Origin of the sequence: Aliidiomarina minuta (assembly GCF_003987145.1) — a bacterium.
Classification (GTDB): domain Bacteria; phylum Pseudomonadota; class Gammaproteobacteria; order Enterobacterales; family Alteromonadaceae; genus Aliidiomarina; species Aliidiomarina minuta.
Genome location: NZ_PIPL01000001.1, coordinates 1 through 56,643 on the forward strand (window position 1 = coordinate 1; position 56,643 = coordinate 56,643).

A 56,643-nucleotide genomic window follows, 5' to 3' on the forward strand; every position below is an offset into this window, starting at 1 on the left:
AATTTGTCTGGCGGCCATAGCGACGTGGAACCACCTGAATCCATTCCGAACTCAGCAGTGAAACATGTCAGCGCCGATGGTAGTGTGGGGCTTCCCCATGTGAGAGTAGGACACCGCCAGGCATCCAAACGAAGAAAACCCCAGCCATCCGGCTGGGGTTTTTTCGTTTTAAAGCCCGCCGTGTCCCCCAACACCTCGGTAGGGCAGGCCGTGCCTGCCGTCCAGGTTGGATACCACCGCGAAACCCCGCGACGTATCTGATACCCGACAACCACAGCATTGCCGATACCCCAACCACCGCAACGGCAGGTGGAACGTATCCAGATCGCAAATGAATACCCCATCGCGGACACAACGACATCGCACGGCAGGTGGAACCTGCCCTACGGTGCAACGTATCCAGACCGCAAATGAATACCGCATCGCGGGCGCAACGACATCGCACCGCAGGCTGAGCCTGCCCTACCAGTATGTATCGGGCGTCAGACATCGCACGGCAAGTGGTGTTGGTTTAATTGATTACCCATTCCAGGCCGAAGCGTATGCCCCAGCCGCTGGTGACCTGATTTCTCTCTTGTAAGTCACGTTGGCTGTTATAGACACTTAACGTACGTTCAAATGAGTACTGCAAGCCAAGGTAACTGCTAAAAGAGGAAGTCGGGGCGAATTCAAGCTGCAAGCCTGGGAGCAGGTCGTCAGTTTTGACATAGCCACCGGGGGAAAATTGATTTGAATTCGACAATTGGTAGAAACGAATCTCAACTTCAAATTCTGCTTTTAACGACCAGTCGTCATTTAACTGATAGCGAATCATAGTTTCAGGGAACCCCAAGGCTCCAGACCATCGACTTTCGTTACCAGCATCCCAGTTAAGTCCTAGTATTGGATAATACACAGGATCAACGGGGTGATAAAAGGCGCCGACACCTGCAAAGAGCATTATGTCGTCATTGTATGGTGTGAGGGCGATTAACTGCGGGTTGTACGTTAGCGAATCTTTAGTGATCGAGTTTTCAAAACCGGCGATAGCATAGAGTTTTGCCCAGACTGACCAGTTGTCAGTAACTTCACCAAAATATTGAAGACCAGGAGCAATCCGGGTTAATGAGCCCCAGTCTGGATCTCCAGAAATAACCTCTCGCTGTCGCCAATTGTAATCTCTATGGTCGACTTCAAAGAGAAAAGCATGCCGTTCAATCTCTATCTGGTATTCGTTCAGACTAAAGGAATTTTCCTGCCCACTTAATCTGGATGATTCCGTACTGAGGTAGCGCATGTGAAAGTCAGTACTGAGCTCCTCATCTGATGAATGAGCTGAAGCGATGGCTAGCAAAAAGAGGCTGCTGATAAAAGTGGCAGAAATACGCATAGGGTTCAGTTAATAAGGAAATAATAGTTATATCTTACTAAAAAAAGATATTAAGCCCCTGTGTTTTTGTAAGCTATATTAGCTGTATAAACGTATAGATGTCTAAAGAGGTCAGTATGAAAGTAAAATCTTTATCCGTTGCTATTGTTGTAGCGCTGGGTTCAGCAAGTTCAAATGGTATAGCGCAGTCGGAATCAGCCACTGCAGAGCCGGCAGAGCGTATTACGGTGATAGGTTCTCGCCTGAGCCAGCGCACTGCTACTGATGGCAGTGCTCCTGTTGATATTATCAGCGCTGAAGATCTGGTAGCCAGTGGTTTTACTGAAACCGCACGGGCACTGCAGTATGCAGTACCGAGCTTTAATTTTCCCAGTTCTTCGATTACGGATGGTTCGGATGCGGTAAGACCCGCTTCGTTACGGGGGCTCTCTCCAGATCACACCTTAGTGCTTATTAATGGTAAGCGTCGTCATAGTAGCGCTTTAGTGCATCTTAACGGAACGACCGGGCGGGGCAGTTCCAACGCTGATTTAAATGCGATTCCTATTTCTGCTATCCAGCGTATTGAAGTATTGCGTGACGGCGCGGCCGCCCAGTATGGTTCGGATGCTATCGCGGGTGTGATTAATATTGTTTTAAAGAATAACGCTTCCGGTGGTGATATTAACCTGAACCTTGGTCAGACGTATGAAGGTGATGGAGAGCAGGTTAAATTGCACGGTAGTACCGGCTTTAATCTGGGCGGCCGTGGTGCCTTAACTTTATCTGCTGAATATCACAATAAGAACAGAACGAACAGGGCTGGGTTGGATCCTCGGCAACAGTATCCTTTGCTGGAGGATGGGTCTGAAGATCCCCGCGAAGAGACCTTTGATCGTTTAAGCCATCATGTCGGCGATGCTGACTTTGAGAATATCGCCTTATTCTTTAACGCTGATTATGTTCTGGATGAAGGCGATATTTATGCTTTTGGTGGTATCAGCGAACGCACAACACAATCCGGTGCTTTTTACCGAAGAGCTCTGGACAACCGTAATTTGCTCGAGGTATACCCTGATGGCTTTTTGCCTTTATTGAGTCCGGAAACTTCGGACGTCTCTTTTGTGACTGGGTATCGGCGTAACCTGGGAGAGTGGTTAGCCGATGTCAGCCTGGGTTATGGCCAAAGTGAGTTTGTATACCGCCTTGAAAATTCCCTGAATGCCTCGCTGGGTCCAACGTCGCCCAACGAGTTTAATGCCGGCACGCTGGAAACTGATGAATTGAATCTGAATGCAGAAATTTCCAGATTTATCCCTTTTTATAATTACTCGGATCTGTCCGTTGCTCTGGGTGCTAACTTCCGTGAAAACTCTTACACCATTCGTGCCGGTGATGAGCAATCTTATATTAGGGGGGAGGGCGAATATCAGGATCGCCCGGCAGGCAGCCAGGGCTTTACCGGCTTTAGTCCTGATTCTGAAGTGGATGAATCGCGCGATAACCTGGGTCTTTATGTGGAACTGGAGAATGCGTTAACGGATAAGTTTCAGTGGGGCGCAGCATTGCGTTATGAAGACTATTCTGACTTTGGTGACAACTGGAGCTGGAAATTATCTGGCCGTTATGACCTGACCGATCAGCTGGCAGTCCGGGCGACTACCAATACCGGTTTCCGTGCGCCCAGTGTGCAGCAACTGTATTTTACTAATATTTCCACTTTGTTTGTTAATCGCGACGGAGAGCTGGTACCTGAACAGTCGGGTACTTTTAATAACCTGAGCGATGTAGCCCAGGCTCTGGAAGTGGGGAATCTGCAGCCGGAGGAGTCGCAAAGTTACAGCCTGGGACTGGTATGGAGTGGATATAACGGCTTCTCGTTATCCATTGATGCGTTTCAGATTGAAATTGATGACCGCATTATCCTTTCCAGTTCACTGGTACCTTCTGACTCAGCAGCCGTTGAGCAGGCGCTGGCCGAAGCCGGTGCTGATAATGCCCGTTTCTTTATTAACGCGGTGGACACGACGACCCGTGGCCTGGATATTGTGGCAACCCAGGATTTTAATTTAGGCGAGTACGGCAGCCTTCGTGCACAGGCGGCTTATGGTTATAATGAAACCCAGATTGATGCGGTGAACCTGCCTCAGATTCTGGATGGCCTTGAAGAGAGGCTGTTTGATAATGTAGAGCGAACCCGAATGACCCGTTCGGTGCCACGTCACACCGGAACCCTCTCGCTTGCCCACACTTATGATCGTTTACAGACCAACCTGGCATTCAGCTATTTTGGTGATTATGAACTGGAAAATAATCAGGGAGTACGTACTAACTTTAGCGGCAAATGGGTGGTTGATTTATCTGCCCGTTACCAAATTACCGAACAGTGGTCGATAAGAGCCGGGGCTCAGAATTTGTTTGATCAGTATCCGGATGAACAGCTTCCTGAAAATCAGTTTAATGGTATTTTCCGTTACCCCAATACAAATGCGCCTTTTGGATTTAACGGGGGCTATTATTATACGGAATTGAGTTATCGGTTCTAAAAAATAGTCAGCAAAGCCAGTTCATACTGAACTGGCTTTTTTTATGGGTTTGGCGGATCATTCAGGGATGCAGATTTCCGATTTATACTTATTGAACTTGCCTCAGGCGAGCGTTTACTATTTGCCGAACTGGCTGAATGCAAGCCGGGCTTCTGATTTAGAGCAGAGGCTGCGTGATGAACTGGACTGGCATCAGGGTGATGTTAAGGTCTTTGGCCGCTGGCATAAAACTCCTCGCCTGCAGGCCTGGCATGGCGATCCTGACGTTCAATATCGTTATTCAGGAAAAACTCTTAACGCAATGCCCTGGACACCCGCACTGGATAACCTGCGTTTTGAACTGCAAAAAATGGATATCGCAACCAACGCGGTACTTGCCAATCTCTATCGCGATGGCAATGATAAAATGGGTTGGCATAGTGATAATGAACCCGAATTGGGAGAGCAACCGGTGATTGCTTCGGTCAGCTTGGGAGCGGAACGTGATTTTTTGCTCCGTCACCGTAAGCTGCAGCATAAATGCAGTCTGACATTAAAGCACGGTAGTTTGCTGGTTATGTCTGGCGACACTCAGCACTATTGGCAACATAGTCTGCCGGTGCGCAAAAAAGTTAGTGAGAGCCGCATAAACCTGACCTTTCGCCGACTGCGTGACTAACTTATACTAGCGACTCAGATAAAGGAGCAGCCGTATGTCAGTAGAACAACGTATTGAATCACTTCTAAGGCAGAATTTAACGCCGGATTATCTTGAAGTTGTTAATGAGAGCCACATGCATGGTGGCTCGGCGACTGAATCCCACTTTAAAGTTATTGTTGTTAGCACTCACTTTTCAGGTCAGCGTCTGCTGGCACGCCACCGGCAAATTAATAAATTATTAGCGGACGAACTGGCAGGCCCTGTTCATGCGCTTGCGATGCATACCTACACTCCTGAAGAATGGCAGGAGGAACAGCAAGCGCCCGATTCCCCCGCCTGCCTGGGCGGTAGTAAGTAGCTGTTAGCTACTCAGATGTGTTACCCGCAATGCATGGGGTACAATGGTTATTATCAGAAAACTAACGAAAATAAGGTTATTCCATGGTTATCAAGCCGAAGATCAGAGGTTTTATCTGCACCAACTCCCATCCGGTTGGATGTGCCGAAAACGTAAAACAACAAATACAGTATGTAAAAGCACAACCTGAACTTAAGCAGGGCCCGAAACGTGTCCTGGTTATTGGCTGCTCTACAGGTTACGGCCTGGCGACACGCATAGTGTCTGCCTTTGGTAATAAAGCGGATACGCTTGGCGTCTGTTTTGAAAAAGAACCCACCGAAAAACGAACGGGCACAGCTGGCTGGTATAATACCGCGGCGTTTCACGACCAAGCCCATGCAGCTGGTTTATATGCTGAGTCTATTAATGGTGATGCGTTTTCTGATGAGATCAAAGAGCAGACTATTGCGGCGATAAAAGCCAACATGGGGCAGGTTGATTTGGTCGTTTATAGCCTGGCGTCGCCTAAGCGAAAAGACCCGGAAAGTGGCGAGGTTTTCAGTTCCACCCTAAAACCTGTAGGTCAGGCATATACCACTAAAACCTACGATACCGATAAAGATAAGGTGCACGAAATAACTCTGGAACCTGCTACAGAGAAAGAAATTGCGGATACTGTTAAAGTCATGGGCGGCGAAGACTGGGAACGCTGGATTAAATTTCTGCATGAGGCTGGTGTTCTTGCGGACGGCTGTAAAACAACGGCTTACACCTATATTGGCAAGCAGTTAACCTGGCCCATTTATGGTCACGCCACTATAGGTCTGGCTAAAGAAGATTTGGATCGGGCCGCTAACGACTTACGTCAGTCATATCAGGAGATTAACCTGGAAGCTTATGTTTCGGGTTTAAAAGCGCTGGTTACTCAGGCAAGTTCTGCTATTCCGGTAATGCCTTTATATATCTCGTTAATGTACGGTGTGATGAAAAAAGACGGGACTCACGAGGGCTGTATCGAACAGGCTTATCGTTTATTTGTTGAGGGTTTATATAGTTCACAACCTAATCTCGATGAAGCACGGCGGTTACGTGTGGATGGCAAAGAGACGAATGACGAGACACAGGGCAAAATAGAAACGTTGTGGCATCAGGTGACTCAGGATAATTTTCATCAGTTAGCTGATTATAAGGGATACCATCAGGACTTTCTGAATCTGTTCGGTTTTGGTTTTGAAGGTGTTGATTATGATGCCGATGTTGATCCGCAAGTGAGCTGGGGTAAGAATAAATAATTTCCCTGGTTGCCATAGCAAGCCTGTGTAAAAAAATGCTAAAATGCGGGCCTTAGGAGCAAGACAAATTTACAAAACCCCCCGTGTGGTCTTTAGAAGAAGGCTCTGACACGGGGGTGTAGCTATGTTTTTTTATCGAGGAATTCGGCTGTCAGGCTGAAATTTAAGTTTCAATCTTCCCTAAATTGAGTAGTGCTAACGCGTATGATTACGATAAAGAAAGGACTGGATATCCCAATTGCGGGGGCTCCACAGCAAATCATTGAAGACGGTCCTGCCGTCAAGTCAGTAGCTACACTGGGTGAAGAGTACGTGGGAATGCGCCCGACCATGCATGTCCAGGTCGAAGACCGGGTCAAAAAAGGTCAGATTCTTTTTGAAGATAAAAAGAATCCAGGTGTAAAATTCACGGCTCCAGCTTCCGGTGTAGTAACGGCTATTAATCGTGGTGCCAGACGTGTTCTGCAATCCGTTGTTATCGATATCGATGGTGACGAGCAGGAGACCTTTTCCAAGTACGATTCCGCTAAGCTGACCCAGCTAAGCCGTGAAAATGTACAGGAAAATCTGGTGGAGTCTGGTATGTGGGTTGCCCTGCGTACCCGCCCTTATTCACGCTCCCCTAAACTTGATGCAGAAGCTAAAGCTATCTTTGTTAATGCAATGGATACTAATCCATTAGCAGGTGACCCTGCTGCAGTCATTAAAGAGAACTCGCAGGCTTTTATTGACGGTTTGAAAGTGGTTAGTCGCCTGACAGAAGGAAAGCTATACCTGGCTACTGCACCAGATGCAGAGATTGACGCTGGTGATGCGCCTGTTACTCATGAAACCTTTAAGGGTCCACACCCAGCGGGTAACGTGGGTACCCATATTCACTTCCTGGAAGGTGCTGACATGGGCTTTCAGGTCTGGCATGTCGGTTATCAGGACGTAATTGCTATCGGTAAGTTATTCACTACCGGTGAAATATTCACCGATAGAGTGGTTGCGCTTGGCGGTCCTGGTGCTAAGAATCCTCGTTTATTGCGTACCCGTTTGGGAGCCAATCTGGATCAACTGCTTAAAGGTGAAGTCGAAGGTGACAATCAGCGCGTGGTATCTGGGTCTGTTCTGAATGGACACAAAGCTGATGGGCCGCATGCATTTTTAGGTCGTTTTCATAACCAGGTGTCTGTACTGGGTGAAGGCGATGAAAAATTGCCTTTGGGTTGGATATGGCCAGGTAAAGAGATGCATTCGATTACGCGTGCTTATTTAGGCCACCTGTTCCCGAAAAAGCTATTCAACATGACAGCTTCAACCAATGGTTCTGAGCGCGCTATGGTGCCGATCGGAAACTATGAGCGTGTAATGCCGCTGGACGTTGTTCCAACGCTATTGTTACGTTCTATTGTTTCGGGTGATATCGAGACAGCCCAGGAACTGGGCTGTTTAGAAATGGATGAAGAAGATCTGGCTCTGTGCACTTATGTTTGCCCCGGTAAATATGAGTATGGCACGGCACTTCGTGAGTGTCTCACTACCATTGAGAAAGAAGGCTAAGCATGAGCATCAAAAATTATTTAGAACGAATTGAACCTCAGTTCGAGCCAGGTGGCAAATATGAAAAGTGGTACGCGTTGTATGAAGCTGTGGCCACTATTCTGTACACACCCGGTATTGTAACTAAGTCGACTACCCACGTACGGGACAGCGTTGATCTTAAACGTATCATGATCTTTGTCTGGATGATGACCTTCCCAGCCATGTTTTATGGTATGTACAACGTAGGTTTTCAGGCTTCTCTGGCCCTGGAACAAGGTTATCAGTTGGCTGATATCTGGCAGGTTGGCCTGTTCCGGATGTTTGGCGGTGAGTTTACCAGCGCTTCTGGCTGGGGTACTTACATGTGGTATGGCGCCTGTTTCTTCCTGCCTATTTATGCGGTGACTTTCGCCGTTGGTGGTTTCTGGGAAGTGCTTTTCGCCTCTATCCGTAAACATGAAGTGAACGAAGGCTTCTTCGTTAGCTCGGTATTATTTGCACTGATTCTGCCAGCCACTATTCCTTTGTGGCAGGTCGCTCTGGGTATTACCTTCGGTATTGTAGTAGGTAAGGAAATTTTCGGTGGTACTGGCCGTAACTTCCTGAACCCTGCATTGACGGGTCGTGCATTCCTGTACTTCTCGTTTCCGGCAGCTATTACTGGTGACCAGATTTGGACGGCAGTTGATGGTTACTCCGGTGCTACGACGCTGACTCAGGCCTTTAACGATAATGTTGATTACTCAGACATGGCTGCCTGGATGGACCATTTCATTGGTCGTATCCCTGGCTCTGTTGGTGAGGTTTCAACGCTGGCTATCCTGATTGGTGGTTTAGCGCTTATCTACTTCCGCATTGCGTCATGGCGTATTGTTGCTGGTGTCTTGGTAGGTATGATTCTATTCTCCGGTCTGCTGAACTTTATTGGTAGCGAGACCAACCCAATGTTCGCTATGCCGTGGTACTGGCACCTGGTAGTAGGGGGGCTTGCGTTCGGTATGATGTTTATGGCCACCGATCCAGTCTCAGCGTCCTTTACCAACAGAGGTAAATGGGGTTACGGTATTCTTATTGGCTTCATGACGGTAATGATTCGCGTCATTAACCCAGCTTTCCCAGAAGGCATCATGCTGGCCATTCTGTTTGCCAATGTATTTGCGCCACTGTTTGACCATTTTGTGGTGCAGGCGAATGTGAAGCGGAGGAAGTTACGTCATGGCTAAAAGCAAAGAAACTATAGGCAGAACTTTTATTGTGGTGATTGCACTTTGTTTAGTGTGTTCAATCATCGTTTCGGGCGCCGCGGTTGGCTTAAAAGAGCGGCAGGAAGCGAACGCGGCGTTAGCTATGCAGCGCAGTGTTTTGACGGCAGCTGGCATTGAGTTCACTGGGAATACGGCAGAAAGCATTTATGCTGAGCGTGTTCGCGAATACCGTTTAAATCTGGAAACTCAGGAACTGGTAGAAGCGGGTGAAGAAGCGCTGGCTGAGGCTGCTGATGTTCAGGACCAGGGCGAAGTGAAACGTCGTTTAGGGCGTGACGAAGACATCGCCGGTATTCGGGATCTTGAACAGCGCACTATGTTTTATATCGCTTACGAGGAAGACGGTGAGACGGTTAAGTCTTACGTGCTTCCGGTTCGTGGAGCGGGCCTGTGGGGCATGATGTATGCTCTGCTGGCTCTGGAAAGCGATGGCAAAACTATTGCCGGTCTGAACTTCTACGAGCATAACGAAACCGCAGGTCTGGGTGGCGAAATCCAGAACCCTCGCTGGATCAATAACTTCATTGGTAAGCAGGCAGTCGACGATGATGGCACTATTGAAATCCGTGTGACTAAAGGTGCAAACCCTGACCAGAACGAAGTGGATGCGTTATCAGGCGCGACTATCACTAGTAATGGTGTAGACAGAACCTTCCAGTTCTGGTTGAGCGACAAAGCATACGGTCCGTTTTTGACCAAACTGCGTGAAGGGGAGATTGAATAATGGCAAGTGCTAAAGAAATGAAGCAGGTGTTGTTTGGCCCTATCTTCGCCAACAACCCCATTGCTTTACAGATTCTTGGTGTGTGTTCTGCTTTGGCAGTCACCGCTAAGCTAGAAAATACTCTGGTTATGTGTATTGCGGTAACCTTCGTAATGGGCTTGTCTAACTTGTCTATTTCGATTATTCGTAACCATATCCCTTCCAGCGTACGTATTATTGTGCAGATGACGATCATTGCCAGTCTGGTAATCGTAGTCGACCAGCTACTAAAAGCCTTTGCGTATGAAATTGCGCAAGAGTTGACGGTGTTTGTCGCCCTGATCATTACCAACTGTATTGTCATGGGCCGTGCTGAAGCATTCGCTATGAAAGAACCACCACTGAAGTCGTTCCTGGATGGTATCGGCAACGCTTTGGGCTACTCAGTTGTACTTCTGACGGTTGGTTTTTTCCGCGAGCTGTTCGGTTCTGGCAGCCTGTTCGGTTTCCAGATACTGCCTTTGATTACTGAAGGTGGCTGGTATACGCCAGTAGGATTGTTGGTGTTACCACCAAGTGCATTCTTTATTATTGGTGGTTTTATCTGGGTTCTGCGTACGTTCCGTACCGAGCAAGTAGAAGCGAAGGAGTAACGAATCATGGAACATTATTTAAGTTTATTTGTTCGAGTGGTTTTCGTTGAAAACCTCGCGTTGTCCTTCTTCCTTGGTATGTGTACTTTCCTGGCAGTGTCCAAGAAAGTAACCACTGCCATGGGCTTAGGTGTGGCCGTTATCGTGGTCTTGGGACTGGCGGTTCCAATCAGTAATCTGATTAATACTTTTGTATTGTCACCAGGTGCTCTTGGCTGGGCCGGATTCCCGGATGCTGACCTTAGCTTTTTGCGCTTCCTGACCTTTATCGGTGTTATTGCAGCACTGGTTCAGATACTGGAAATGGCACTGGATAAGTTCTTGCCTGCTTTGTATAACGCTCTGGGCATATTCCTGCCATTGATTACCGTAAACTGCGCTATTTTTGGTGGTGTTATGTTTATGGTCCAGGCCGATTACAACTTTACAGAAAGTATAGTGTTTGGTATCGGTAGTGGTTTCGGCTGGGCATTGGCTATCACCTTGCTGGCAGCTGTACGTGAGAAGCTGAAATATGCGGATGTTCCTGATGGCTTGCGCGGTCTGGGTATCACATTTATCAGTACTGGCTTGATCGGTTTGGGCTTTATGTCGTTCTCTGGCGTATCTTTGTAGCCCTTGGTTGTAATGAAACAGATTTAAAAGGAACAAGTCGATGCAAGAAATATATCTTGGCGTAGGCATGTTTACCATTATTGTATTGGTTTTGGTGACGGTGATTTTGTTTGCCAAATCAAAACTGGTACCTTCTGGTGACGTAGAAATTATCATTAATGATGACCCAGACAAGAAGATTATAACGCAGCCAGGTACTAAACTATTGGGTGCTCTGGCGAATGCCGGTATCTTCGTATCATCAGCCTGTGGTGGCGGTGGTTCATGCGGTCAGTGTACGGTTAATATTAAAGAAGGCGGTGGTGATATCCTGCCGACTGAACGTGACCATATTACCCGTGGTGAAGCCCGTGAAGGCGCTCGTCTGTCCTGTCAGGTGAATGTTAAGCAGAACATGAAAATTGAGCTGCCGGAAGAAGTCTTCGGCATCAAAAAATGGGATTGTATTGTACGTTCAAATGACAACGTGGCGACTTTCATTAAAGAAACTATTCTGGAAATTCCGGATGGCGAATCAGTGCCTTTCCGTGCCGGTGGTTATATCCAGATAGAAGCTCCACCGCATCACGTTAAGTACAAAGACTTTGATATTGATGAAGAGTATCACCCGGACTGGAAACGTTTTGGTTTCTTCGACATTGAATCTAAAGTCGACGAAGAAGTGATTCGTGCCTACTCAATGGCCAGTTACCCTGAAGAAGAAGGCATTATTATTCTGAACGTGCGTATTGCTACGCCACCGCCGAATGATTTAAGCCTGCCTGCAGGTAAAATGTCGTCTTATATCTGGAGCCTTAAACCAGGCGATAAAGCCACGATTTCAGGTCCATTTGGTGAGTTCTTCGCTAAAGAAACTGAAGCGGAAATGGTCTTTATTGGTGGTGGTGCAGGTATGGCGCCGATGCGTTCACATATCTTTGACCAACTGCGTCGCTTGAACTCTAAGCGTAAGATCAGCTTCTGGTATGGTGCTCGCTCACTGCGTGAAATGTTCTATACCGAAGATTTCGACATGCTGGCAGAAGAAAACGACAATTTCGAATGGCATGTGGCGCTTTCTGATCCTATGCCGGAAGACAACTGGGAAGGGGATACCGGGTTTATTCATAATGTACTTTATGAAAACTACCTGAAAGACCACCCAGCGCCGGAAGACTGCGAGTTCTACATGTGTGGACCTCCGGTGATGAATGCGGCCGTTATTAACATGCTGAAAGATTTAGGCGTGGAAGACGAAAATATCATGCTGGATGACTTTGGTGGCTAGTAGCTACTAAGTTATCGCCTGAAAAGCCAGCCGAGTGCTGGCTTTTTTTATGCTGTTTTCAGAACTACAAAGCAGTTATAATGCCTAAGTAGAATCAAGTCATTTAAGATGTAGAGGTGTGTAATGGAAACCTTCTTGTTAGGCTTTGTGCTGATGCTTATCGTTTTTGCGGCGATGGCTATTGGTTTCCTGGTGCAGAAAAAGAGTATTTCCGGCAGTTGCGGCGGCCTGGGTGCTATGGGTATTGAGAAGGCCTGTGACTGTGATAATCCCTGTGACGAAAAAAAAGCGCATGCCGCTAAGCAGGCGCGACAGGAAAAATTAAAAGAGTGGCAACAGAATCAAATCCATTAAAAAAGGCGCTTTCGCGCCTTTTTTTGTGAGTCTTAATTGTTGATTTGAAGTTGTATCAGCTGCTCTTCATATAGTGCGAAGCAACCATCAGCAAAGGTGCAGGAGAGGCTTTGCACCGGTTGGTCATATATCTGCTGCCAGTTTTCGCCCCGGTCTGCAGTCCATGCGATCCCAGACTCATTAGCGACTAGTATATTGTCCTGATATTTAATGAGGTTAGTCAGAGCGCCACTGAGCGGCGCCTGAGGCAGTTCTGTAAACTCATTATTTTCATATAAAAAGAGTTCAGGTTCGGCGTCTGCGCGGCCAAAATTTCCGCCAGCGACCAGAAAACTACGATGATTTAACGGCCAGACGCTGGTTACACCAGCATTGGAACCTGAGCTCAAGGGGGTATCTATGACATTAAAACGTAAAGCGGAGCGTGATTTGATCATCACTCGTGCTGTACTGGCGTGCGCGGTGCCCATGATCCAGGTGTCGTTGGCAAAACGAACGCAGCTGCCGCTCTCATTAAAAGCGCCTTCACCAGGCAGTGCTGGCTCTGAGAAACCGCTACGTGAACGCAGCCAGGTACGTCCGTTAGAGCTTCGGACAATGTGCCACTCATCATTCAAAGTGTCGCCCAGAATCCAGCCTTCGCCGTCATTGATAAGCGCAAAGCAGCGTAGGTGCTCATCACCATTGCCTCGATGTAACTGACTCCAGCTGTAACCGCCATTGCGGGTACGAAACAGGCGGGATGCGTCACCACGGCCTGAACTCATTACAAACGCCTGGCGGTCATCTATCGCTTTTATCTGATATATGGGATGCTGGCTTACCTGACCTACTGGCCGGCTTAATTCCCAGGTCTCGCCAGCGTCGGTTGAGCGCGCCACATCGCCGTGGCTACTGCCCAGCCAGATAACCTGGTCATCAAATGCATTTATACTTTGCCAGTTGCCCTGTTCCAGGGAAGGTGGAGTCAGATGTGTAACTGAAGCCTGTGTGGCTGAAGCCAGTAGCAAACCACCAACGAGGAGACTGATCTTGTTCAAACTTTTAGCTTTATACATAAATTACTCATTATTGCCCAAATTCAGTGTCGTTTATAAGCTTATGATATAGTGTTGCATCCTAAACAGGCAAACAATTCAAGAAGGTCTTCTATGCGCAGTACTGTTTATGTTCTTTCCGCGGCTTCTATGCTGTTCAGTCTTGTTAGTCATGCCGACATGAGTCGGGAACAACACAAACAAGAGATAGCAACCTGGCTCTCCGGTGACTTCAGCAACTATCAGCAGTCCATTAGCCATCCAGGTCTTGCGGCAACTCCGATCATGCAGCGGACGCAAAAAATTGAGATTGAAGAGCTGGATGAGCTGACGTTGTTAAACCAGCAAAGTTTTCTGTTTCAGCCCGAAGAAGTTGTGCGCCGTCAGGTTTATAGTTTAAGTCTGCCGCGTCGCGGCGACTACATAGAGCAAACACTCTATCATATTGCAGATGACGCTGACACAGACCAGCTAAAGTTGCAGGACTTGCACGAATTACACGGCTGTGAAGTCCGTTGGTATTGGGATGAGGACAAGTATGTAGGCACCCGGAATAAACAGAGCTGTTACTTTTTTGCGGCAGCTACCGGACAGCAGGTGAAGCTGGAAAGCTATCTTGAACTCACTGAACATCAGGTTTCGGTGCTGGACAGGGCGTATCTGGAAGATGACACCCTGGTATTGGGCGATGAATTTGGTGTCGCTGTAAACTCGAATCGCATGGCTTTTTTTGCTGCTGACATTAGTTACCGGGCTTCCGGAGCTGCCGAGGATGACTGGCAACCGGTAGTTTTGACTGGAGCCATACATGATCAGGGAAGCAGAATTGGATTGCAGGCTGAGAGTTCAGGACTTGAGTTGAGTTATCAGCTTGAGTTGCTGCGAACAGCCAGTGACCCCGCTATACGTACCTTGCGTGTGTATCAGGGAAACCAGGTCCAGCCGGTAGCTGAAAAGTCAGTACCAGCTGACCAGCAGGAAATTGAGTTATCACTGGATAACCTTAAGGTTGTGCTGCAGCGTCGTTGATAATACGAGCCATACGTTGAGCAGAGTTTAATAATTGCTGTTCAATGACTGGGGCTGCACGCTGGACATACTCAGCTGAAATAGGATCGCCGTCGTTTATGTCCTCATAGGCATAGCGACGAGCCAGATGATTGGCTTCGTTGGCCCAGTTGATAAGCGCCTGCCCCCAGTCTTTTTGTGTTTCAGACAAAGGGTTTTCGTGGCTCAACTGCTCAGGTGAGGGCATATTCATCTGGTTCAGAATCTGAGTATCCCAAACCCGGTGCAGGTTACTCTCTTCGCCGTCAAATATAACCTGAGTGTCATTGCCCCCGCGGTCACGAGCAAAACCTAAATGCAGCGGTTGATGCAGGTCTGTAATCCAGTGCGTAAACTTACGCAGAGCGTCAGCCTGTTCCATGGCATCTGCATCCGGGTCAAACATAATGTCTACAGCATCTTTAGCAGCACCCACCACGCAGCGGCGGTTAGGGCAGTCTCGCTGCATGTCTATCTGGTTTTCTTCGGGCGGTATATTGGCAAAATGCAAAGGGCCGAGCCATTGCCCTTCGTCAGTACCCCGCACCCGGTCTGCCCAGGTGGTAGCGGTGGCTAAAGACTCTTCGTCGAGACGTTCAAGGTGCTGATCTACCCACTCGCGAGCCTCTTCGGTAAGATAATAATATGCGGTTTCGCCAATATACTCGTGGCCAGCAAAGCCCCAGGCCTGAACCTGCAGCGGCAGGGCACATAAAGCGAGCGTAATGCCCTTAACGGTTTTGTGCATCTAGTGACTCCCCAGTCAGGTGGCTGCTCTCATCTGACATCAGGTACAGATACACAGGCATAATCTCAGCCGGCGTTTTCAGCTTCATTGCATCTTCACCAGGGTAAGCTCTTGAGCGCATCGACGTGCGGGTCGCTCCTGGATTAATCACATTGACCCGCATGTTGCTGTTTTCGTATTCATCCGCAAGCACCTGCGCCATGCCTTCAGTAGCAAACTTAGACACGGCATAAGGCCCCCAGTGTGCACGGCCTTTGCGGCCAACACCGGACGAAGTGAATATAACTGAGCTTTTTTCAGCTGCAAGCAGAGCCGGCAAGAGTGCTTTGGTCATCATAAACTGGGCAGTGACATTTATTTTCATAATGTCTTCCCAGGTGGCTAAGTCGATATGCTGGAAGGGTGACAATATGCCCAGCATGCTGGCGTTATGCAGCAGCCCATCAAGGCGACCAAACTGGTCCATGATAGTAGCGGCCATGTCGCGATAATTGGCTTCGGTAGCCCCTTTCATATCCAGTGGGATAATAGCTGGCTGGGCGCCGCCGGCCTGTTCTATTTCGTCGTAAACCGCTTCTAATTTAGCGGGCGTACGACCGAGTAGAATCACCGTAGCACCATGGGCGGCGTAGCTTAAAGCGGCTTCTCTGCCAATGCCGTCACCAGCACCGGTTACCAGAATGACTTTGTTTTTTAATGCGTCAGGCTGAGCCTGAAAAGTTTGGTAATATTCCATAACAACTGCTTTCTGAGAACACTTATGCCATAGTGTACCTGTAATTAAATTTGAACTCAGTAGTTAAGCAAAATTTGATCGAAAAACCTTTAATCTTCGACGATAGAGGTGTATAAATTTTGTAAACACTCGTTTAGAGTATGCCCAGAATAAGTACCCCATGCGGTGCTTATGAAATAGAACAACAAGGATTGGGGAAACCTCATGAAAAAAATAATGATTTCCGCCGCGGTAACCGCGGCACTTGGTCTTACCGGTTGTTTAGCTGACGGCTCGTCAGCCCCGGTAACACAAGAAGAAGCAAGTACGCCTTACGCGCGCGTCACCTTCGACCCTGGTGCGGGCGCAGTTTCAGTTCCAAATAACCTGCTGTATCTGGGGACTAACGACGGTACGCTGGATATTGCGTCAGGTGACGAAGCAGAACCTACGGTTGCACTAAGCGCTCTGGATGGCTGGTCAACGTCTTTCCCAATTGTTTTAGGCGTAGATTTACCCGGTGCGCGTGACACTCACGCCGCCCTTACTTTAGATGCGGCTTCGATAGAGAGAGCCGGGTCGGTACGTTTGTTTAAAGTGTATGCCGGTGGAGAACTCCAGGTTGAAGGCTGCGCAAATGCTCAGCCAGTGGTCGCTTGTGCGGTTCAGGAAGAGCTGACATATGGCGAGGACTTCGTGGTACAGGCGCAGGCTTCTGGTATTTCTGTAGTGCCATTGCGCCCGCTGGAAGCAAAAACCAGTTACATGGTGGCGGTAACGGATATGGCGGAAGATGGTCTTGGTCGTTCTTTACGCCCTTCGCAAACTTATTTTGCTGCTAGCAGTGATGCTGAGTTGACGGGTGACGGAGCACAGATTCAGGGCATTATTCAGCAGAATCATAGTGTACTGGATAGCAACGGTGTGAGCCCTGCCAACGTGGTTTATTCTGCAGTGTTTACTACCCAGTCAACGGCGGATGTGCTGCAAGTTGTGCAAAGTTATCTGGCGGCTGATTTGCAGCGTATGGGGGCGGGTGCTGAAACTATTACTTCAGGGATTGAGGCGCTATTTACGGGTAATACGGTTGCTAACGCGTTGACTGCTAATGTTGATGGTTTCCCTTCCTCACAGCCTGATGCCGGAGAACCTTTCTTTGCTGAATATGCAGTATCTGATACGGCCGATCTCTATGCAGGAAGTGTTGATTTACCTTACTTCAGCGGTATTCCTTCAGAAGAAAATCCAATGGCGCCGCTTAGTCAGCGCTGGGAAGCGGAGTTTGTGAGCCCTGTTACTGTTGCTTTAGCTCTGCAATCTGGCGATATTTCGGGCGGCGAACTTGTGGCTTGTAATATGCCTCAAGAGTTAGTTGCGGACTTCGACGACAATAGAAACCCTGCTGTTTTCTCGGGTCAGTTAGCTTATGCAGAACTTCCTGAAGATGAAGCATGTTCGGTACTAGATGATGGTCGTCATTTAACCAAACATAATCCATTGCCATTAGTTCGTGATAGCTTGACAACACCGTTATGGATGTCAGTACCAGATGAAGGTCGCGTGAATGACGTACGTCAGCTGTTAAGCTCGGTTATGGAGGGTATTGATTTACCCTCTTTACAGCAACCCGCAGACGGCTGGCCTGTGGTGATTTTCCAGCATGGTATTACAGGTAATAAAGAACAATTCCTGGCTATTGCTGGTGCATTGTCGTTGTCCGGACATGCGGTGATAGCTATCGACCATCCGTTGCATGGTGAGCGTGGTTTTGGGGCTATGAATGCTTCTGCCAGTTATACTGATAGTGCTGGCGATCCAGCTGAAGGTGACCCAACGGTTTATTTAAACCTGGGTAACCTGCTGACAGCCCGGGATAATCTGCGCCAGAGCACGGCAGATCTGTTGTCGCTGCGTTTTGCTTTAGGGCGTATAGATTCAACCTATGATGGTGCTAATATTAATCCGGCTAATGTGAAGTTTATCGGCCATTCGCTGGGCGGTATTGCGGGCGTTAATATGGTAGGTATTGCTAATACACCGTTCCCGCAAATGCCTGAAGGTTTCCCTTTATCTGATGTATTCGGGGTTAACCAGGCCGTGTTTGGTATGGCGGGTGGTGGTATTGCGCCTTTCCTTATTGAAAGTGAGCAATTTGGCCCCATTATTCGTGAGCAGCTAGCAGAAGCTTCAGGTGTTACTGGCGCAGATCTGGATGCTGTAATTCAAGAGTTTATGTTTGCAGCGCAAACTGTGGTCGACTCGGGTGACCCTATTAACTATGGTGGTCAAGTGCAGGCGACTGAAACGCCCGTATTGTTAATACAGGCTAACGGCGATACTGTCATTCCAAATCAGGCGAGTTTGCCGTTGGCAGGCACTGAACCGTTAGCGGGGGTGTTAGGTCTGCAGACTGTGACTGAGCCTACTATGGGTGAAGAACCCGTATCTGGTTTTGTGCGCTTTAATGGTGCGTCGCATGCTTCTCTATTGCAGCAGGCTGAAGGTGATGCAGAAATGACTACGTTAAGCATTCAGCTGATGATCGGAACCTGGCTGGAAAGTCAGGGAACAATTTTGAATGTTGACGCTGAGCGTGCCGGAGATTAAGGTTTCCGAATTCGCAAAAAGCCAGCATTTGCTGGCTTTTTTTATGAGCAAAGCATATTTTTCCGCTTTGCATGGACTAGTAAATAACGTGAGGTATAAAACAAGTGGAGTTTTTGGTTGAACTAGGAATATTCTTGGGTAAAGCGCTGGTTATTGTCGCTGCGGTTTTCATGATAGTCACTATTGTAGGGGCCGCGGCGATGCGGCAGAAAGAGAATAAAGGCGAGTTATCGGTGGATAACCTGTCGAAGCAATTGCGTAAAACGACACAGCAGATTCGACACAGCCTGATGTCAAAAAAAGCGCGCAAAAAAGCGGAAAAAGCGGCTAAGAAAGACGCCAGCCATGAAGCGGAAGCTGAGAAGAAGTTGTTCGTAATTGATTTTAAAGGCTCAATGGACGCTCATGAAGTTGAATCATTGCGCCGTGAAGTGACTGCAGTGTTGGGCATCGCGGACAAAGACGATGAAGTCCTGGTGCGTGTGGAGAGCGGTGGTGGTGTCGTACATGGTTACGGGCTGGCCGCATCCCAATTACAACGCATTCGCGATAAAGGCATCAAACTTACGGTAGCGGTCGACAAGGTAGCGGCCAGCGGTGGTTATATGATGGCTTGTGTGGCGGATAAAGTGGTGGCGGCACCTTTTGCCATACTGGGTTCTATTGGCGTTCTGGCACAGCTACCAAACTTTAATAAGTTGCTGAAAAAGAATGATATCGACTACGAACAGATCACTGCAGGTGAGTATAAGCGAACCCTTACTTTATTTGGTGAAAACACTGAAGACGGGCGTAAGAAGTTTCAGCAGGACATTGACGATGTACATGTGCTGTTTAAGAACTTTGTTGGCGAACATCGTCCGCAATTAGATATGGATAAAGTTGCTACGGGTGAGATCTGGTTTGGTACTCAGGCATTAGAGCAGAAGTTGGTAGATGAAATTATGACCAGCGATGATCTGATGTTAGCCGCATCTGAAAAGTCTGACGTCATTAAGGTAACCTATAAACCGAAGAAAAATCTGACGGAGCGGTTTTCACATAGTGCCAGCACAGCTATTGAAAGCACGCTGATGCGTTGGTTTCAACGTTCTTCATACTGGTACCGGTAAGTAGAGTTAAGGCTCGCCAGAAGCGCTGGCGAGCCTTGAGTTGCTATTCTCGTGGTGTCGGAGAACGGGTTGTACTTTCAACGCTTACGGTGGCTGACTCTTCACGGTCCACATCTGCGTTCGGGTCATTAAAGGTAGCTTCGTCCAGCTGACCTTCGCTTTTGCCAATGATCGTCGTGACCATGCAGTCGCCGGTAATATTAACCGCGGTGCGTGTCATGTCGAGCAGACGGTCGACGCCAATAATCAAGGCAATGCCCTCTACTGGTAATCCTACCTGCTGTAGCACCATAGCCAGCATGATAAGACCCACTCCAGGTACGCCAGCGGTTCCCACCGAAGCCAGAGTCGCGGTGGCTATAACCACCAGGTAATCTACTACTGTTAAATCAATCCCATAAACCTGAGCAATAAAGACGGTGGCTACGCCCTGCATAATTGCAGTGCCATCCATATTAATGGTCGCGCCTAAAGGCACGGTAAAGGAAGATACGCTGTTATGTACGCCTAACTTTCGATTGGCGGTTTCTAAGGTAATAGGGATGGTGGCATTGCTGCTGGCGGTAGAAAAACCAAATAACTGCGCATTACGAAGTTTGCGTAGGAATATAAGTGGATTAAGTCCGGTAAAGCCTTTTAGCAGCAGAGGATAAACAACCAGTCCATGGAAAATAAGCACCACAAAAACCAGCAGGAAATACTGTAGCAGACTACCAATGGTAGCAAAGCCAAGATCGGCAAACAGGCGGGCCATCAGGGCAAACACCCCGTAAGGCGCCACATGCATTAACAACATGACCAGTTTCATGATGACTGTGTTGAAGTCTTCAAAAACATTTTTCAGCCGTTCGCCAGGCTTGCCGACCAGTGTCATAGCTATGCCAAAGAGCAAAGCAAAAACAATGATTTGCAGCATATTGCCTTCAGCCATGGCGTTGATAGGATTACTCGGCACCATGTCGATAATGACATCAACAAAAGAAGGGGCTTCCTGAGCATCGAAAGAAGCATCGCTGGTCAGGCTCATACCATCGCCAGGCTTTATCAATAAGGCGGCTGATATCGCGATAGTAATGGCTACAGCAGTGGTAAAGAGATAAAGCCCAATCGCCTTGCCGCCTAATCGACCTAGTTTTTTCGGGTCGCTCAGTGCGCTAGTGCCGAGCACCAGAGACACAAAAACCAGAGGTACTACCAGCATCATTAAGCTGGTAATGAAAATCTCACCCGCCATTTTAAACAGGCCTTCGGTAAGGTAAACCTGTACAAAAGGGGTATCGGCAATGGTTAACTGAAGTAAAACACCAACTAGAATGCCTGCAAGCATGCCGATCACGATGCGGCTGGTCAGGCTAAGTTTTTTCGCTGCCATAAGAGGTCCTGATTATCATTTTTATGCGAAGAAATAAGGAGCATAGACTAGCAGACTTCTTGCTGATGCCAAAGCTTACAAAGCCTGTCAGCCATGCAGTAGAACGCAAAAAAGGGGCACTCAGGCCCCTTTTTATTCATTTATTATTAGTGATTTTACTGGCTGATAAAGGTGGGACCGAGACCGTTCGTCCAGGCCGCGGCAGAAAGTACCATCAGTATAACCATCAGGACCAGGCCTGCGGTTACCACCGAGCTTGAATATATAAAGCCTTGCTCTTCGGGGATATGCATTAAAATGGGCACACCGGTATAGAGCAAAAATACTGAGTAGGCGACACCGGCTAAGAACACCATAGATACAAACCATAGCTCAGGATAGATAGCACCAATACCTGCCATGAATACAGGTGTAGCCGTGTAGGCCGCCAGTTCTAACGCCTGGGTATAATTTGCGGTAGCACCAAATATCTTTGCCATAGCCTGAATAATAAAAGCCAGTGCGAGTACGCCTGCAATGAGCCCGGTATACATAGCCGCGGCCATAATAAGCGCACTTTGCTCAGTTAAGTAAATAGACTCGCGGGCTCCAATACTAAAGCCGGCGTGAGCGGCTGCATAATAAGCAAAAGCGCAGGGGATTAACGCCACTATTAAAATATGTGACAGCGAAAAGCGCAGGCTTTCATGTCGTTTATCAATAGTTTTCCATTCATCTACCGGATGGGCGTAGAGACCCCAGATGTGATTTAGTATCATAACGACTCCTTAAGCATCAGTGCTTGTCTGCCTGATCTTCTGATTATTATAAATAGTAATAAGAGAATAAGTTAACTCTATGTCTGTATATTGACTCGCTTGCCAAAAGAGTCAAGAACTAAAGGTTCTGAATAAGTAGGGTTCAAAATCATTTTGTTATAAAGTGGTTAACATATGAGGCTCCACATGGAAAAAAAGATGGTTGAATTACTGGAGCCAGTGCAGGGTTTTCTGCATTGCTCAACGCCCCAGGCCTGGTTAGATGAGGCGGCGAAACCTGAGAACACATCGATGCTGTTACTGGATCATCTGCACTGTGAGTTAAAAGCGGCGCAGAGTGCTACTTTTCTTATTCGCCGGTATGCGCCGGAAAGCCAGTTGGCGGGGCATGTGCTGAGCTGGCTTGAGCCTTATGAAGACTTTCTTTACCGGGGGCGTGGTAGCGGCGATTTCAGTCAGGCGGCGGTACCTTCTAAACTGGGCCTTAAAGATCGTAATCATGATCCTGTGGTTAATGAATTACTGAGTAAAATGGTGTTGCTGATTAAAGAAGAATTACATCATTTTCAGCAGGTGTGGGAAATTATGGAGGCACGGGATATCGAGATTGTACCTTTGTCAGCGGCGCGTTACGCAGCAGGGTTGCGTCGTCATATGCGTACACATGAACCCGCGGCTTTTATTGATAAGCTGATACTAGGCGCCTACATTGAAGCTCGTTCCTGCGAACGTTTTGCTAAACTGGCCCCGTTACTGGATACTGAGCTGGAGCGTTTTTATACGTCTTTATTGCGTTCGGAAGCCCGCCATTATCAGGACTACCTTGCTTTAGCGGACTTGCTCGCGGAGCAGGCCGGTACACCACTGACTTCTGTGCAGGATCGAATTCAGGTGTTAGGCGAAGTTGAGGCTGAGCTGATAACGGCTGATGATGATCAATTTCGCTTTCATAGCGGGAAGCCTTTAAATCATAGCCAGGAGATAGCAATTGAAGGTTCTGCTACAGATCTTATTTAGTCGTCTCTTATTTAGTCGTCTCTTATTTAGTCATCAATGCTATCGCTGCGTAATAAATAGGTTTCTGCGGTGACTTCTAAGATACTGCCATGCTCATACCAGTCACCGAGTACGATGCGTTCGCCCAGAGTACCATCAGGTAGCTCATGGTGATGTACGTCAGGCATATGGGTGTGGCCATGAATGAGTCGTTCCACCTGATGTCGGCTCATAGCATCAATCACCGCGTCTTCAGTAGCGTCCATACGTTTTAACTGTGCGGCAGTGAGCTGGCGCTGACTGTTACTGTTAGCGCGCAGTTTAGCGGAAATAAATCGGCGCAGGCTCAGTGGCAAACGGGTGACGATGGCGAGCAATATTGGGTTACGTATAATACGGCGAAACCTTTGATAGCTGGTGTCTAAAGTGCACAGCGTGTCACCATGCATAAGGAGAGTAGGCTGACCATAAAGGTCGACGACTGCTTCTTCAGCTAAAATTTTGATACCGGTTTCGCGGGCAAAACGCCGGCCAATAAGAAAGTCGCGGTTACCATGAATAAAATAAACGGGTGTACCCGAACGAGTCAGTTCAGCTAATGCCTGGATAATATATTGATGGAAGTCGGTCTGGTCATCATCGCCTATCCAGGCATCAAAGAGGTCGCCCAGTATATAGAGAGCGTCACTTTCTGTTGCTTCGTCACGCAAAAAACGAATAAACAGCTCAGCAATATCGAGCCGCTTCTCGCTTAAATGCAGATCAGAAATAAAGTGGGTAATCATGCTTCGTCGATACTGGCCTTTTCTAGAACCACATCTTCTACCGGTACGTCCTGATGCATACCTGAACTGCCGGTTTTCACATTTTTAATTTCTTCTACAACGTCCATGCCTTCTACAACTTCAGCAAAAACACAATAACCCCAGCCTTGCATGCTCTCGCTCTGGAAATCGAGAAAATCATTGTCTTTGATGTTAATAAAAAACTGCGAAGAGGCCGAGTGAGGCTCATTCGTGCGGGCCATAGCGAGCGTGCCGCGTTTGTTGCTGAGGCCATTATTGGCTTCGTTCTGAATAGGATCAGCCGTTTCTTTTTGCTGCATTCCTGGCTCAAAACCACCGCCCTGAACCATAAAACCATCGATGACACGGTGAAAGATGGTGTTGTCGTAAAACCCTTGTTCTACGTAGTTCAGGAAGTTTTTAACCGTTTCCGGAGCTTTGTCGTCGAATAAACGAATTGTAATATTGCCGTGGTTTGTCTGTAAGCTAACCTGCATCAGTCAGTTCTCGCTGTTAGGAGTAAAAATAAGTAATACACTCAGACTGCCAAGTGTAGCGGAAAGGGCAGCCCGGCAAAACCCTTTAAGCTTATTCGTGAGTAAGTGCCAGCGTTTCAATAATAGGCTCAACTACGGCGCAGCATTCTTCAATGCTGTCGACCACGTGATATAATTGATGGTCAGCAGGGTCTATCATTCCTTGCTCTGCCAGGTAGTCGAGGTTGATAAGCGTATTCCAGAATTTCTTGCCATACAGCAAAATGGGCACGGCTGGCATTTTGCGGGTTTGAATTAGCGTTAGGGTCTCAAATAGTTCATCCAGCGTACCGAAGCCGCCCGGGAACACTACAATAGCTTTAGCTCGTTTCAGAAAGTGCATTTTGCGCATGGCAAAATACTGAAATTCAAAGCTGTGTTTGGCGGCTATGAAAGGGTTTACCCGTTGTTCCTTTGGAATCACTATATTCAGGCCAATGCTCTCATGACCGACATCGTGAGCCCCCCGGTTGGCTGCTTCCATAATGCCAGGACCACCGCCGGTAACCAGTTTAGTATGGTGCAACTGACGTTGCTCAATCAGTTGTCCAAGCCGCGCAGCAAGTTGACGTGCCTCTTCATAATAAGGTGTTAACCCGGTACAACGCTGAGCCCGCAGGTCAGTGTCTATGGTTTCCTCGGGGCTGGGAATGCGGGCGCTACCAAAGATGGGGATAGTATGGCGAATGTCGGCCTGGTCCAATGAATTTTCTACCACCAGCCATTCATGGGCCAGATGATGCGCCCGCTCGATATCTTCAGCGGATGCAGATTCACTTAATTTTATAAAATCTGTTGCCAGTGTGCTTTCTTTCTGTGTCATTCGTATTCCTCGGATGGCTTGAAAATGCTATGCTTTGCAGCGTTTTTCTGTGCTGATGTTGGCATAGTGCATGGGTGAGTTACATCTAATTTTACGATTTTCAGGGAGTCTGTTCAGATGCTAAAGCTTTATAATTCGTTAACGCGACAAAAGGAAGCGTTTCAGCCCTTAATCCCGGGTCAGGTAAAGCTTTATGTCTGTGGTGTAACTATTTATGACTACTGCCATATTGGCCATGCCCGCACCTATGTTGCCTTTGATGTTGTTGTGCGTTATCTGCGCTATTTAGGTTACGAGGTAATCTTTGTACGTAATATTACCGATGTTGATGACAAAATTATCCAGCGAGCGGCTGAGAATAATGAAGATATTGATGATTTAACCCAACGTTTTGCGCAATACATGCATGAAGATTTTGCCGCATTGAATCTGACGGAACCTGATATTGAGCCTCGGGTGACCACGCATATGCCGGAAATTATTGAGCTGATTGAAAATCTGGTGGCAAAGAAACATGCCTACGTACAGGATAATGGCGATGTTTTATTTGATGTGTCCAGTTTTAAAAATTATGGCCAGTTAAGTGGTCAGAACCTTGAACAACTGCAGGCAGGTTCAAGAGTTTCGGTAGATAACGATAAACAGAACCCGCTGGACTTTGTGCTCTGGAAACATGCAAAAACGGATGAACCGAGCTGGGACTCGCCCTGGGGCAAAGGCCGTCCAGGCTGGCATATTGAATGTTCCGCAATGAATGGTAAGCACCTGGGCAAGCACTTTGATATTCATGGTGGAGGCTCTGATTTGATGTTTCCTCATCATGAAAATGAAGTGGCCCAATCCTGCTGCGCTCATGACACCCCGTATGTCAATTACTGGATGCATAGCGGCATGGTGCAGGTGAACGAAGAGAAAATGTCGAAATCCCTGGGTAATTTTTTCACCATCCGTGAAGTACTTAAGCAGTATGACGCCGAAAGTGTGCGTTTTTTCCTTCTTTCCGGTCATTATCGCAGCCAACTGAACTACTCTGAAGATCATCTGAATCAGGCCCGTTCTGCTTTGGAGCGTTTGTACACCGCCTTGCGTGATATTCAGGCGGTAACTCCGAAAGCGGAGATACGAGAAACCTTTGACCGGCGCTTTAAAGACGCTCTGAATGACGACTTTAACGTGCCAGAAGCCATGTCTGTGTTGTTTGATGTGGCCCGGGAGATTAACCGTCAGCGTGAAAATAGTGCCGATGTAGCTGCTCAGCTGGCAGGGCTACTCACTGAATATGGCGATGTGCTGGGTATTTTACAGCAACCGGCAGAGCAGTTTTTACAGGAGGCCGGAGCCAGTTCCGAAGACATTGATGTGCAGCGTATCGAAGCTTTGATTACCGAGCGCAATCGCGCGCGAACAGAAAAAGACTGGGCGGCTGCCGATGCAGCCCGCGATGCGTTAACTGATATGGGCATTGTTCTGGAAGATGGTGCTCAGGGAACGCGCTGGCGCCGACAATAATAAATTCTTATAACTTTTTAATTGGGAGGAGCCTTTATGGCGACGCCACAAGTACATCATCTGACATCTTTTGATGCGGTGAATAATTCAGACTGGGATGCCCTGATTGTTATTGGCAATAGTTTTGCCCAGTTGCCGGAAAAGCTGGCGCAGGAAGTAGAGCAGGCTAAGCAAAGTGACCAACGGCTGGCTAACAGTACCCAGCTTCTGATCAGCGAGTCAGTTCCGGGCAAGCGGTTAATTTTAGCCCCTGTTGGCAGTCTGCAGGAAGATTACGATGACGTGCGTCGTTATTATGATGCCGCGCGACAGGCTGCACGTCTGGCCGTTGAGGCAGGCTCCACACGACCTGTTATCTGGGTACAGGACATACCAGCGAATGAGGCATTTAATAATGCCATTGCGGTTAGTTTCTTTGGTTTTTGTCAGGAGCTTTATGAACCACTGGAAGCCTGTGAGCATTTTGGCGATGAAAAGATAGAACCTGTTACCGATGTCGCTTTTATTGCGGATGAATTAAATAGCCAGTGGTTAAACGCTGTTGAAAGCGGCCGCCGGGCCGCTCGGGATCTCTGTGGAACCGAGCCTGAGCGTATGGCGCCCATGCGTTTCGCGGAATACTGTAAAAATATTTTTGCCAATACGGCGGTTAAAGTCAGTGTCATTGAAGACCGCATGCAGCTTGAACATGAGTATCCGCTACTGGCAGCTGTGGGTCGGGCTTCATTTTCAACGCCTCGCCAACGGCCCTGTGTTATCCGCCTGGAATACACCGGTAGTGGTGACATTGATGAAACGCTGTTTATGGTAGGTAAAGCTATTACTTATGATACCGGTGGCGCTGATCTTAAAACCGGCGGTCACATGGCGGGTATGAGCCGTGACAAAGGTGGAGCCGCAGGTGTTGCTGGTTTTGTCAAAGCAGTCGCCGAACTGAATCCTGAAAACCTGAAAGTAGTCGCTGAACTGGGTGCGGTTCGTAACAGTATTGGTAGTGATGCTTTTGTTTCTGATGAAATTATTACCAGTCACGCGGGTGTGCGGGTACGTATAGGTAACACCGACGCAGAAGGGCGGCTGGTAATGGCAGATTGCTTGTCACATTTGCGCGAAGAAGCGATTAAGGCAGTTAAACCCAGTCTGTTCACGGTGGCTACGCTGACGGGGCATGCTGCCTTAAGCAAAGGCCCGTATACAGCACTGGTGCCTAATGCGAGTGCGCAGCTTAGCGGTGCTACGGCGCATCTGATGCAGGCTAGTGAGAGCTGGGCTGATCCTACTGAATTGTCGCCAAGCCGTCGTGAAGACTTTGATTTTGTGCGCGGGCATACGAAAGCGGATGATGTTCTGTCGTCAAATAATGGGCCTTCGGCAACGACCAAACGTGGTCATCAGTTTCCAATGGCCTTTTTGACAATATCCTCAGGGCTGGATAAACACGGTGCTAATAGTGAAAAACCACTGCCTTATACTCATATTGATATAGCCGGCAGCGGTGTAGACACCGGTGACTGGCAGCACGGCAAGCCCTCCGCCACGCCAGTACTGGCTTTTGCCGGCCGTTATCTGGTGTGACCTAAACCGGTAGCGCGTTTGTCGACAACCCGGCGTGCTACAAAAACAACCTCAATGTTTTTTTCTTCATCGCCCCAGCGACACTCGTTGGGGCGACGTGGTGCGTCGCACCAGTCGGGTTCGCCCAGGATTTGAGTCACTTCACTAAGGTGCATTCCAATACCTATCATATGGTAGTTTGCGCGGGTGACGTTAGGATTGCTACAGGCTACTAACAGGCAGCTCAGTAGAATAAGCAGAGCGCCCTGCATAGCAACTTTGAAGGTGTTCATGATGTGCCTCATTAAGTGAAATTTTTACCCTAAGCTTAGACAGTTAATTTCACAAAATGAGGAGTGGCGGAAAAATTATTCTGGAGCTTCGAGCTTAATACTATCCAGTTCAGCTTTTGTTTTACCATGGGGTGTTGACGAACGGCTTTCAGCATCGATATGCACAAAGACAATGTCATCGGCCACGCATATATTTTGCTTGGTACCTTTGTTACGTACCACACAGGTAACGGTCAGCGAAGTGCGGCCCACGCTTTTAATCGCCAGACCGAATTCAACCACGTCGCCCTGAAACGCTGAGGCTTCAAAACTAATCGCACCTATGTGTTTGGTTACCAGGCTTTTGGCGTCTAACTGGCAGCTGGCAAAAATGTAAGCTTCTTCGTCTATCCACTCCAGAATTCGTCCACCAAAAAGCGATCCCGCAAAGTTAAGATCGTTTGGCATTACCAGCCGGCGAGATAAAAAGCGCATATTATTGCTCCCTTACTTAGATTAATTATTGATTATTATAACTGATATGGGGCTTCAGACCGGCAAATAAAAGTCACATACAAAAAAGCCGACCTCGAAAGGGTCGGCTTTGTTATTCGATAACTTATTTAGAATGTAAGTCTTATACCCGCACCAATGTTCATACCTGGCATAGGGGCATAATCTCTGATGAAAGAGTTGTGCACAAAACCTAAACGATTATTGATATTTTCGGCTTTCAGATAGACAGCAAGGTTCTGACCGCCGGTGGTTTGCGGATAAAAGTTAAGGTAGGCATTTAGCATACCAAAAGAATCAGTTCCGACTTCACCTTCGGCAATATCGTTCTGAGCCCAGTACTGAGTGTAGCCCAGAGTGGCATCCCAGTTGCTCTCAGTGTAGCGCAGGTTAAGGCCGGTGCGTTGCGCTGGTATGCGAGGAACATTGCCGGCATCGCCACTGAACTTAGCTCTGGTGTAGTCAGAAAAACCACCAATGCGCCAGTGTTCAGTCAGGTAATAATGACCGCTTATCTCATAACCATAAAGGTCAGCATCTTGTTGCACGTACTGATAAACAGGCAGGCCGCTGTCATCATGATCGTGAGCGTGGTCATGATCGTGATCATCGTGACCACCTAAACCGGCATCACCATCAAGCTGTCCACTGGTGAACCCAAGATTTCTAGCGTAAATAAAGTCATCAATCTGGTTATAAAACACGTTGGCATCAAAGTGAAAACGTTCACCGTCATAATGCACACCCAGGTCGATATTGGTTGCTGCTTCTTTTTGCAGACCTTGTGAAGCCAGCACTACCTGGTATTCTTCGTGGTCATGATCATGGTCGTGGTCGTCGCCTACGCTTTCAATATTGTAAATGCCGCCTAAATCATAAGTTCGGGTGGCAAAATGAGCACCGTTAGAAAACAGCTCGGCAGCTTGAGGAGCGCGCTCGCTGTAGCTTAAACTGGCAGAGAACTGTAGTTCAGGGGTGTAACGGTAGGTGGCACCAGTTGATAAGCTGATTGGACGGTAGCTCAGGGTTTCCAGTCCGTGTGTATCAATTTCCACATACTCGATACGGCCACCTAGTTCATAGGTGATATCGCCCATTCGACGTTCGCCTACCCAGAACAAGCCTGCCAGTTCTGTCTCAGAGTCAGGGGTGAAGGCTTCGACTCCGTAAGATGTATAATCCTGATGTTTAAACTGGACGCCTGTGGCACCTGACCAGCCCCATATTTCGTTATGACGGCCAGTGACGCGTAATTCAAACTGCTCAAGACCAAAACCGGATTCAACAAATTCGTCTTCCAGCTCTTCATGGGTAAGTTCGGTATAACCCAGGTTAAAATCTAAACTTTGAAATCCGGCAAAAGGTTGCTCTACTCGTCCGAGCACCTGAAAGCGATCTTGTACACTATCTGCATAAATCCCTGCATCACTATGTTCGTCATCGCCATGATCATGGCCGTGGTCATGATCGTGATCATCACCGTGGTCATGTGAGTGACCTGGAATACCATAGCTACGTTCCAGACGGCCATAAGAGGCACCCACGAAACCACGGTCAAAAAGATAACTGGCACCTACTGTAGCGCCCTGATCTTCGGTAAAGCTGTTTTCAATCGTTTGTGCCCGATCACCATCAGGGTCGGTAAAAGTCGGAACGCGGTAGTCATCAGCGTTACGTTTAAAACCATCAATATGAAAGGCAAAGTTTTCTGTGCCTTGCTGCAGGGAAGCTGAGCCATATCGCTCGTTAGCAGCTCCGGCTACGCCGGCTTCAACATGGCCTTCAGTTCCAATTATAGGTTCACGTGGAACGCGGTTATCGACCACGTTCACAATACCGCCGCTGGCACCACTTCCATATAACAAAGTGGCCGGGCCACGAAGTACTTCAATTTGACGTGCGGTACTGGTTTCGGTAGTCACCGCATGGTCAGGCCCGCCGCGGGATACATCGCCGACATCCAGACCATTTTGTAGAATACGCACACGAGGACCATCCAGTCCACGGATTACCGGACTGCTGGCGGTAGGACTGTAGTAAGAGCTCTGCACACCGGGTAAATCTCGTAAGGTTTCACCCAGGGTTGGCGCCTGAGACTGGCGTAAGAAATCACCAGAAAGTACATAAATAGGTTGCGCTGACTCAATCGCGGTACGCTCTAACGGACTGGCGGTAACCAGAATGCGCTCTAGTTCTAAATGTTCGTCCTGAGCGAAGGTAACACCGGATATTAAAAATGCGGGAATCAGTAGTGACAAGGGACGTTTCTGCAATTTCATAACTAACTACTCTCACCTTGGTGGATTGTGTTTGTAATAATATAACATTACACGACGAGAAGCCTCAAGGCAAGCTGATATGGTGGTCGCTGATAGAACAAGGTACACTTTATATATAACTAGTAACTTATTCTTTTTATTCACAAAGGTTGTTTATGACAAAGTTCACTATGCTGGCAGGCATTGCCTTAAGTTTCTCCCTACTGGCCTGCGGGTCTGCTTCAACAACACCGGCAGAACCCCAGGCGCGCGCAGGTGCTATTCAGGCGCATCTTGAGTTCCTGGCAGATGATCTACTGGAGGGGCGTGATACCGGAAGTCGGGGCCATGAAATTGCATCTGCATATATAGCTGCTAATTACAAAGCTCTGGGGTTAGAAGCGTACGGTGAAGATGGCTATTATCAGTGGATGCCTGCGCGGCAGACTCGTTTAGTGCCAAACAGTCCGACTTTTACGCTGCATACTAATGGCGATGATATTGAAATTGCTTACCCCAAGGCATTTTTCTCAGGCCCTAGTGCGACTCATAAAGAGCAGTCGGTCCAGGCCGAACTGGTATTTGTCGGGTATGGCTTAGTATCAGAAAGTTTTGGACTTGATGATTACGCCGATCTCGATGTGGACGGTAAAATTGTGGTTATGCTTACAGGCCGCCCAGCGGATTTGCCGAGTGAAGCCGCCGCTCACCTGAATCGCATTAAAACGGAACTGGCTGCAGAGCGCGGGGCGGTAGGTGTTATTACCCTGCATACTCCGGAGCGAGAGGAAGTTCGTCCTTTTGAAGTCTCATTGATGTATCAGAATGCACCCAGTATGCGTTGGTTAAAAGAAGACGGTAGTGTGTTTGGTGCTTTTGATAACCTGCAAGGCGGTGCTTATTTGCACTACGAAGCCGCGGAGCCTTTGTTTGAAAATTCTGAACAGAGTCTGCAGAATATTCTGGCACAGCTTGAAGCGGGCGAGAGCCCGACTGGTTTTGCGTTGCCCGTCAGTGCCACCTTAACTCGTGAGTCTGTGCATCAGGAGATGAAAAGTCCGAATGTAATTGCAGTATTGCCAGGTTCTGATCCTGAGCTGGCTGATGAATATGTAGTGTATACGGCGCATTCCGATCACCTGGGACTGGCTCAGGATATGAGCAGCGACAATAAGGTTAATAACGGCGCTTTGGACAATGCTTCTGGTGTTGCTGTGATGCTGGAAACCGCTCGTATGTTCGCTGAAGCAGCCGCCAACGGTAACGGACCGAGACGTTCTGTGATGTTTGTGGCGTTGACAGGTGAAGAAAAAGGCCTTTTAGGCGCGGACTATTTTGCTGAAAACCCACCGGTTCCAGTTAGCCAGATGGTAGCAAACGTAAATCTCGATATGCCAGTACTGCTGTATCCATTTGCCGATGTAGTAGCTTTTGGTGCTACGCATTCTACACTGGGAGATGTCGTAGAACGTGCGGCTGCTCGTTATGACATTAAATCAAGTCCGGATCCTATGCCTGAACAAGCCATTTTTACTCGTTCAGATCACTATATGCTGGTGACCCGTGGTATTCCGGCGGTATTTTTAATGACTGGCTTTACTTCTCAGGATGAAGATGAAGAGGGTGGCGAAGTCTGGGGACAGTTTTTCGCAGAGCAGTATCATCGTCCAACCGATGACGTGGCGACATTAACTGAAGTTTATGGTGGTATTCGCTATGATTTCGGTGCTCTCTTTGCGCAGATAAACTTCGCTATTGGCGATGAAATTGCCAACGAAGACAAGCGCCCTGAGTGGTTGCCTGACAGCTATTTCGGTACTATTTTTGGCGGTGATGAAAATAGTCCCCGCCACTAAAGGGAGTTGACTAAGCATGCGTTTGCTTTATTTGTTTGCGGCACTGGCACTGGCACTGCCTGCCTTACCGGTTCAGGCAACTGACGGTTGGGGAGCTTTTGTCAGTGGCATGCAATCTCACTACAGTGATATACCGCTCAGTGAAGATCTTAATACCGAAAGTAAGTTTAATGAAATAGGTGCTGGGCTTGTTTATCAGCGGTCTGATAACTGGTTTGTGGAAGCCGCCCTGAGTCGAGGTAGTCAGCTGCGTCATCGGCGCGAAACCGGTGTAGATGAGGATGGCGAACCGGAAACTGAAAACTTTTTTGGCCGTACTTACGGCGCCCGCATCGACCTGGGGTATCGGTTCCAGCAGAACGCTTATTTTTCATTAAAGCCGTCGTTTGGTTATATGCATCGCGGATTCCGCAATCCTGCTGATGAAGGGCAGCAGATCCCTTCTCAGCGGGCACGTGAGAATAGTCTGACTATGGGCGTGAATGCTGAGTATCTGGTTTTGGAGCATCTGGCATTTTCAATAAGTTTCAGAGCACTGACTTCGGGTGAGCGGCAACAGACGCTGAGCCTGTTGTACTATTTTTAGTTAGCAGGGGAAAGGTATGGCTGCAGAGTTTCAATTGGATCCGCGTTTAGATAGTGACTGTTACCGGGTGGCCGAGTTACCGTTGTGTACTCTGTTAATGATGAATGATGCTCAATACCCCTGGTTTATTCTGGTTCCCCGGCGTGTTGATGTTACTGAAATCTATCAGCTAAGCGAAGTCGATGAAGCGCAGTTATGGCGCGAATCCAGGCAGTTGAGCGAAGCGCTGATGCGTCTGTTTGATGGCGATAAGCTTAATCTGGCGGCACTGGGTAACATGGTGCCGCAATTGCATCTACACCATATAGTGCGCTACACCAACGACCTGGCCTGGCCGGGGCCGATCTGGGGTAAACATCAGGCGCAGCCTTATGAAGAAGAGCAGGCACAGCAACGTATACAATTACTGTCTGCGCAACTGGGTATCTAATCCTGTTCGGCTATTTCGGTCATAATCTGAGTGCACCAGTCTTCAATACGCTGGTCACTCAACTCATACTGACAATCTTCATCAAGTGCCAGGCCAACAAAGTCCTTGTCATCGTTAATTAAAGCTTTAGAGGCAATAAAGTCATAGCCCTGGTTGGGCCATAAACCTATACGTTGAATACTGTCATCGGCGATAGCGTCATGCAGCATGCCCAGAGCGTCCTGAAACCACTCGGCATAACCGTTCTGGTCGCCCATACCAAATAAAGCAATAGTTTTACCGCTGAGGTCCAGCCCTGCAACTTCCTCCCAGTGGCTTTCCCAGTCTTCCTGTAGCTCACCGAAATCCCAGGTGGAAATTCCAAAAATAAGAATGTCATATTCGGCGGTTTTACTGAGCGGTACTTCTTTTATATCATGCAGTTGAATAATATCAGAGCCAAGGCAGTCACGAATTTTTTCAGCTGCAATTTCGGTGTAGCAGGTAGTAGAACCGTAGAATAAACCAATGCTCAAACTCATGGGCAGAATCCTTGTTGAGGCATTATCAGAACGTGGTGTTAGTTTAACAGACTTTAGTGGCCCGAGTCAGCGCCAAAGTGGGGTTAGACATTAGCTACAGAAGCTTTATAATTCGGCCTCTTATTTATATCCGTTAGTGGAGAGACGCATGCCATCTGGCAATAATCTGGTTGAGCTTATTGATAGGCTGGATCCTGTGTTTGATGAAGCCATCGTCGATGGTAATGATGACGAACTATTTGCCAGCGGTTATTTACGCGGCCATTTTGACCTGGTCGCGGCACGTTTAATCCTGGCTGGGGAAAGCGAGACTGAGGCTTTATGGCCAGCTCTGGAGCAGGCTATTGATAACGCCAGTCATGAATTGACCCCGGCTGATCAGACTCATGTCAAAAACCTTTACCAAAAATTGCAGCAGCGCGCGGCAACGTCTTCTTAATTAAAGCTGGCCCCGGACCAGCTTGCGACGCGCAAAGCGATCCGGCTGTAGCGCCTGCTCAAGGTCGTGGCCTGATGGTTTAGTGTGCTGCATTATCTGCGCCGAGAGTAATTCAGCACACCAGGGAGCGCTGGTAAAACCGCGTGAACCCAGGCCTCCCAATACCCATAATCCTTGCCAGTGGGTTATCTGTCGGCCCGCATCTTTACCTGCTAAAAAGCGAGGCATAGCGCCTACCAGCGGTAAGTGGTCGGCTGTCGTTGCCCGAATACTGGCGCGTTGGTCAAGGATTTCCAGGGAATCAGCCTGGGCCGAGGGTACGTATTCAGTCAGCAGGCGCAGATTCTCCTTATCATCCTGACTACGGGCAGGCTGCTCGACTTGTTCCTTAGCAAAGCTGGCGCCAATACAGTGAGTTCCGTTCTGGGCTGGGGTCACATAACCTTTATGACACACTACTGTTTTTAATGCAGAGAGAGCATTATTGGAAGCAACCCGGGTTATCTGGCCTCGCACCGGACGCACATCGAGTAACCCTGAGGTTGCTGAATTAAGCTGTTTATCAAGTTTCGCAAGTTCATGGCCATTAGCCAGCACCAGCTGATCAACCTGCAGTGTTTCAGTCGCTGTGGTTAACTGCCAGCCCTGCTTTGTTTGCTGGATATCCGTTACTTTAGCGTTCAGGTGCAGCCTGGCCGCTGATTTCTGGAGCAACTGCCGGACTACCTGAGCGGGCTGTAACCAGCCGCCAACTGGATAATAAAGTCCCTGCTGGGTAAGGGAAATACCAGCGTATTGACTGGCATGCTCAGCATCTACGGCGCATACCAGTTGTTCTGGATAATGTTTACGGCTGATGATTTTTTGCTGCCGTTCCAGTTGTGCCGGATTAAAGGCAAGCTGCAGCACTCCGCTGGTATGAAAGTTTGCGGCATTGTGCTGTTGATAATACTGAGAGGCGTAAACAAAAGCTTGCGCATATAGTGCACTGCTGGTGGTGAAGTCGGCATGAAGCAGCGGATAAACAGCGCCCTGGGCATTGCCTGATGCGGCCATCGCTGGTTGTGAGTCAGCACAAAAAACGTGTAGCTCAGTGTTCTCTCGCGATAAACGGTGAGCCAGGCAGGCGCCAGCAATGCCTGCACCAACAATAGCTATGCGCTGCTTTTTGCGATGACGGGGGGCGGCAGGTGCCAGTTTATGGCCAGCCAGCATATCTCTTTTGCTGCCAAAACCTTTTACTTTGCGCACAGTAAAACCTGAGTCCTGTAACCCTCTGCGTACGGCGCCGACGGCGGTGAAAGTTGCTAAAGTACAGTCCGCAGCTGCGCTTCTGGCCATGGCCTGATAGAGCTCTGGCTGCCACATTTGGGGATTCTTAGCCGGCGCAAAACCATCCAGAAACCAGGCATTGACGCTGTCCTTATGAGCTTGTTGCCAATCAGGCAAGCTATCGAGCACGTCGCCAAAATGTAAGTCCAGAGTTACGCGCTGCCCCTCTAGCGACATTCGGTGGCAGCCGCTAACTAAGGGGGGATACTGAGCAATGAGTTGCCCGCAATATTCTGCCAATTGTGGCCATTGACTAAGGGCTTTTTGTAAATCATCGCGGGTTAATGGGAAACGCTCGAAGCTGACAAAGTGCAAACGCGCCTGACTGGGCGCTTGTTGTAAAAAGAGCTGCATGGCGAGTAGAAAATTAAGGCCAGTGCCAAAGCCGGTTTCGGCGATAATAAAAGGCGTGTCTGTCTGCCAGTGCTGAAAACGACTGGCTAAATTATTCTGTTGTAAAAAGACGTAAGTGCTTTCTGCAAGACCATCTTCGTTACTATAATAGATATCGTCGAAGGCGTCAGATACAGGCATACCATGCTGATTAAAGTGGACTCTTGCTGGTTCAATACTATATTTCACGCCTTTGTAACTCACTGCTGTCAGACTGGAAGTATTATGGTAACAAAAGTTTACTCTTGAGTGTCTGGCAAAGCTGACCACTCAACTGACCATTTTCGTTTACCCGATAACGCGCTATGATAGCGGCAAATTGCAAGATAGGACACAAAACAGATGAGACGTGCAGTCATTACCGGGCTTGGTGTGGTATCAAGTATCGGCAACAATCAGCAAGAAGTTTTAGATTCTTTACGTAATGGTCGTTCAGGCATTACCCGCTCTGAAAGCTTCGCCGAAATGGGCTTACGCTGCCAGGTATGGGGTGAAGTTAAACTCAATACGAAAGAATTAATTGATCGTAAAGCGCTGCGCTTTATGGGCGATGCAGCCGCATACGCTTATATTGCTCTGGAGCAGGCGATCGCAGATGCTAACCTGACTGAAGATGAAGTTTCAAATGAAATGACAGGCTTAGTTGTCGGTTCGGGTGGAGCTTCCGGTGAACATCAGGTGGGTGCCGCCGATCTGTTGCGTGAGCGTGGAGTTAAGAAAGTCGGCCCTTATATGGTACCGCGATGCATGGCATCTTCTACTTCTGCTTGCCTGGCTACGCCGAAAAAGATTAAAGGTGTGAATTATTCTATCAGTTCTGCCTGTGCTACCAGCGCCCATTGCATTGGCCATGCGCTGGAGTTAATCCAACTGGGTAAACAGGATCGTGTTTTTGCCGGTGGTGGTGAAGAGCTACACTGGACCCTGGGTATGGAATTTGATGCTATGGGTGCCTTGAGCACTAAATACAACGACCAGCCAGAAAAAGCATCCCGTACGTATGATTCTGCTCGTGACGGTTTTGTGCCGGCCGGCGGTGGCGGCATGCTGGTAGTTGAAGAACTGGAGACCGCGTTGGCTCGTGGCGCCAAAATTTATGGCGAAATAGTCGGTTATGGCGCGACCTCTGATGGTTATGACATGGTGGCGCCATCTGGTGAAGGGGCTGTACGCTGCATGAAAATGGCGATGCGTGATCTGGATGCTGAAGTGGATTATGTAAATACCCACGGTACCAGTACTCCGGTCGGCGATGTAAAAGAGCTCGAAGCTATTCGTGCGGTATTCGGTGATAATACGCCGATGCTCAGTGCAACTAAAGCGATGACAGGTCATTCATTGGGTGCTGCTGGTGTGCATGAAGCTATCTTCTCCTTGTTGATGATGCGTGATGGTTTTGTTGCACCGTCCATTAACATTGACGAGCTGGATGAGCAGGCTGCAGGTATGCAGATTATCCGTGAGATGAAAGAGACTGAACTTAATCTGGTGATGTCTAACAGCTTTGGTTTTGGCGGTACAAACGCCAGTCTGGTATTTCGTAAATACCAGAGTTAATAAAGCAAAAATTTTGTATAGTAAAAGGGTGGCTCTGGCCGCCCTTTTTTATGCAGTTCAGGCAGGCCGTTCAGAATGGAGCAGGGGTAATGAATTTTCTGGTGGATGAGAATATTCCGCTGGCGCATGAGGCTTTTAATGTGCAGGGAAGGGTCACCGTGTTTTCAGGACGCCAGCCCAGTATCCAGGACCTGGCAGAGACTGAAGTATTATTAGTACGTTCAGTCACTCAGGTTAATCAGCAGCTTTTGCAGCAAGCTTCTAAGCTCAAATTTGTCGGTACCGCGACCATAGGTACTGAACATGTTGATATGGAGGCATTGCAGCAGCGGGGTATAGGTTTTGCCAGTGCCCCTGGTGCTAATGCTGACTCGGTTGGTGAATATGTATTGACGGCGCTTCTGGCACTGGCTGAGCAACAAAGCTGGCAACTGGCTGGTCGTCGGGTGGCTATCGTGGGCGCCGGTAATACCGGGATTGCCACTGGCAAGCGGTTGAGTGCTTTGGGAATGCAGGTAGGATACTATGATCCCCCCTTGCAGGAGCAAGGCAAGCAGGCGGCATCGTATATGACCTGGGCGGAAGTGTTGCAGGCGGACGTTATTAGTTTGCATGTGCCCCTGCAGAATAATGGCCGTTATAAAACCAGGCATCTGCTGGCGCATAAGGAACTGGCTCAGTTAGGTAGTTCGCAGGTCTTGATTAATGCCAGTCGTGGTGCGGTTATCAATAATCAGGCGTTATTGCAGCGGCAGCAGGAAAAACCGCTGTGGCTGATTCTGGATGTATGGGAAGGGGAGCCGCAGATACTGCAGCCATTGTTGGAAAAAGTAGCTATTGCTACTCCCCATATTGCAGGATACAGCCTGAATGGTAAAGTGCGTGCTACGCAGATGTTATATCAGGCCTGCAGCCGTTATTTCGCCTGGCAACAGGCAGCGCCTGACTGGCAAAAGCTGATGCCTGACCTGCGTGCAGAAAGCTGGCATTGTGATTCGACATTGAACCAACAACAGTTGGCGCATTGGGCGTTAGAAAACTACCCTATCTGGCGGGATGATAGAAAGATGCGTGAACGGGGCGTTGATGCTCAAGGGTTTGATGCTTTACGCAAAGAATATCCTCCCCGTTATGAGCTGATGAGCCGGCACCTCGAATGCGACAGGTTGTCGGACGATGAACGAGAACGTTTGCAGCAATTAGGTTTTAATTTGTAATTTTTGAGAGGAAAGTGAATGTCATTATCAGTCAATGTAGCAGTTCTGGGGGCCTCCGGCCTGGTTGGCAAACAAATCATTGAGTGTCTGGAAGAACGTAAATTTCCAGTCAGCAAGCTGATACCTCTGGCCAGCAGCCGGTCGGCTGGTAGCGAAGTCGATTTTCGAGGTGAAAGTCTTACTGTGGAAGATGTCGAACACTTTGACTGGAGCACAGTAGATATTGCTTTTTTCTCTGCCGGAGGCAGTGTTTCTGAAAAATACGCTCCATTAGCGGCTGAAGCAGGTTGTGTGGTGATTGATAATACGTCGCACTTCAGATATGACCCTGAGATTCCATTAGTGGTACCGGAAGTTAATGCGCATGCGCTGGCTGACTTTCGTGTGCGTAACATCATTGCCAATCCGAACTGTTCTACGATTCAGATGCTGGTTGCTTTAAAACCTATTCATGATGCGGTGGGTATTGAGCGCATAAACGTGGCTACCTATCAGTCGGTCTCAGGTTCTGGCGCCAAAGCCATGGAAGAACTGGCTAAACAGACTGCTGAGTTACTTAATGGTAAACAACCTACTATTGAAGCTTTTAGCCGGCAGATAGCTTTTAACTGCATTCCTCAAATCGATGTATTTTTGGATAACGACTACACCAAAGAAGAGATGAAAATGGTCTGGGAAACGCAGAAGATATTTGCTGATGACAGTATTCGGGTGAATGCTACGGCTGTGCGGGTACCGGTATTCTTTGGCCACGCCGAAGCTATTCACCTGGAAACCCGGCAACCTATTGATGCAGAACAGGTTAAAGCGTTGTTACGTGACGCCGAAGGCGTCAAATTGATGGCAGAAGCGGAAGACTTCCCGACTCAGGTAGGCGACTCTGCCGGCAACGATGAAGTGTTTGTGGGCCGGGTACGTAATGATATCACCCACCCGGATGGCATTAATCTGTGGGTTGTAGGTGACAATATCCGCAAAGGTGCAGCTACTAATAGTGTGCAGATTGGTGAAGTTTTACTGCGTGACTACTGGTAATCTGGTTTAAGAAAATTGACGGCGTGCCGTTATAGATTGGAAAGCCTTGCTGGTTTATAGTGAGAGTCTGCCCGGCACGCCTGTCGAACCTGAAGCCCGGGCAATAATTAAAACAAAAATAAGCGGTGTAGGAAATATTATGAAGAGTGGGTGGATGCGGTCACGACTTTTATTGGTAGCAGCAGTACTGGGAATTATTGCCTGGCCAACGTCTGTATTAGCGCAGGCTGATTCCATTATTATTCGTGGAGCTGAAGGTTCTGAGCAACGGGATGTGCGCCAGGGACAAGAGAATTATGGGCCCATTACCCGCAACGATACACTTTGGAGTATAGCTAATACTTACCGACCTCATTCCAGTGTTAGTGTGCAACAAACTATGGCCGCGATAATGCAGGCCAACCCACAGGCTTTCCCAACAACTAATCCGAATGAAATGGAAACTGGTTATTTTCTGCGCTTGCCGAGTCTGCAGGAAATTCAGATGATAAATCCGGAAGCAGCACGTCGCCAGATTGAATTAGGGGAGCGCCTGCAAAGCAGCTCTCAGCAATTACGGCAGTCGGAGCAGCAAACCCAACAGGCTCAGCAACGGCAGCAGGAAATTTTAAGCCAGGCGCGTAGCGGTGCGGAACAGGCTATTGGTGAAGTGCGCTCTGAATACGCCAGTGAGTTTGCGGAATTACGTGAGCGGATGCGCAATTCTATTGAAAGCACAGAAAGAGTTTATCGAGAGAACGAAGAACTACGTGAACGGGTAGACGGTATTGCTCAGACCCTGAGTGAAATTCAGCGAAGCATGGTTAATGAGCAGGAATTTCAAAGCCAGCTACGTACTATTTTAGAACAGCAGGAAGAACTGCGCCTGGAGCAGGAAGCAACCCGTGCGGTTGCCGAAGAAGAAACGCTGGTTGACCGTTTACTGGCGAATCCGGTGATGCTGGCTATTCTGGCTTTCTTGCCGGCATTGCTGATGATCATAGGCGCTACATTGTTATTACGTCGTCGTCAGCCTGCCACAGCGGGTGCTGCAGTTGTCGCTAAAAGCGGTCGCGCGAATAGTGGCACTGCTGGAGCTGCAGGCACCGCAGACGATGAGCTGGTATCGGATGATAGTGACGATGATTTTGAGCTGGATGATGCGATGGCCGACTTTGACCAGCTTGATGACGACGATGACGGTGATGATTTGTCGGCACTGGAAGATGAGATGTTAGTGCCGGAGGAAGATGAAGATGACGGTATCCAGCTGGATGATGATACTGATGATCTGGATCTGGAAAGCTTTGATTCACTGGATGACGATGACATTGATAAAGCGGACAGTTCCGAAGAAGAAAGCGATGAAAATGAAATTAGTCAGTCTGAACTTGATAACCTGTTAAATGCGGGCGATGCGGAAGAAGATGACGGCGAAACGCCTGCAGCCGCGTCAGCGGAACCAGAAACCGTAGACGCAGATGACGATACGGTCACGGAACCTGAAAGTCCGGCAGAAGAACAGCCGGAAGAGGAAGAACCCAGTCCTGCAGAGCTTTTTGCGAATGACGAAGAAGATGCTGATGACGAAACTGGCGATGACGAAATGGACTTTGATGCCATGCTTAGTGAGTTTGGCATGGAAGAGGACGATGATGACATTGATGACGATGATATTAATTCATTGCTAGCTCAGTCTGACAGTGTGGTTACAGAAGACAAAGAAAAAGATCCGGGCGAAGCGGCACAGGAGCCGGAAACCCCTGAGGATGAAGAAGCTGAGGATCTCGAAGCGGGTGAAGAGCTAGATTTTTCGGCGGACGATGAGGAAGATTCAACGGCAGAAACAGAAGAGGTTTCTGCCGAAAATAAAGCCGAAGATGCTGAAGACTTTATCGATATTGATGACATTCTGAATGATGCAGATGAGAGTGAACCGGAGGCAGATGATGAAGCCGACGATGATGACGATGAAAGTTCACGTCAGGCTGACGAGGAAGATAACCTGGCTGCTCAGCTAGATTTGGCCAGAGCTTACCTGGAAATGGAAGAAACAGAAGAAGCCCGGGAAACTATCCAGGCCGTGATTGAAGAAGCGGAAGGAGAGCTGCTACAGGAAGCGCAGGAGCTGTTAAAACGTATTGATAGCTGAAAGCCTGTGTAATTTACGTATAATGTGCGCCCATCAGGCAATAATGCATAGTTAACAGGTGGGCGGTGGTAATGCGTATTGCGTTAGGTATCGAATATAGTGGGCAAAATTATCATGGCTGGCAGCGTCAGCAAGGCATGCCAACAGTGCAGGGCAAACTCGAAAAAGCGCTGAGCCAGATTGCGAATCATCCCGTGGACGTAATCTGCGCCGGCCGAACCGACGCAGGTGTGCATGCCACAGGGCAGGTAGTGCACTTTGATGTGGACTGCCAGCGTGCAGAACCTGCCTGGACCATTGGCGTGAATAGTAATCTGCCGTCCGATATTTCAGTGCGCTGGATGCATGAAGTGGATGCTGACTTTGATGCACGCTTCAGCGCCTCAGCGCGTCGTTATCGCTATATTATCTACGACAGTCCAACCCGCCCGGGTATTTTCCCTTTTGGTGTTACCCACAGCTACCATGCTCTGGATGTGGAAGTTATGCAGGCGGCTGCGCCCGCCTTATTAGGCGAGCACGACTTTAGTGCTTTCAGAGCTGCTCATTGCCAGGCGAATACGCCGTTTCGGAATGTACAGGAAATATCGGTTACGCGTATGGGCTATTATATCGTTATAGAAGTTAAGGCAAACGCATTTTTACACCACATGGTGCGTAATATTGTGGGCTCTCTGATAGTGATAGGTAAGAAAGAGCAACAACCTGACTGGCTGAGCGAGCTACTCGCAGGCAAAGACCGTAAACTGGCTGCCGCGACAGCAAAACCGCATGGTTTGTACCTTGTCGACGTTAGTTATCCTGAAAAATTTGCGTTACCACGCTGGCCCATGGGCCCTTTGTTTCTGAATACGCACAACTAAGACCACTTTTTGCTGCAAATAAAGTCTTAGTTATGGTTTAATTGCGGCAGAATTAAGTATTTAAGGTTAAGCACGTTATGAGCTGGATTGAGAAGATTCTTGCTAAACCGCAAGCGAACAAACGCCGAAATATTCCTGAAGGTGTCTGGAGTAAGTGCCAGGGCTGTGAATCTATTTTATATCGCGCGGATTTAGAACGTAATTTGTCAGTATGTCCAAAGTGCGGCCATCATATGCGGCTGTCAGCCCGTGAGCGTCTGGATGCTTTTCTGGACAAAGGCGAACAGGTAGAGATTGGTGCTGATCTTGAGCCGCAGGACGTGCTTAAGTTTCGTGATTCGAAGAAATACAAAGATCGCATTGCGGCAGCACAAAAAGCGACGGGTGAAAAAGATGCTCTGGTCGCTATGCGTGGCAAAGTAAAAGGTGTGCCTGTTGTTACTGTCGCTTTTGAATTCGCCTTTATGGGTGGTTCTATGGCGTCGGTAGTAGGGGCTCGCTTTGTGCAGGCGGCTGAAGTCTGTATTGAACATAAAATTCCACTAGTCTGTTTTTCAGCCTCTGGTGGTGCCCGCATGCAGGAAGCTTTGTTGTCGTTGATGCAGATGGCTAAGACTTCGGCAGCTTTGGCTCGTATGAGCGAAGAAGGTTTGCCCTATATTTCGGTCTTGACGGATCCTACGATGGGTGGCGTGTCAGCCAGTCTGGCTATGCTGGGCGATATTAATATCGGTGAGCCTCAGGCGTTGATTGGTTTTGCCGGGCCGCGGGTTATTGAGCAAACTGTACGTGAAACTCTACCAAAAGGTTTTCAGCGTAGTGAGTTCCTGCTTGAGCATGGTGCTATTGATATGATCGTGGATCGTCGCGAAATGCGTGACCGTATCGCCGGTTTACTGGCTAAGTTCCAGGCGCTCGATAGTCCGAATCTGGATACACAGGAAAGTGACGCTGAGCTGTGAGTACAACGTCAGATAGCTCCGGTCGCTCACTGCATGACTGGTTGCAGTATCTGGAAGCTCAGCATTATAAAAGCATAGATCTTGGATTAGAGCGTATCAGCCAGGTGGCTGCTACGCTCGACGTTCTGCGACCAGCTCCGTTGGTGATAACGGTTGCTGGTACAAACGGTAAAGGCTCCACAGTGCGCATTCTGGAGCAAATTCTGCTAGCGGCGGGTTATCAAGCTGGCAGCTATACTTCCCCCCATTTTCTCCACTATAACGAACGTGTTCGCGTTGCCGGAGCAGAACTTAGCGATAAGCAGCATTGTGACGCTTTTGCCGTTGTCGAAGCGGCCCGTGGTGATGCGTCTCTGACGTATTTTGAATACGGCACTCTGGCTGCTTTGCAACTGCTAAAAGCAGCTAAACTAGATGTTGTCATTCTTGAAGTAGGACTGGGCGGACGTCTGGATGCGGTTAATATTGTCGATCCTGATATAGCCATAGTCACTAGCGTAGGCATCGATCATGTAGCATTTCTGGGCGACGACAGAGAACAGATTGGTTTTGAAAAAGCAGGTATTTATCGCCCCGGCAAACCTGCTATTTGCGCTGATCCTGAGCCGCCTCAACGACTTTTGCAACACGCAACTGATATTAAAGCTTCGCTATACTGTCTGAATCGCGATTATCATTATGAACTGACAGGTTCAGGCTGGGACTTTGCAAGTTCGCAACTTGCCCTGAAGCAATTACCAATACCCGTATTACCACTGCCAAGTGCAGCAGCCGCGCTGGCTTGCCTGGGATTTTTGGCGCAGCCGCCAGAACGGGGCGCTATTGAACTGGGTTTATCAACAGCTCAGCTGCCTGGTCGTATGCAGGTGTTATCAGGCCTCCCCATGCGAATTCTGGATGTTGCGCATAATCCTCATGCGGCCGAATATTTAGCCAGGCAGTTACAGCAGCGCTGGCCAGGCCGTGCTATTCGCGCGGTTTGCGGCATGCTTTGTGATAAAGATATGAAAAACACTCTGGCTCCGCTTACCCCATTGGTCAGTAACTGGTATCTGGCGACTTTACCTGGCCCCAGAGGAAACACTGCGGCGCAACTGGCAGACGAATTGGAAAGTAAGTGTAAAAAAAGCTTTGAGAGTGTTGCAGAGGCTTATCAAAATGCGTTATCAGATGCCGAAGAAGGCGATATCGTGTTATGCTTTGGCTCCTTTTTAACGATCCAGGCAATCTACGAAGTGGAGGGCTAGGCTGGTGGCAAGTCCATTACAGAATCGCATTGTAGGCACTGTTATTATTGTAGCTCTGGCCGTTATATTTTTACCAGATCTACTGGATGGTAACAAGATTCAGCGCGATGATGAGCTGGAAACCATTCCTTTGCGTCCCGAGCTGAGCACAGAGCAACAACGCGCCCAATTTCCTGAAGACTTTGAACAACAGATAGCAGCTGCTGAACCAGCAGAAGAAGCGCTTACTGCTGTTGATGAAGAATCTGCTGAGCCGGAAGAATTCAGTTCTCCCCGGGAGCCGGTAGCTGGCAGGCTGCCGCAGGCAGACGAGAGTAACGGGGCTCCGGCCTGGGTTATTCGTTTAGGCGCATTTCGCAATGCTGAAAACGTTAATCGTTTGGTAGAAGAGCTGCAGGAAGCCGGTTTTAGTGCTTACAGTCGTTCAACCCGAAATCAGAGTGGCGAACTCAATATATTATTAGTGGGTCCGGATTTGGATGCTGAAGCCTTGCGTGCACAATTAACGGAACTGCAGGAAATAACTGGACTCGAAGGTCAGGTTGTACGTTACCAGCCGACACCGGAATAATTTTGATGCTATGGATCGACTTTCTTATTATAGGAATTATCGTGCTTTCGGCACTGATAAGCCTTGCTCGTGGTTTTGTGAAAGAAGCTATGTCCTTAGCGGTATGGATAGGGGCTTTTTTCATTGCCAGCCATTTTTATCTGGATCTGGCCGCTTTTCTAACCCGAATTGAAGATGATATGTTCCGCAATGCTACCGCCATTGCCATTTTGTTTGTGATAACCCTGATAGTAGGGGCTATTCTCAATTACATCTTAGGCCTGCTTGTACTGAAAACCGGGTTGTCAGGCACGGACCGGGTCTTAGGACTGGTCTTTGGTGGTTTAAGAGGAGTATTGGTGGTCAGTGCATTACTCTTTTTTGCGGATTCTTTTACCGCGTTACCAGAGGAAACCTGGTGGCGGAAGTCGCTACTTATCCCCCATTTTGGAATTTATATTGAATGGTTTTTCAGTTATCTGGAAAATTCATCCAGTTTTTTACAGCAAGACGATTAACGAGGATTTAAGGCATGTGTGGTGTTGTCGGCATAGTAGGTAAGCAACCGGTCAATCAGGCGCTGTATGACGGCCTGACGATGTTACAACATCGAGGGCAGGATGCTGCAGGTATAATGACCATTGATCAGAACACGCTGCGTTTGCGCAAGGGCAATGGCCTGGTACGTGATGCTTTCCATACTCGTCATATGAAACGGCTGACCGGCAATTTAGGCATCGGCCATGTACGTTATCCTACAGCCGGCTCTTCCAGTGCCGCTGAGGCTCAACCTTTATATGTTAACTCGCCTTTTGGCATCGCCATGGCACACAATGGCAACCTGACTAATTCAAAAGAATTGCAACAGCAATTATTTGACCAGGCGCGCCGTCATATTAACACCACGTCAGACTCAGAAATTCTGCTCAATATTTTCGCCCATGAGCTGACAACAAAAGATACTATGCGTTTATCAGAAGACGATATCTTTGCGACGGTCACTAAAGTGCATCGGCAGATTCGAGGTGCCTATGCCGTGGTGGCGATGATTATTGGCCATGGTATGGTGGCATTTCGTGACCCCTGGGGCATTCGGCCACTAGCCTTAGGTAAGCGCGAGACTGAGCAGGGCACTGAATATATGGTGGCTTCTGAAAGTGTGGCTATTGACGGTACCGGCTTCACCTTCATGCGTGACGTAGAACCGGGTGAGGCTATTTATATCACCGAACAGGGACAACTGTTTTCACGCCAGTGTGCTGATAAACCTATGCATTGCCCCTGTATTTTTGAGTATGTTTATTTTGCCAGGCCGGACTCCTTTATTGATGGCGTTTCTGTTTATGCCAGTCGTATTAATATGGGGCGTAAGCTGGGCGAAAAAATTAAACGGGAATATCAGGATCTGGATATTGACGTTATCATTCCAATTCCAGAAACTGCTTGTGATATCGCGCTGGAAATGTCGCGTGTTCTGGCCCTTCCTTATCGCCAGGGGTTTGTCAAAAACCGTTATATCGGCCGTACTTTTATCATGCCGGGTCAGACTCAGCGACGTAAGTCGGTGCGTCGCAAACTGAATGCGATCAGTGCTGAGTTTAAAGGTAAAAATGTATTGCTGGTTGATGACTCTATTGTCAGGGGTACCACCTCAGAGCAGATTATTGAAATGGCCCGTGAAGCGGGGGCGAAAAATGTATATTTTGCGTCAGCCGCGCCGGAAATCCGCTTTCCGAATGTTTATGGTATCGATATGCCCAGTGCCAATGAACTTATTGGTTATGGCCGTGAAGTTCAGGAAGTATGTAGCATTATTAAAGCCGACGGTCTTATCTACCAGGATTTAGAAGATCTGGTGGCCGCGGTTCAGGTAGAAAATCCACGGTTGAAAAGCTTTGAAACCTCGGTTTTTAATGGTCAGTACATTACTGGTGACGTAAGCCAGAGTTACCTGGACAGAATTGATGCTGAACGTAATGACAATGTTCGTTCCGCAGAATCTCAGGAAGAAACTAATCTTGAGATGCATAACGAAGATGATTGATTAACAGACGCAGAGTAAAAAGCCCGTCACTTCAAATGAAGTGACGGGCTTTTTTATTCTTCAGGGAAGCTTAATTTTGCTGGAAAGGATAAACGGAGCCGAGGTGCATTAATTGAGTTAATTCATCAAGAGCAGCGCGCGACTCATTTAAAAGCTGAGGATCTCTCAAATCGTCTACAGCGAGTTCATCGCGATAATGTTTGTCTACCCATAGGTTAAGACGTTCAAACAATGTCTCGTCCATTAGGCAGTGTGGATTGACCGCTGCCAGTTCCTGTTCGTCGAGAGCAACGCGTAATCTCAGACAAGCCGGACCTCCACCGTTACGCATACTCTGTTTCACATCGAAATAGCGCACATCTTTAATGGGTGTATTGCTTTGCGTCAGTTCTTTCAGGTAGGCCGCAACTCCAGGATGTTCTTCGCACTCGCTGGGCGCAATAATAATCATGTCGCCACTGGGTAAGGTTATCAGCTGTGTATTAAACAGGTAGGTGTTGACGGCATCCTGCACACTGACAGCGCTATCAGGAACCTCAATGAAGTGCATGTCATGGCCCAGCTTTTGTTCAATTTCGCGACATTTAGTGGCGGTATCAGTAAACGCCTGCTGGTGATAAAAGAGTACATTCTGATTACCTACCGCAATCACGTCGTTATGAAATACACCCTGGTCAATCACTTCAGGATTCTGCTGAATAAATACGGTGTTCTCGTCGCTCAATCCGTGCAAACGGGCAACTGCCTGAGAAGCCTCAAAGGTTTGCCGGGCGGGGAAACGAACGGGTGCGGGTTTGCTACTGTCAAAGGCATAACGGCCGTAAACAAAAACTTCAACGCCAGCTTTGCCGTAATTTCCGCAAAGGCGGGTATGATTAGCCGCTCCTTCATCACCGAAATGCTCGTTATCTGGCAGGTGCTGATGATGTTTAAAATAACGCGAATTATTGAACATTGCGCGTAAAATATTGCCAGTAACCCCAGGTTCAAGAGAACGATGGAATTTATTGGTCAGGTTCGCTGGCGTGAAATGAACCCGGCCATCGGCTGTGTCAGAACCCGGAGACACGGTCGCGGCGTTAGCTGTCCACATACTTGAAGCGGAGCAGCAGGCACGAAAAATAGCAGGTGCCTGCTCTGCAGCTTTACTTAATACTTCATGGTCAGAACCGCCGAAACCAATGCGGCGCAGCGCAGCAACGTCAGGACGCTCCTGAGGCGCCAGAACGCCTTGTTGCATGCCCATATCGTGCAAAGCTTTCATCTTCCGCAGGCCTTGTTTTGCTGCCGATTTCGGGCTGGAGCTGGCCTTGGCATTACTAAGGGAAGCAACATTACCAAAGGATAACCCTGCATAATTGTGAGTCGGGCCCACCAGGCCGTCAAAATTGACTTCGAAATCTTGCATTGAGTGGTCACTCCCTGGCAATCAAAAAAATTAACTGGGGCTATTATACGTGTCTGGAGTGGCTTTGAAAGCCTTTATTTAAAAGGGCTGCAGGGTGTGTCGTTAAGTTTGTATAAGTATGCAGATCCAACGAATTTTCATTTAATTTGTTCGACTTGGGTTGTCACTGCGGTGAATTACCGATATATCTTAAAAAAGGAATTCACCTGAACATTCGCTTGATAAACTGGATAGTAAGGCTTATATAGAGGCCTGTTGCTTAGTTTATTCCGACCAAAGAGTTAAAAATCGTCATGGCAAAATCGCTCGTTATTGTCGAGTCACCCGCAAAAGCAAAGACTATAAATAAGTATCTTGGTAATGACTACGTGGTTAAATCCAGCGTCGGTCATGTGCGCGATCTGCCAACCAGAAGTCTGGAGAAAGCTCCGACTAAAGCACCTTCTGAAGTGCGTAAAATGTCACCGGAAGAAAAAGAAGCTTATCGCCGGGATCGTGATTACCTGAATCTGGTCGGGCGCATGGGTATAGATCCTGAACACGGCTGGAAGCCTCGTTATGAAGTACTTCCGGGCAAAGAGAAGGTCGTTAAAGAATTAAAAAGCCTGGCAAAAAATGCCGACAAAGTCTATCTCGCGACGGATTTGGATCGCGAGGGGGAAGCGATAGCCTGGCATTTGAAAGAGATTATTGGTGGTGAAGACGATCGTTATCAGCGTGTGGTTTTTAACGAGATTACGAAAAAAGCAATTCAGGAAGCTTTTGCGCAACCTGCGGAACTTAACGTAGCAAGGGTGGAAGCGCAGCAAACCCGACGATTTTTAGATCGTGTGGTCGGTTTTATGGTGTCGCCGCTGTTGTGGAAAAAAATAGCGCGGGGTCTTTCTGCAGGCCGGGTACAGTCGGTTGCGGTGCGATTGGTCGTAGAGCGTGAACGCGAAATAAAAGCTTTTGTGCCCGAAGAGTTCTGGGATATTCATGCTGATCTTACTGCGCAGGAAAAATCCGATTTGCGCATGGAAGTTGCCCGTCATCAGGGTAAAGCCTTTAAACCGCTGAACGAAAATATGGCGGCTACGGCAGTGAAGGACCTGGAGAATGCGCAGTATGAAGTCAGTGCCAGAGACGATAAGCCGACCAAAAGTCGACCGTCAGCCCCTTTTATTACCTCGACTCTGCAGCAGGCGGCGAGCACTCGCTTAGGTTACGGTGTGAAGAAAACCATGACCATGGCGCAGCGCCTTTATGAAGCGGGTTATATTACTTATATGCGTACTGACTCAACACACCTGAGCCAGGATGCATTAAATGGCGTTCGTAAGTTTATAGACGACGAATACGGACCTAAATATCTGCCTGAGAAACCGAATTTCTATGGCAAGAAAGCCAATGCGCAGGAAGCCCACGAAGCCATCCGGCCTTCCAATGTAATGATTAAATCCGGCATGTTGCAAGGCATGGAACGTGATGCTGAACGTTTGTACGAACTTATCTGGCGTCAGTTTGTAGCTTGCCAGATGACGGCTGCTGAATATGACTCTTCAACTATTACCGTCAGCGCCGGTGATTACGAATTAAAAGCCCGCGGCCGGGTCATGCGGTTTGCCGGTTGGACAAAAGCACAACCACCGGCCAAACGTAAGGGCGATGATGACGGGTCGTTGCCGGATGTGAAGGTAGGTCAGATACTTGCCCTGGAAGCCTTAGATCCGCAGCAGCATTTCACTAAGCCTTCGGCGCGTTATGGTGAAGCGTCCCTGGTGAAAGAGCTGGAAAAACGTGGCATAGGTCGACCTTCAACTTACGCCTCTATTATTTCGACGATTCAGGATCGGGGTTATGTGCGGGTTGAACAACGTCGCTTTTATGCCGAAAAAATGGGTGAAATAGTAACTGATCGTTTGACTGAAAATTTTGCTGAACTGATGAGTTATAACTTTACCGCTGAGATGGAGCAGCGCCTGGACGATATTGCCTATGGCAAAGCGGACTGGAAAGAGGCTTTGGATGAGTTTTATGAAGACTTTAAGGGGCATTTAGAGCGTGCCGAACTGCCACCGGAAGAAGGCGGCATGCGGGACAACCAGATGGTGCTTACTGATATAGACTGCCCCACCTGTGACCGTAAAATGGGTGTCAGAACGGCTTCCACCGGCGTATTTTTGGGCTGTTCCGGTTATAACCTGCCACCCAAAGAACGCTGCACTAAGACAATGAACCTGGTGTCTGGAGATGAAGCGGTAAAAGTAGATGAAGATAACGAAGAAGCCGAAGCTCTGGCTCTGCGTGCGAAAAAGCGTTGCCCTAAATGCGGTACCGCGATGGATAGCTATCTGATTGACGAAACGCGTAAATTGCACGTCTGTGGTAATAACCCGGTGTGTGACGGTCAACTGATTGAGAAAGGTACCTTTAAAATTAAGGGGTATGACGGTCCTCTGATTGAATGTGATCGTTGTGGCAGTGACATGCAGCTGAAAAGCGGTCGTTTTGGAAAGTACTTTGGCTGTACTAACGAAGAATGCAAAAATACCCGTAAGTTACTGCGTAACGGTGAAGCCGCACCACCCCGAGAGGACCCGGTGCATTTGCCTGAGCTGACTTGCGAGCAGTCGGATGCTTACTTTGTGTTGCGTGACGGCGCATCGGGAATCTTTATGTCGGCCAGTACATTTCCGAAATCACGTGAGACTCGCGCGGTCACGGTGAAAGAGCTGGCGCGTTTTAAAGAACGCCTTCCTGAGAAGTTTCATTATCTGGCGGAAGCGCCACAGGAAGACCCGGACGGTCATGATGCAATAGTGCGTTTTAGTCGCAAGGAGAAAAAGCAGTACGTCGTGACTGAAATCGATAAAAAGCCGACAGGCTGGCAGGCCCATTATGAAGGTGGGCAGTGGAAAGAGGTCAAGGCCAAGAAAGCGGCTAAGAAACCAGCTGCTAAGAAGGCAGTTGCTAAGACGGTGAAAAAGAAAAAGCCGACAAAGCGTACAACTAAAGCCTCTTAATATACTTGCGCAGCTTGCTGCGCTTGGCTAAATTTTTGCTCCAACTGTTTATTTTCAGCAAGGAGCAAGCTGATGCAGGAACGGCTAAGGAAAGCCTTCAGATCGTTGTCAGGCCAATTTTGCTGGGTTATTGTGGCGGCAGCTATACCATTTGGCGCCACCTGGCCCGCGCAGGATTGCGGCCCTTTATTTATCCCCTCCGTGTTACCAGATACAAAGATTAACAGCCCGGAACAGGTGTCAGGGGTGTCGTTCAGCATGTCCCCCGGGCCATTACAGCCGCAGCTTGAAACGCTGTTACAGCAGCATTTGCAGGTGCAATCTGTAGTATGGCTGGCCGCTACCGAACACCATTGGCCTTCACGTTATCAGCTGCAGGCTAACGACTGGGACAGCATACTGGAACGCCTGTTAGAGCCTTATCAACTTCGTGTGTTATTGCATGCGAACCACACAGCGGTGGTAGATTATCTACCGCAGCTGGGGGGAGGCTGGTAATGCGTGGTTTATTCATAAGCTCGATAGCGGTACTCGTTCTGTTGTCAGGCTGCGCGTTGCGCGGCAGTTATCAGGAGTCAGTGGTTAGCGCCGAACAGCGTTTGGCTGAAGCATATGCTGTCCCAGCTACGACGCCTGCCAGGCAGCATGTAGTGCGCGAACAAGGCTACTTTGTACCACCATTAATTATGCCTCAGTATGAAGGACCTGCCTGGTATACCGAAAGCACTGATTTCATCTTCGATAACTACCCTTTGCAGGAGGCGTTGCGTGAAATGCTTTATCCTTTATCGATCAGCGTCAGATTGCTGGATGATATTGATCCTGATATTCCGGTAAGCCTGGCTTTTCAGGGGCTTGTTGGGGACGCAATAACGCAGTTGGGGTTGGTTACTGGTTTCTATTTCAGTGCTACTGATCATGTGCTTACCTTACGTCAGTTTGAAGTGGCGGAGTTTGATGTGGCCTTTCTGGCAGGGTCAACTAACTTCTTTCTGGGTGATGATGAACGCCGTTTGAATCAGACTTCGGCGATGTCGGGGCATCAGCTCATGCCGTCTGGCCTGAGCGATGACAGTGCTCAATATCTGAATTTTACCAGTGAGTCATTGTCGGTATGGAATGATTTAGAAGCAGCATTGCAATTACTTTTATCGGCCCATGGCCACATCGCTTTGAATCAAAGCTCGACTTCTATTCTGGTGCGTGATTATCCACAGCACGTACAACAGATACGTGAGTATCTGATCCAGCAGAATCGGCGGTTAACCCGGCAGGTAGCCGTTGACGTGCAGGTGATAGACATTGCTTTTGATGATCAGGAACAGGCGGGCATAGACTGGGAGCTGGTGTATCAGTCTGCTTCGCATAGCGGCATTGTAAACTTCTCCAGTGGCCTGGTGAGTTCACTGACTAACAGAGGCTCACAAATAGGTATCGAACGCAGCAGTGGCCGTTTGGCAGGCTCTCAGATACTTATTAATGCATTATCGCAACAAGGCGTGGTTGAAGTCAGTAGCCATCCGCGGTTGGTGAGTCTGAATAATCAGATATCTAAAATTGTACTGGAAGACAATGCGACCTATCTGGCTTCCGCCGGAAGCAGTTCGACGCCGAATGTAGGCAGTAGTGATTTACTAATTCCCGGGGTGGTGACCACCGGGTTCGAGTTATATTTATTGCCTAAGATAGCTAGTGCTCAGGTGCTTATGCAGCTCTCTACCAGCCTCTCGGATTTAAAAGGCATCGAGCAGGTCACTTCTGGTGATAAAACTATTCAGACACCGCATACCAATCGCAAAAAATTCTTTATGAAAGCTATGGTCGCGGATGGTGAAACTTTATTAATTTCCGGTTTGAAAAGTACCCGACAACAATGGCAGCAACAAAAAACATTGGGCTCATGGTTGTTTGGTGGGCATCGACAGCAGGTTAGGCAGCGTTCGGAAACCTTGCTGCTGCTGACGCCGCGGATTCTGGAGACTGGAGTTGTGTTATGAAATGCAAAGGCCAGAGCATGCTGGAGACGCTCATTGTGCTGCCTTTGTTTTTGCTGATGCTGGCTGCTGCAGTACAGGGGCTGTGGATATTACTGGCACAGCAAATGTTACAGGCGGCCAGCTTGCACGTCGTGCGCCAGGCCAGTCTGACAGGAGGCGATAGTCTGGCGATGCTGCAGGTTCTGGAGTCACGTATGCGACCTTTGCCGGGATCCCGGTTGCATATTCCGGATATTAAACGTTTGCATCCCTCTGACCGGCTTATTCGCGAGCAAGGAGACAGGGTGGTCTCTGAGGGACGTGTGTTTTATCAGTTAAGCTCTGATTTTGCAGGGGCAAGGCTTGCTTCCCTGCACGAGACAGAAAGGGAGGCGTGGCTGCGGGCTCGTATATTCAAAGTAGGTATTACCTGGTGCCAGTCTCTGCTGGTGCCTATGATGGCTCAGACGCTGCAACCTTTTTTGCGCAGCTCAACGAGTCCTGCACAGCAGTATTGCAACCTCCAGAGTTCAGGTCGTGAACCTATGCTGGCTATTCAGGTGACGGCGGCGACTCAAATGATTGCGCCGCTGGAAATAGCGGGCGCAATTACTGACTAATGGTCGTTCAGTTCGGCGCAGGCCTGCAGTGTGTTTTGCATCAGACAGGCAACAGTCATGGGGCCGACCCCTCCAGGTACTGGTGTTATATAGCTGGCGCGCTCAGCTGCAGCAGCAAACTCAACGTCACCACATAAGCTACCATCGGCCTGACGGTTAATGCCCACATCAATCACGATAGCGCCGGGTTTTATCCAGTTACCCGGAATAAAATTGGCTTTGCCTACAGCAACTACGACAATGTCAGCCTGTTCGATGTGCTGTTGCAGGTTCTTTGTAAAACGGTGACATACGGTAGTAGTTGCGCCAGCATATAAAAGTTCGAGGCTCATAGGGCGGCCTACGATATTGGAAGCACCGACGATTACAGCGTGTTGTCCATGCAGGTCGATACCGGTGGACTGCAACAGTGTAATGACACCTTTGGGAGTGCAGGGCCGTAAAATAGGAATACGTTGAGCGAGTCGGCCGATATTGTAAGGGTGGAAGCCATCAACGTCTTTATTGGGTTGTATGCGCTCCAGAATCTTGGTTGCATCCAGCCCCGCAGGCAGCGGTAGCTGAACCAGAATACCGTCGATATCCTGTGCTGCATTTAATTCATCGATGAGTTGTTCGAGGCTGCTTTGACTGACGGTGACAGGAAGGTCATAGGCTTTGGAGATAAAACCTATTTCTTCACAGGCTTTGCGCTTACTACCCACATAAACCTGAGAGGCAGGATCCTGACCGACCAGTACGACAGCAAGGCCGGGAGGGCGCTTACCCTGAGCGACCCGTTCCGCTACACTTTTCTTAACTTGTTGACGTACGTCTTTAGCGATGGCTTTGCCATCAATCAAGGTTGCTGTTGCCATAATCCTATGTCACCACTGGTCGACTACGAAGATTGCCGCTGAAGGCTTGATATTGTGCCAAAAAAAGCGCGCTAAAGACAGATAAAGCCTTAGGAATTGTCAAATTTGATGAAAAGCTGGCCAGTGGTGCTGTAAAAATAGCCGAACGCGCAGGTAGGGTGAAAAAAGGTTTGACGATACCAGGCCTTAAAGGTAATATTCGCCCCCGTTGACAGGCACTGAAAAGTGTTTGGCAACGGGCGTAGAAAGTTCGGCGATTAGCGCAGTTTGGTAGCGCACTTGGTTTGGGTCCAAGGGGTCGCAGGTTCAAATCCTGCATCGCCGACCATCTTTCTGAGTGAAGCCGCAGGCAACACAGCGCGCCCGTAGCTCAGTTGGATAGAGCAACGGCCTTCTAAGCCGTGGGTCGCAGGTTCGAATCC

General features: G+C 48.5%; 52 protein-coding genes, 2 tRNA genes and 1 rRNA gene (1 of these 55 only partly in view). 38 read left to right on the forward strand and 17 right to left on the reverse strand.

The annotated features are described in order from the left end of the window. Positions 1–6 precede the first annotated feature (6 nt). Positions 7–122, forward strand: a 5S ribosomal RNA gene (gene rrf, locus CWE09_RS00005). 389 nt (positions 123–511) lie between these two features. On the opposite strand, the gene CWE09_RS00010 is transcribed toward rrf, so the two are convergent. Then, a complete protein-coding gene (locus tag CWE09_RS00010) occupies positions 512–1,369 on the reverse strand; it encodes a DUF6268 family outer membrane beta-barrel protein (protein WP_126801859.1) in 858 nt (285 codons plus the stop codon). A gap of 116 nt (positions 1,370–1,485) precedes the next feature. Here CWE09_RS00010 and CWE09_RS00015 point away from each other — a divergent pair, with 116 nt between their 5' ends. The 11 genes from CWE09_RS00015 to nqrM all read left to right on the forward strand — a co-directional run bounded on the left by CWE09_RS00015 (position 1,486) and on the right by nqrM (position 12,550). Next, positions 1,486–3,894, forward strand: coding sequence for a TonB-dependent receptor plug domain-containing protein (locus tag CWE09_RS00015; protein ID WP_126801860.1), 2,409 nt, complete (start codon positions 1,486–1,488; stop codon positions 3,892–3,894). 67 nt (positions 3,895–3,961) lie between these two features. Then, positions 3,962–4,552, forward strand: coding sequence for an alpha-ketoglutarate-dependent dioxygenase AlkB family protein (locus CWE09_RS00020; protein ID WP_126801861.1), 591 nt, complete (start codon positions 3,962–3,964; stop codon positions 4,550–4,552). Between the two features lie 34 nt (positions 4,553–4,586). Continuing rightward, positions 4,587–4,892 (forward strand): BolA family protein, encoded by a 306-nt coding sequence (locus tag CWE09_RS00025; protein ID WP_126801862.1) that lies wholly within the window; start codon positions 4,587–4,589, stop codon positions 4,890–4,892. A gap of 83 nt (positions 4,893–4,975) precedes the next feature. Beyond that, the gene (gene fabV, locus CWE09_RS00030) at positions 4,976–6,166 is read left to right on the forward strand and encodes an enoyl-ACP reductase FabV (RefSeq protein WP_126801863.1); all 1,191 of its coding nucleotides are present in this window, start codon (positions 4,976–4,978) and stop codon (positions 6,164–6,166) included. 204 nt (positions 6,167–6,370) lie between these two features. Continuing rightward, complete coding sequence (locus CWE09_RS00035) at positions 6,371–7,711, forward strand: Na(+)-translocating NADH-quinone reductase subunit A (protein ID WP_126801864.1); 1,341 nt, start codon at positions 6,371–6,373, stop codon at positions 7,709–7,711. Between the two features lie 2 nt (positions 7,712–7,713). Continuing rightward, entirely contained in the window at positions 7,714–8,916 is a 1,203-nt protein-coding gene (locus CWE09_RS00040) for an NADH:ubiquinone reductase (Na(+)-transporting) subunit B (protein ID WP_126801865.1), read from the forward strand. Continuing rightward, entirely contained in the window at positions 8,909–9,682 is a 774-nt protein-coding gene (locus CWE09_RS00045) for a Na(+)-translocating NADH-quinone reductase subunit C (RefSeq protein WP_126801867.1), read from the forward strand. Before CWE09_RS00040 ends, CWE09_RS00045 begins: the two co-directional genes overlap by 8 nt. Beyond that, complete coding sequence (locus CWE09_RS00050) at positions 9,682–10,314, forward strand: NADH:ubiquinone reductase (Na(+)-transporting) subunit D (protein ID WP_126801868.1); 633 nt, start codon at positions 9,682–9,684, stop codon at positions 10,312–10,314. Before CWE09_RS00045 ends, CWE09_RS00050 begins: the two co-directional genes overlap by 1 nt. A 6-nt stretch (positions 10,315–10,320) precedes the next feature. After that, the gene (gene nqrE, locus CWE09_RS00055) at positions 10,321–10,929 is read left to right on the forward strand and encodes an NADH:ubiquinone reductase (Na(+)-transporting) subunit E (RefSeq protein WP_126801869.1); all 609 of its coding nucleotides are present in this window, start codon (positions 10,321–10,323) and stop codon (positions 10,927–10,929) included. Positions 10,930–10,969: 40 nt separating this feature from the next. Further along, positions 10,970–12,196, forward strand: coding sequence for an NADH:ubiquinone reductase (Na(+)-transporting) subunit F (gene nqrF, locus CWE09_RS00060; protein ID WP_126801871.1), 1,227 nt, complete (start codon positions 10,970–10,972; stop codon positions 12,194–12,196). Positions 12,197–12,319: 123 nt separating this feature from the next. After that, the gene (nqrM, locus tag CWE09_RS00065; protein ID WP_126801872.1) at positions 12,320–12,550 is read left to right on the forward strand and encodes a (Na+)-NQR maturation NqrM; all 231 of its coding nucleotides are present in this window, start codon (positions 12,320–12,322) and stop codon (positions 12,548–12,550) included. 32 nt (positions 12,551–12,582) lie between these two features. On the opposite strand, the gene CWE09_RS00070 is transcribed toward nqrM, so the two are convergent. Next, entirely contained in the window at positions 12,583–13,608 is a 1,026-nt protein-coding gene (locus tag CWE09_RS00070; RefSeq protein ID WP_126801873.1) for a WD40/YVTN/BNR-like repeat-containing protein, read from the reverse strand. 93 nt (positions 13,609–13,701) lie between these two features. On the opposite strand from CWE09_RS00070, the gene CWE09_RS00075 reads away from it, so the two are divergent. Continuing rightward, positions 13,702–14,616 carry a CpcT/CpeT family chromophore lyase gene (locus tag CWE09_RS00075; protein WP_126801875.1) on the forward strand — a complete coding sequence of 305 codons (915 nt, stop codon included), beginning with the start codon at positions 13,702–13,704 and terminating at the stop codon, positions 14,614–14,616. Here the strand turns inward: CWE09_RS00075 and CWE09_RS00080 are convergent. Together CWE09_RS00080 and CWE09_RS00085 are read right to left on the reverse strand one after the other, a co-directional pair. Continuing rightward, positions 14,591–15,382, reverse strand: coding sequence for a S1/P1 nuclease (locus CWE09_RS00080; protein WP_126801876.1), 792 nt, complete (start codon positions 15,380–15,382; stop codon positions 14,591–14,593). The genes CWE09_RS00075 and CWE09_RS00080 overlap by 26 nt on opposite strands. Further along, positions 15,366–16,118, reverse strand: coding sequence for a YciK family oxidoreductase (locus CWE09_RS00085; protein ID WP_126801877.1), 753 nt, complete (start codon positions 16,116–16,118; stop codon positions 15,366–15,368). Before CWE09_RS00085 ends, CWE09_RS00080 begins: the two co-directional genes overlap by 17 nt. A 204-nt stretch (positions 16,119–16,322) precedes the next feature. Between CWE09_RS00085 and CWE09_RS00090 the strand changes: the two genes are divergently transcribed. After that, positions 16,323–18,704 (forward strand): VolA/Pla-1 family phospholipase, encoded by a 2,382-nt coding sequence (locus CWE09_RS00090; RefSeq protein WP_126801878.1) that lies wholly within the window; start codon positions 16,323–16,325, stop codon positions 18,702–18,704. 104 nt (positions 18,705–18,808) lie between these two features. Next, entirely contained in the window at positions 18,809–19,816 is a 1,008-nt protein-coding gene (gene sohB / locus CWE09_RS00095; protein ID WP_126801879.1) for a protease SohB, read from the forward strand. Positions 19,817–19,859: 43 nt separating this feature from the next. On the opposite strand, the gene CWE09_RS00100 is transcribed toward sohB, so the two are convergent. Beyond that, complete coding sequence (locus tag CWE09_RS00100; protein ID WP_126801880.1) at positions 19,860–21,188, reverse strand: dicarboxylate/amino acid:cation symporter; 1,329 nt, start codon at positions 21,186–21,188, stop codon at positions 19,860–19,862. A gap of 155 nt (positions 21,189–21,343) precedes the next feature. Beyond that, complete coding sequence (locus tag CWE09_RS00105; RefSeq protein WP_126801881.1) at positions 21,344–21,946, reverse strand: Yip1 family protein; 603 nt, start codon at positions 21,944–21,946, stop codon at positions 21,344–21,346. Between the two features lie 186 nt (positions 21,947–22,132). Here CWE09_RS00105 and miaE point away from each other — a divergent pair, with 186 nt between their 5' ends. Beyond that, the gene (gene miaE / locus CWE09_RS00110; RefSeq protein WP_198679556.1) at positions 22,133–22,963 is read left to right on the forward strand and encodes a tRNA isopentenyl-2-thiomethyl-A-37 hydroxylase MiaE; all 831 of its coding nucleotides are present in this window, start codon (positions 22,133–22,135) and stop codon (positions 22,961–22,963) included. 26 nt (positions 22,964–22,989) lie between these two features. Here miaE and lpxH read toward each other — a convergent pair whose 3' ends face one another. From lpxH to CWE09_RS00125, 3 genes are all read right to left on the reverse strand, one after another. Then, positions 22,990–23,727 (reverse strand): UDP-2,3-diacylglucosamine diphosphatase, encoded by a 738-nt coding sequence (gene lpxH, locus CWE09_RS00115; protein WP_126801885.1) that lies wholly within the window; start codon positions 23,725–23,727, stop codon positions 22,990–22,992. After that, the gene (gene ppiB / locus CWE09_RS00120; protein WP_126801886.1) at positions 23,724–24,224 is read right to left on the reverse strand and encodes a peptidylprolyl isomerase B; all 501 of its coding nucleotides are present in this window, start codon (positions 24,222–24,224) and stop codon (positions 23,724–23,726) included. Before ppiB ends, lpxH begins: the two co-directional genes overlap by 4 nt. A gap of 91 nt (positions 24,225–24,315) precedes the next feature. After that, positions 24,316–25,086, reverse strand: coding sequence for an LOG family protein (locus CWE09_RS00125; RefSeq protein ID WP_126801887.1), 771 nt, complete (start codon positions 25,084–25,086; stop codon positions 24,316–24,318). Between the two features lie 117 nt (positions 25,087–25,203). On the opposite strand from CWE09_RS00125, the gene cysS reads away from it, so the two are divergent. Together cysS and CWE09_RS00135 are read left to right on the forward strand one after the other, a co-directional pair. Further along, positions 25,204–26,595 carry a cysteine--tRNA ligase gene (cysS, locus tag CWE09_RS00130; RefSeq protein WP_126801889.1) on the forward strand — a complete coding sequence of 464 codons (1,392 nt, stop codon included), beginning with the start codon at positions 25,204–25,206 and terminating at the stop codon, positions 26,593–26,595. 36 nt (positions 26,596–26,631) lie between these two features. Beyond that, a complete protein-coding gene (locus tag CWE09_RS00135) occupies positions 26,632–28,170 on the forward strand; it encodes a M17 family metallopeptidase (RefSeq protein ID WP_126801890.1) in 1,539 nt (512 codons plus the stop codon). Here CWE09_RS00135 and CWE09_RS00140 read toward each other — a convergent pair. The 3 genes from CWE09_RS00140 to CWE09_RS00150 form a co-directional block, all read right to left on the reverse strand. After that, positions 28,158–28,442, reverse strand: a complete 285-nt coding sequence (locus CWE09_RS00140; RefSeq protein ID WP_126801891.1) for a hypothetical protein — start codon at positions 28,440–28,442, stop codon at positions 28,158–28,160. The two genes, CWE09_RS00135 and CWE09_RS00140, sit on opposite strands and share 13 nt — an antisense overlap. A gap of 75 nt (positions 28,443–28,517) precedes the next feature. Beyond that, positions 28,518–28,916 (reverse strand): acyl-CoA thioesterase, encoded by a 399-nt coding sequence (locus CWE09_RS00145; protein WP_126801892.1) that lies wholly within the window; start codon positions 28,914–28,916, stop codon positions 28,518–28,520. A 128-nt stretch (positions 28,917–29,044) separates the two neighbouring features. Beyond that, entirely contained in the window at positions 29,045–31,213 is a 2,169-nt protein-coding gene (locus CWE09_RS00150) for a TonB-dependent receptor (RefSeq protein ID WP_126801893.1), read from the reverse strand. Positions 31,214–31,368: 155 nt separating this feature from the next. On the opposite strand from CWE09_RS00150, the gene CWE09_RS00155 reads away from it, so the two are divergent. From CWE09_RS00155 to CWE09_RS00165, 3 genes are read left to right on the forward strand one after another with little or no spacing between them, the layout of a single operon-like run. Then, entirely contained in the window at positions 31,369–33,048 is a 1,680-nt protein-coding gene (locus tag CWE09_RS00155; protein ID WP_126801894.1) for a M28 family metallopeptidase, read from the forward strand. Positions 33,049–33,064: 16 nt separating this feature from the next. Next, positions 33,065–33,634, forward strand: coding sequence for an outer membrane beta-barrel protein (locus CWE09_RS00160; protein ID WP_126801895.1), 570 nt, complete (start codon positions 33,065–33,067; stop codon positions 33,632–33,634). Between the two features lie 16 nt (positions 33,635–33,650). Further along, complete coding sequence (locus CWE09_RS00165; protein ID WP_126801896.1) at positions 33,651–34,064, forward strand: HIT domain-containing protein; 414 nt, start codon at positions 33,651–33,653, stop codon at positions 34,062–34,064. Here the strand turns inward: CWE09_RS00165 and fldB are convergent. Next, positions 34,061–34,585 carry a flavodoxin FldB gene (fldB, locus tag CWE09_RS00170; protein ID WP_198679558.1) on the reverse strand — a complete coding sequence of 175 codons (525 nt, stop codon included), beginning with the start codon at positions 34,583–34,585 and terminating at the stop codon, positions 34,061–34,063. The two genes, CWE09_RS00165 and fldB, sit on opposite strands and share 4 nt — an antisense overlap. 148 nt (positions 34,586–34,733) lie before the next feature. Here fldB and CWE09_RS00175 point away from each other — a divergent pair, with 148 nt between their 5' ends. Then, positions 34,734–35,024 carry a YfcL family protein gene (locus CWE09_RS00175; protein WP_126801897.1) on the forward strand — a complete coding sequence of 97 codons (291 nt, stop codon included), beginning with the start codon at positions 34,734–34,736 and terminating at the stop codon, positions 35,022–35,024. Here CWE09_RS00175 and mnmC read toward each other — a convergent pair whose 3' ends face one another. Continuing rightward, entirely contained in the window at positions 35,025–36,938 is a 1,914-nt protein-coding gene (mnmC, locus tag CWE09_RS00180; protein WP_126801898.1) for a bifunctional tRNA (5-methylaminomethyl-2-thiouridine)(34)-methyltransferase MnmC2/FAD-dependent 5-carboxymethylaminomethyl-2-thiouridine(34) oxidoreductase MnmC1, read from the reverse strand. 153 nt (positions 36,939–37,091) lie between these two features. On the opposite strand from mnmC, the gene fabB reads away from it, so the two are divergent. From fabB to purF, 10 genes are all read left to right on the forward strand, one after another. Beyond that, positions 37,092–38,306, forward strand: a complete 1,215-nt coding sequence (gene fabB / locus CWE09_RS00185) for a beta-ketoacyl-ACP synthase I (protein ID WP_126801899.1) — start codon at positions 37,092–37,094, stop codon at positions 38,304–38,306. An 89-nt stretch (positions 38,307–38,395) separates the two neighbouring features. Further along, on the forward strand, positions 38,396–39,523 hold the full coding sequence (locus CWE09_RS00190; RefSeq protein ID WP_198679559.1) for a 4-phosphoerythronate dehydrogenase: 1,128 nt from the start codon (positions 38,396–38,398) through the stop codon (positions 39,521–39,523). A gap of 18 nt (positions 39,524–39,541) precedes the next feature. Further along, the gene (locus tag CWE09_RS00195; protein WP_126801901.1) at positions 39,542–40,558 is read left to right on the forward strand and encodes an aspartate-semialdehyde dehydrogenase; all 1,017 of its coding nucleotides are present in this window, start codon (positions 39,542–39,544) and stop codon (positions 40,556–40,558) included. Between the two features lie 139 nt (positions 40,559–40,697). Continuing rightward, a complete protein-coding gene (locus CWE09_RS00200; protein WP_126801902.1) occupies positions 40,698–42,689 on the forward strand; it encodes a FimV/HubP family polar landmark protein in 1,992 nt (663 codons plus the stop codon). A 71-nt stretch (positions 42,690–42,760) separates the two neighbouring features. Continuing rightward, positions 42,761–43,552 carry a tRNA pseudouridine(38-40) synthase TruA gene (gene truA / locus CWE09_RS00205; RefSeq protein WP_126801903.1) on the forward strand — a complete coding sequence of 264 codons (792 nt, stop codon included), beginning with the start codon at positions 42,761–42,763 and terminating at the stop codon, positions 43,550–43,552. Positions 43,553–43,629: 77 nt separating this feature from the next. Then, entirely contained in the window at positions 43,630–44,514 is an 885-nt protein-coding gene (accD, locus tag CWE09_RS00210) for an acetyl-CoA carboxylase, carboxyltransferase subunit beta (protein WP_126801904.1), read from the forward strand. Next, entirely contained in the window at positions 44,511–45,761 is a 1,251-nt protein-coding gene (gene folC, locus CWE09_RS00215) for a bifunctional tetrahydrofolate synthase/dihydrofolate synthase (protein WP_198679560.1), read from the forward strand. The genes accD and folC overlap by 4 nt, the downstream gene beginning before the upstream one ends. A 4-nt stretch (positions 45,762–45,765) precedes the next feature. Continuing rightward, a complete protein-coding gene (locus tag CWE09_RS00220; protein WP_157982779.1) occupies positions 45,766–46,332 on the forward strand; it encodes an SPOR domain-containing protein in 567 nt (188 codons plus the stop codon). Between the two features lie 5 nt (positions 46,333–46,337). Beyond that, entirely contained in the window at positions 46,338–46,829 is a 492-nt protein-coding gene (locus CWE09_RS00225; RefSeq protein ID WP_126803873.1) for a CvpA family protein, read from the forward strand. A 14-nt stretch (positions 46,830–46,843) separates the two neighbouring features. Continuing rightward, positions 46,844–48,355, forward strand: coding sequence for an amidophosphoribosyltransferase (purF, locus tag CWE09_RS00230; RefSeq protein ID WP_126801906.1), 1,512 nt, complete (start codon positions 46,844–46,846; stop codon positions 48,353–48,355). A 70-nt stretch (positions 48,356–48,425) separates the two neighbouring features. On the opposite strand, the gene astB is transcribed toward purF, so the two are convergent. Further along, positions 48,426–49,763 (reverse strand): N-succinylarginine dihydrolase, encoded by a 1,338-nt coding sequence (gene astB / locus CWE09_RS00235; RefSeq protein ID WP_126801907.1) that lies wholly within the window; start codon positions 49,761–49,763, stop codon positions 48,426–48,428. A gap of 293 nt (positions 49,764–50,056) precedes the next feature. Between astB and topA the strand changes: the two genes are divergently transcribed. Further along, complete coding sequence (topA, locus tag CWE09_RS00240; protein WP_126801908.1) at positions 50,057–52,768, forward strand: type I DNA topoisomerase; 2,712 nt, start codon at positions 50,057–50,059, stop codon at positions 52,766–52,768. On the opposite strand, the gene CWE09_RS00245 is transcribed toward topA, so the two are convergent. After that, the gene (locus CWE09_RS00245; RefSeq protein ID WP_126801909.1) at positions 52,765–53,028 is read right to left on the reverse strand and encodes a hypothetical protein; all 264 of its coding nucleotides are present in this window, start codon (positions 53,026–53,028) and stop codon (positions 52,765–52,767) included. The genes topA and CWE09_RS00245 overlap by 4 nt on opposite strands. On the opposite strand from CWE09_RS00245, the gene CWE09_RS00250 reads away from it, so the two are divergent. From CWE09_RS00250 to CWE09_RS00260, 3 genes are read left to right on the forward strand one after another with little or no spacing between them, the layout of a single operon-like run. Further along, complete coding sequence (locus CWE09_RS00250; protein ID WP_126801910.1) at positions 53,027–53,266, forward strand: hypothetical protein; 240 nt, start codon at positions 53,027–53,029, stop codon at positions 53,264–53,266. The two genes, CWE09_RS00245 and CWE09_RS00250, sit on opposite strands and share 2 nt — an antisense overlap. After that, on the forward strand, positions 53,266–54,765 hold the full coding sequence (locus tag CWE09_RS00255; RefSeq protein ID WP_126801911.1) for a hypothetical protein: 1,500 nt from the start codon (positions 53,266–53,268) through the stop codon (positions 54,763–54,765). The genes CWE09_RS00250 and CWE09_RS00255 overlap by 1 nt, the downstream gene beginning before the upstream one ends. Next, positions 54,762–55,364: a TadE/TadG family type IV pilus assembly protein gene (locus CWE09_RS00260; protein WP_126801912.1), complete on the forward strand. Its 603-nt coding sequence runs from the start codon at positions 54,762–54,764 to the stop codon at positions 55,362–55,364. Before CWE09_RS00255 ends, CWE09_RS00260 begins: the two co-directional genes overlap by 4 nt. Here CWE09_RS00260 and folD read toward each other — a convergent pair. After that, the gene (gene folD, locus CWE09_RS00265; protein WP_126801913.1) at positions 55,361–56,221 is read right to left on the reverse strand and encodes a bifunctional methylenetetrahydrofolate dehydrogenase/methenyltetrahydrofolate cyclohydrolase FolD; all 861 of its coding nucleotides are present in this window, start codon (positions 56,219–56,221) and stop codon (positions 55,361–55,363) included. The genes CWE09_RS00260 and folD overlap by 4 nt on opposite strands. A gap of 251 nt (positions 56,222–56,472) precedes the next feature. Here folD and CWE09_RS00270 point away from each other — a divergent pair. Then, positions 56,473–56,549 (forward strand) — tRNA-Pro (locus CWE09_RS00270). Between the two features lie 31 nt (positions 56,550–56,580). Beyond that, positions 56,581–56,643: transfer RNA gene (locus CWE09_RS00275), tRNA-Arg, on the forward strand (it continues 14 nt past the right edge of the window).

What these genes read in the sequence shown, in the direction of transcription:
- CWE09_RS00010 (WP_126801859.1), bottom strand. Translation starts at nt 1,369, where the DNA reads ATGCGTATTTCTGCCACTTTTATCAGCAGCCTCTTTTTGCTAGCCATC.
- CWE09_RS00015 (WP_126801860.1), top strand. Translation starts at nt 1,486, where the DNA reads ATGAAAGTAAAATCTTTATCCGTTGCTATTGTTGTAGCGCTGGGTTCA.
- CWE09_RS00020 (WP_126801861.1), top strand. Translation starts at nt 3,962, where the DNA reads ATGCAGATTTCCGATTTATACTTATTGAACTTGCCTCAGGCGAGCGTT.
- CWE09_RS00025 (WP_126801862.1), top strand. Translation starts at nt 4,587, where the DNA reads ATGTCAGTAGAACAACGTATTGAATCACTTCTAAGGCAGAATTTAACG.
- fabV (WP_126801863.1), top strand. Translation starts at nt 4,976, where the DNA reads ATGGTTATCAAGCCGAAGATCAGAGGTTTTATCTGCACCAACTCCCAT.
- CWE09_RS00035 (WP_126801864.1), top strand. Translation starts at nt 6,371, where the DNA reads ATGATTACGATAAAGAAAGGACTGGATATCCCAATTGCGGGGGCTCCA.
- CWE09_RS00040 (WP_126801865.1), top strand. Translation starts at nt 7,714, where the DNA reads ATGAGCATCAAAAATTATTTAGAACGAATTGAACCTCAGTTCGAGCCA.
- CWE09_RS00045 (WP_126801867.1), top strand. Translation starts at nt 8,909, where the DNA reads ATGGCTAAAAGCAAAGAAACTATAGGCAGAACTTTTATTGTGGTGATT.
- CWE09_RS00050 (WP_126801868.1), top strand. Translation starts at nt 9,682, where the DNA reads ATGGCAAGTGCTAAAGAAATGAAGCAGGTGTTGTTTGGCCCTATCTTC.
- nqrE (WP_126801869.1), top strand. Translation starts at nt 10,321, where the DNA reads ATGGAACATTATTTAAGTTTATTTGTTCGAGTGGTTTTCGTTGAAAAC.
- nqrF (WP_126801871.1), top strand. Translation starts at nt 10,970, where the DNA reads ATGCAAGAAATATATCTTGGCGTAGGCATGTTTACCATTATTGTATTG.
- nqrM (WP_126801872.1), top strand. Translation starts at nt 12,320, where the DNA reads ATGGAAACCTTCTTGTTAGGCTTTGTGCTGATGCTTATCGTTTTTGCG.
- CWE09_RS00070 (WP_126801873.1), bottom strand. Translation starts at nt 13,608, where the DNA reads ATGTATAAAGCTAAAAGTTTGAACAAGATCAGTCTCCTCGTTGGTGGT.
- CWE09_RS00075 (WP_126801875.1), top strand. Translation starts at nt 13,702, where the DNA reads ATGCGCAGTACTGTTTATGTTCTTTCCGCGGCTTCTATGCTGTTCAGT.
- CWE09_RS00080 (WP_126801876.1), bottom strand. Translation starts at nt 15,382, where the DNA reads ATGCACAAAACCGTTAAGGGCATTACGCTCGCTTTATGTGCCCTGCCG.
- CWE09_RS00085 (WP_126801877.1), bottom strand. Translation starts at nt 16,118, where the DNA reads ATGGAATATTACCAAACTTTTCAGGCTCAGCCTGACGCATTAAAAAAC.
- CWE09_RS00090 (WP_126801878.1), top strand. Translation starts at nt 16,323, where the DNA reads ATGAAAAAAATAATGATTTCCGCCGCGGTAACCGCGGCACTTGGTCTT.
- CWE09_RS00100 (WP_126801880.1), bottom strand. Translation starts at nt 21,188, where the DNA reads ATGGCAGCGAAAAAACTTAGCCTGACCAGCCGCATCGTGATCGGCATG.
- CWE09_RS00105 (WP_126801881.1), bottom strand. Translation starts at nt 21,946, where the DNA reads ATGATACTAAATCACATCTGGGGTCTCTACGCCCATCCGGTAGATGAA.
- miaE (WP_198679556.1), top strand. Translation starts at nt 22,133, where the DNA reads ATGGAAAAAAAGATGGTTGAATTACTGGAGCCAGTGCAGGGTTTTCTG.
- lpxH (WP_126801885.1), bottom strand. Translation starts at nt 23,727, where the DNA reads ATGATTACCCACTTTATTTCTGATCTGCATTTAAGCGAGAAGCGGCTC.
- ppiB (WP_126801886.1), bottom strand. Translation starts at nt 24,224, where the DNA reads ATGCAGGTTAGCTTACAGACAAACCACGGCAATATTACAATTCGTTTA.
- CWE09_RS00125 (WP_126801887.1), bottom strand. Translation starts at nt 25,086, where the DNA reads ATGACACAGAAAGAAAGCACACTGGCAACAGATTTTATAAAATTAAGT.
- cysS (WP_126801889.1), top strand. Translation starts at nt 25,204, where the DNA reads ATGCTAAAGCTTTATAATTCGTTAACGCGACAAAAGGAAGCGTTTCAG.
- CWE09_RS00135 (WP_126801890.1), top strand. Translation starts at nt 26,632, where the DNA reads ATGGCGACGCCACAAGTACATCATCTGACATCTTTTGATGCGGTGAAT.
- CWE09_RS00140 (WP_126801891.1), bottom strand. Translation starts at nt 28,442, where the DNA reads ATGAACACCTTCAAAGTTGCTATGCAGGGCGCTCTGCTTATTCTACTG.
- CWE09_RS00145 (WP_126801892.1), bottom strand. Translation starts at nt 28,916, where the DNA reads ATGCGCTTTTTATCTCGCCGGCTGGTAATGCCAAACGATCTTAACTTT.
- CWE09_RS00150 (WP_126801893.1), bottom strand. Translation starts at nt 31,213, where the DNA reads ATGAAATTGCAGAAACGTCCCTTGTCACTACTGATTCCCGCATTTTTA.
- CWE09_RS00155 (WP_126801894.1), top strand. Translation starts at nt 31,369, where the DNA reads ATGACAAAGTTCACTATGCTGGCAGGCATTGCCTTAAGTTTCTCCCTA.
- CWE09_RS00160 (WP_126801895.1), top strand. Translation starts at nt 33,065, where the DNA reads ATGCGTTTGCTTTATTTGTTTGCGGCACTGGCACTGGCACTGCCTGCC.
- CWE09_RS00165 (WP_126801896.1), top strand. Translation starts at nt 33,651, where the DNA reads ATGGCTGCAGAGTTTCAATTGGATCCGCGTTTAGATAGTGACTGTTAC.
- fldB (WP_198679558.1), bottom strand. Translation starts at nt 34,585, where the DNA reads ATGAGTTTGAGCATTGGTTTATTCTACGGTTCTACTACCTGCTACACC.
- CWE09_RS00175 (WP_126801897.1), top strand. Translation starts at nt 34,734, where the DNA reads ATGCCATCTGGCAATAATCTGGTTGAGCTTATTGATAGGCTGGATCCT.
- fabB (WP_126801899.1), top strand. Translation starts at nt 37,092, where the DNA reads ATGAGACGTGCAGTCATTACCGGGCTTGGTGTGGTATCAAGTATCGGC.
- CWE09_RS00190 (WP_198679559.1), top strand. Translation starts at nt 38,396, where the DNA reads ATGAATTTTCTGGTGGATGAGAATATTCCGCTGGCGCATGAGGCTTTT.
- CWE09_RS00195 (WP_126801901.1), top strand. Translation starts at nt 39,542, where the DNA reads ATGTCATTATCAGTCAATGTAGCAGTTCTGGGGGCCTCCGGCCTGGTT.
- CWE09_RS00200 (WP_126801902.1), top strand. Translation starts at nt 40,698, where the DNA reads ATGAAGAGTGGGTGGATGCGGTCACGACTTTTATTGGTAGCAGCAGTA.
- truA (WP_126801903.1), top strand. Translation starts at nt 42,761, where the DNA reads ATGCGTATTGCGTTAGGTATCGAATATAGTGGGCAAAATTATCATGGC.
- accD (WP_126801904.1), top strand. Translation starts at nt 43,630, where the DNA reads ATGAGCTGGATTGAGAAGATTCTTGCTAAACCGCAAGCGAACAAACGC.
- CWE09_RS00225 (WP_126803873.1), top strand. Translation starts at nt 46,338, where the DNA reads ATGCTATGGATCGACTTTCTTATTATAGGAATTATCGTGCTTTCGGCA.
- purF (WP_126801906.1), top strand. Translation starts at nt 46,844, where the DNA reads ATGTGTGGTGTTGTCGGCATAGTAGGTAAGCAACCGGTCAATCAGGCG.
- astB (WP_126801907.1), bottom strand. Translation starts at nt 49,763, where the DNA reads ATGCAAGATTTCGAAGTCAATTTTGACGGCCTGGTGGGCCCGACTCAC.
- topA (WP_126801908.1), top strand. Translation starts at nt 50,057, where the DNA reads ATGGCAAAATCGCTCGTTATTGTCGAGTCACCCGCAAAAGCAAAGACT.
- CWE09_RS00250 (WP_126801910.1), top strand. Translation starts at nt 53,027, where the DNA reads ATGTCCCCCGGGCCATTACAGCCGCAGCTTGAAACGCTGTTACAGCAG.
- CWE09_RS00245 (WP_126801909.1), bottom strand. Translation starts at nt 53,028, where the DNA reads ATGCTGAACGACACCCCTGACACCTGTTCCGGGCTGTTAATCTTTGTA.
- CWE09_RS00255 (WP_126801911.1), top strand. Translation starts at nt 53,266, where the DNA reads ATGCGTGGTTTATTCATAAGCTCGATAGCGGTACTCGTTCTGTTGTCA.
- CWE09_RS00260 (WP_126801912.1), top strand. Translation starts at nt 54,762, where the DNA reads ATGAAATGCAAAGGCCAGAGCATGCTGGAGACGCTCATTGTGCTGCCT.
- folD (WP_126801913.1), bottom strand. Translation starts at nt 56,221, where the DNA reads ATGGCAACAGCAACCTTGATTGATGGCAAAGCCATCGCTAAAGACGTA.